Genomic DNA, 54,518 nt, shown 5'->3' on the forward strand with positions numbered 1-54,518 from the left:
GCGTCGAGCACGTCTTCGCCCGCATGAAGACCTGGAAGATCCTTCGCGACTGCCGCCTTAAGGGCGACGGGGTCCACCACGCCATGCTCGGAATCGCCCGCCTACACAACCTCAACCTCGCCGGATGGACGGGCAGTCGGGTTGGTCACCGGCCACGTCCACACGCCTCAGAGATCATTTACGGGACAGGACTTAGGAACCTGGGTGGTCCGGCCGCCGTTCCGGTTGCGGGCGAGGGCGTCGACCAGCGGGGTGTCGCCCTGCTCGGCAAGGGCCGTAGCAGCGGTCCGGGCCGCGGTGTCGAACACGCCAGGAACGCCCACGGTGTGTTCGGCCATCAGTTCCCGCACCAGGCTGTACGGATCGTCCCTGCCCGGTGTGGGCGGGGCGGCGTATTCGTGTGCGTACTCGGGCCACAACGTGCCCAGGATCGGTCCGAGTTCTCGTCGAGCAGCAGCGAACGACCCACGACAACGACCTGGTGGCTGTCTGCATCGGTGACGACCTGGTGGTTCGTGGAGTATCGATAGTTCTTCGACTGCTCCGCAATCGTGTGGTCGCGGGTGGACGCGACAGTGCCGTCCACGATGAGCACGGTGCCCTTGCGGAATCGCTGCCGTTGCTTGGGCGCGAGCAACGGCGCCGTGCTGGTGACTATCCGGTCGGCCGCGGACTTCGAGATGCCGAACAGCGGCGCGATCTGTCGCAGCGTCAGGTGGTTCGCCAGTAGACGGCCACAAGCAGGACCCGATCCTCAAGCGGCAGTGACCACGGGCGCCCCAGACGAAGCTCGTCGGCGCACTCACAGCGAGGGACGGCGATCAGCTGGAGGAAGAGCTGCGGGCTCAGCCTGGTGAACGGGACTATTCACGAAGGTTCGGAAGCCATGATCACGCCAGCCATACCAAGATCATGGCAGGCGAAGATCACGCCTTTCCTCCAGCTCAGGCAGTCTCCAGTGCTGGGGGAAGGTTCGCGCTCGTGTAGGCATCCGCGACGCTGAACGCACTGGCGCAAGTTGGGCACTCAGCACGGCCGAAGAGGTGCCTGATGCCCTCCGCGATGCGCTGTTGCCCGTCGCGGACCGCAGTGGCGTGCATCCAGCGGCCGGGGTCGGGAAGCTCCTCGACTTGGGCCGGCAGCAGCTCTCGCCGCTCGATGTCACCGCGATCCCAGTCGCGGATGGCCGAGTAGAAGCCGTAGTCCCCGATCGCGATGGTCACCTCCGCCACGCAGTCCGGACAGGACACCGCGTAGAAGTCGTCGGCGAAGCTCTCCAGGGCGGCACTCCAGTGGTACTGCCCCGCGAGCGCGAGCAGATCACCGAAGACCCGGTCGTACTCGGCAGGGCGGCTCCGCAGTCGCTGGTCCGCCAGGTCGCGCAGTCGGCTGAGCGCCCCCGGACGGCCCGCGAGCAGGGCTTCCCCGTCAGGATGCTGCAAAGTACCGCGCGCGATGGCGGCCGCCAGTTCAAGAGCCAGCGCAGTTGCGGAAGCCAGGTCCGCCAACCGGGGCAGAGCGGTAAAGCTCGCCGGCGAGACAGTCCCACCGTGCAGGCACAGACGATCCCAAAGCTCCTCCCATGCCTCGGGAGCTTCCTCGCGCTCGACCAAATCGAGAAGCACCGGCACTCGCTCAGTCTCCCCGCGGGTGTCCACCGCCTGCGTCCAGTCCGTCACCACGGTATTCAATCGCTCCCAGAGCCCCAGGTGTCAACCAGCCAGAGGCCGGAGCCGCACTCTTCCTTGATCGTTACGGGACAGCCCCTTAGCCTCGATCTCTCGTGACGGGCCATCGGATTCTCCGGCGGTCCGTTTCGGTTTGTCGGGTCGGTGACGGGTAGAACGATGACCCGACTGTCGCGTCGGATGTGCGCCGGGTTCCACGGCTCCGGTGAGCAATTCAGATTCGTCGGAACGGGCCGTTGCTGCTGGTCATCCAGGATGTGGGAGTGCTTCGAGTCGCTGGACCGCGCCTGTGACCACGTCGGTCCAGGTCCAGTGACAGGTGAATCTCAGGTGCCGGCGGCGGGCGGTGGTGACGAGCTGGGCGGCGGCGGAGAACAGTCGCAACCGCAGACGGCGGGGTTCCTAGAGCCTCGGCCTACCGGTCAGAGCAACCGCCAGCTCAGACGCGCCATGTTCCTCTCCGCCTTCGCCTGGATGGGCGCCGACCCCGCCTCCCGCACCTACTACGACAAGCAACGCGCCCGCGGCAAAACCCACGCCCAGGCCCTCCTCCGCCTCGCCCGCCAACGCATCAGCGTTCTGTTCGCCATGCTCCGCGACGGCACCTTCTACGAGTCATGAGTCCCCGAAACAGCTACCGCATGACCGGCCTCGGACTTGCGTAGCTGAACCAAACGGTTTCACAGGCAGTCGCATCCTGTGGAGTAGAACAGCAGGAAGAGGGCCGTCATGGCGGTCACGGTGAACCCGACAGCGGTCAGGGCGGCGAGGCCCCGACGGCGCCCCTTCGCGGGGGTGCGGAAGGTCTGCCAGGCGCCGTGGGCGAGGAGGAGACTGAGCAGCCCAGCCCCCGCGATGGTGAAGCGCGGGCTGAGGGACCAGCTCAGGTAGGCGATCAGAGCCAGGCAGCCGAGCAGGGCGCAGGTGAGCAGGCTGAGGATCACCTCGGCGACGGCTTCTCCCACCGTCTCGACCAGGAACTCGCCGACGCCTTTCGCTGCCCTGCGGACCCCCATGACGTCCTCCCCCTTGCGCCGATGGCCCCGAGCGGGGCCTGGTATGGAGGACCCCCCGCCGAGCCGGAATGGTTGCCGGGGTACTCAAGAGTCGCCGACTGCGGCACACGGTCACACCTTGACGAAGGACATAGAGGCACCCCCAACCACCGGGAACATCGCGCCCCCTTCGCCGTATATCCGCCCCGGCCAGCGACGCCACCGGCTGCGCCCGCCACGGTATCTCTGCGGCTGACGACTCAATCGACGGGGGTTCTGCATACTCCGGTGCCTCGCGGTTGTCTTCCGGCGCCTCAAACGATCAAGATCCTTAACCCTGGATCCTGCCTGTCCGGGCGTGATCCAAACGAATGGCCCTGGGCTTGATCCGCCTTGACGGACATTCGAGATCTGGGGTTCAGCCCCGGGAGGATGCCCATCATCGAGAGTACGGGGGAAGACGAAACCTCACCGCCCTCGTCGTTCGTTCACGCCTGAGTTCAAGGCCAAGAACGTCGGGTTGTCAGGCGAGGCAGCCGCCCGGCGGGGGCGATCACAGAAGACTTCGAACTTACGGTACGGGGGTGGGCATTGCAGGCCAAAATCGATGCGGGCGAGCGCAACGGGCTGACCGGCAGTGAGCTCGCAGGCCTGGCCACGTCGCGGCGGGAGCATCGCAGGCTGCGTGACGCAGTTGCTGCTGGACAGCCACTGCGCCCTCACCCAACAGATGCCCGGCTCCTCCCACGTGATGTACGGGGCCATCCTGCGGGGCGCGCGCGCCCGTTGAAGGCGAAGAGATCCTCCACCAGATCCTCATCGGCTGTTGCCAGGGTGGGCGAAGACAAGGGCATAGGCGCGCTGGGGCTGGCTGGTTGCACGGTCGCTCGCGATGGAGACAGTACGGAGAACAGCGGCGGCCACGGTGAAGTCGAAGACGTCGGTTCATACGGCGCGACACACGGGCACGAGTCGATCGGACTTGGGGCGACGATCGGCGCGCTGGGTACCGAGCGGGCCTGAGAGTCGAGCCGCCGGGGCGACGCTGGATCCTCGGTGCCTGGCGATCTTTCCGAGCTGGACCCGACACGTCTGTAGAAGAGCGTCGCTCATTCTGGCGTCAGACTCATCTCGAACCACACGAGCTTGCTGACTGAGAGCCTGGTCGCACCCCACCGTCTGGCCAGCCGGTTGACCAGGAAGAGCCCGCGTCCGCCTTCGTCGGTGTCCCGGGCGCGCCGCTGCTGGGGCAGCTGCGGTGAGTCGTCGCCGACCTCGCGTCGCAGGATGTCGGTCCGCGGCAGCCGCAGGGTCACCGGCCGCTCCGCATATCGCACGGCGTTGGTCACGACCTCGCTGACCAGGAGCTCCACCACGTCCGCGATGTTGTCTAGCCCCCACCTGCTGAGTGGGCGGTTCGTAAGTTGATGTCCGTTTCGGTCTCGGTTACTGCTTCTTGCTGAACGTGCCGGGCTCGGCCGCGCTGAGGATTGCTAGTGTGGCCAGGGCGTGGATTTCGGCCTGGGGCCCCTCCAGCGTCAGACAGCCCTCGCGGGGGCGGGCACAGAAACCGGTCGAATACATTGCAAGTCCCTCTCGTAGATGTCTCCTAGGGCGTCTATGACCTGGATTCTGATGTCCAGTACGGAGATTCTCTCAAGAGCCTTGGAGCCGAGAGCCAGCAATTCCATACCTTCTCTGCTGACGTTGGTCATCGGCACGGCCGCACCCGAACCGAGGTGAAGCAGGAAGTAGTCGTCATCCCAGTTGAGCCCCAGCGACGCCAGCGATTCGATGGCCGTGGCCCAGGAAACCCAGGCGGAAGGGATGACGGCGATGCCCGAGCCTGTCGGGGAGGTCTGGATCCGGTAAGCGACGAAGTGGATCACGGCTCTACCCCCGCCCGCGTTGACCAGGGAGACCGTCCTCAGCGAATCGTTGAGTTCGCCGTCCCGGTCGCCGGGCGCCAACACGGCCAGCATGTCGTCGCAGATAGCCTCCAGCGGCGATGGCTGGTCCGGACCGGCCAGCTGCGTTGCGGCGGCGGCGAGCCGCTCTTGAAGCATCTCGATGCCCGTCCAGACGTCCCGTGCCCGGGACTCCACCAAGCCGTCCGTGTACAGCAGGAGTGTGGCTCCTGCCGGTGCGTCCAGCTCGACTGCCTCGAAGCCGACTCGCCGACGCCGATGGGGCGCACCGGGCAGCACCTAACCGACCTGACGTCCAGTCAGAAAAGTCAGCATCCGTCCTGGCACACAAGGTCAGACGCGGACACAGATGGGAACGCCGGTCCGTCGAAAGGCCTTCCCCCGATGCACCCTCAGCCGCTTCCAGACCTCTCCCGCCCACAGCGACGACGCAGGCATGATCAAGCTCACCTCGAAAGCCAGCGATCCGTAAGGACCCGCAGCTCAGCGCACCCGTCCACGCGGCTTCAAGGGCACAGCGGGCAGCGCGGGAGCCGGGAGTGGCGCACCGTCATAGCCGCGTACGGTGCCGAACCGGTCACCGTTCGTCCAGTCCGCGCGCGCCTGCTCGATCTCCTCCTGCGAACGCCCCACGAAGTTCCACCACATGACGATCTCCTCCTCGAAGGGCTCACCGCCCACCAGCATCAGACCGGCGTCGGACTCCGCGCGCAGCGGGAGTTCGGAGCGGCCGCAGCCGAGGTAGAGCATCGAGCCCGGCAGGACGGGTACGCCGTCGACCTCGGCCTCGCCGGACATCGACAGCACCGCGTACTCGAAGTCGGGGTCGAGCGGGAGACGCGCCTCGGCGCCCCGGTCCAGGGCCAGGTCCGCGCCGACGATCGGGGTGTACGCGGTGCCGGGCGAGGTCGCGCCGTCGAGGTCCCCGAGGATCACCGTGGCCGTGAGGCCGGGGGCGGTGACCGTCGGCAGGTCCGTGTGGTGCTGGAAGTGCGGCTCGGCATCGCGGTGCGCGTTCGGGAGCGCGACCCAGAGCTGCGCGCCGTGCAGCAGCGCGGCGTGCGACCTGGGGCTCTCCTCGGAGTGGCTGATCGCCCGGCCGGAGGTCATCAGGCCGAGTTCGCGCGGGCGGATCGTCGCGAGGCTGCCGACGCTGTCGCGGTGCAGGACCTCGCCCTCGTGCAGCCAGCTGACCGTCTGGAGGCCCATGTGGGGGTGGGGCGGTACCTGCATCCCGGGCTCGTCGGTGATGTCGTCGGGGCCGTAGTGGTCCACGAAGGCCCAGGCCCCGACCATGCGGCGGCCGAGATTGGGCAGCAGTCTGCGGACCTCGGTGGACTCCCCGAGCTTCACGTGACGCGGGGTGAGGAGCTCACGTACCGGTTCGGCCACGACGAAACCGCGTCCCCCGCAGACGGAGGGGACGGCCTGGCGATCGAGATTGCTCATGGCGCTCAACCTATTCCCGTTACGGGCCCGGTCCGACGGCGCCCACGCCGAATATTTAGTGGAATGTTAAACCATCCCGGAGTGTTGTGGCGGTTGACGCGCACGGGACCGGCCCGGCGGCGAGCCTCGACCGAGGAGGACGAATGAGCGACACCTACTACGAGTTCGGAACCGCCGCCGAGCGGTGGGACCGCGCACAGTTCTTCTTCGAGTCGAAGGAGTACCTGGTCGCGGCCCGGATTCTGGGCGGGCTGGTCGAGGAGGTGCCGGAGCAGGTCGCGCCGCGTCTGCTGCTGGCCAGGGCCTACTACCACTCGGCGCGGCTCGGCCGGGCCGAGACGGAGCTGCGGGCGGTGCTGGAACTCGATCCGGTCGAGCACTACGCCCGGCTGATGCTCGGGCGCACGCTGGAGCGCCAGGGGCGCCCGGCGGAGGCGGCGACGCACCTTCGGGTGGCGGCCGCGCTGTCCGGGGACTTCACACCGACCGGGGGCGAGTAGCCACCGGCCGGTCGCCGCCACCTCCGGAGCCGGCCGGCCGGCTCCGGAGAATATCCGGGTGTGGGCCGTGCGGACCGCGTGATAGCCACTGGGTCATGACTGTGCTCAGTACTCCACGCCTCCTGCTCCGCGCCATGAGCGCATCCGACGCCGAACACGTGGTGGCGGGCCGACCGCCGGACGGCGTGCGGTGGGCCGACGGGTATCCCTCCCCCGGCGAGCAGGCGGCGGCCACCCGGCTGCTCGACACCATCGCCGGCGCCGGCGATCCGAGCCCGTTCGGCTCGTACGAGATACGGCTCGGGGAGGACGGGCCGGTGATCGGCGGGTTGGGGTTCCACGGAGCGCCCGACGAGGCCGGGCACGTCACGATCGGTTACGGACTCGTGCCCTCGGTCCGGGGCATGGGGTACGCCGCCGAGGCGCTCCGCGCGCTGCTGCGGTTCGCCCGGGACCGGGGTGCCAGCTGCGTGCACGGGGACACCGACCTCGACAACATCGCGTCCCAGCACGTCATGACGGCCGCGGGCATGCGTTTCGTGCGTCAGGACTCCGCGCTGAAGCACTACCGGGTGGACTGGGACGGGCCCGGTCAGGAGTGATCCGGACCGGAACCGGAGTGGGGCGGGACCCGCGAGGTGAGTCCTCGCGGGTCCCGCCCCGCTCCGGTTCCGGCAGCGCCTTGTGCGGGTCAGCCCGCGGCGGTGGCGGTCCGTTCCGGCGTCCCGCTTCCGGCCGTGGCGGCCTGCGCCCTCGGCACCAGCAACCGCTCCGTGAGGTAGCCGAAGACCAGCCCGAAGGTGGTCCAGAGCGTGAACTGAACCGCGAGCGTGGCCAGCCTGAACTGCCACAGCAGGGTGGCCGGGAAGTCCCGTCCCACCTCGTTGAACGAGGGCAGGAAGGCGTACGCGAGGCCGATCAGCAGCACGTAGCCGGCCGCCGCGGCGATCGTCGCGTTCCAGGCGCCCAGGCGGGGAGCCAGTCGCCTCCCGAGGATGACGGCGGCGACGGCCAGCAGCACGCTGAGCGCGACCATCAGGAAGAACAGCGTGGTGCGTTTGCCGATGGTGTCGGGGTTGCCGACAGCCGGCGGATTGGCCGGGTACTTCAGGAACGGCACGACGTACACGGTCAGCAGAGCGGCGCCCGCGATCAGCGCCGCCGTGGCCCGCGGGCCGAACCGGCCCATCCGGCCGAGCGCGTAGCAGAAGACCAGTGCGGCGATGCCGCCGATTGCCACGCCGAAGACGAGCACGCCGGTGGCGAGGCCCGCGGTGGACTGCATGGTGCGGCTGACGAGTTCCTCGCCGCCGCCGTGGTCGTGGCTGTGCGCCTCTTCGAGGGCGATGGCCGCGTCCACCCGGGACTCACCGAGGCAGTAGGCGACGATCAGCGCGAGCGCGCCCGCGATCAGACCGGCCAGCATGCCGCGGACCAGCAGAGCTCTGACAGATATGGAGTTCATGAGGGATTCCCCTGGATCAGCCCGGTAGGTCAGTGGCAGGGGAAACCGAGCAGGTGACGGCCGTCGTGGACCCACTCGTGCACGCCCGCGCCCGAGATGACGGAGGTGGCGCCCTGCTCGGCGCCGACGAAGTACAGCAGGATCAGCATGACGATGCCGAAGAAGACCGCCCAAGGGGCAATGGCCTTCAGCGAGATGGGGGTGATGGCGGGTGCGCCGGTGGTGGGGGCAGCAGTCTGTGCCATGGCAGAACCTCCTGTGGGAACACGCGTCCCGATCGTGGTGCCTGAGACGAAGGTGCTGGGTCTGACTTCCCGCACAGGTACGGGTTCACAGTGGCGCGACCGTGCCGGATTCTCACCGGGCTTCCATCACACCGTCGTCATGTCGTCGCGACCATACCGCCTGGAAGCGGGGCCCGCCATGGTGCGTCGAAGGCGCCGAGGAGTCCGGATGCCATGGTGTGCTTGGCCGGCTGGTCACTGTTCAGGGAGTTGAGGGCGGTCATGACGGTACGGGTGATGTTGATCTCACCGGCGATGAACGCCGCGCTGCGCGAGGCCCGGTTCGCCGGCGACGCACCGCTTGACGCATCCGGTCTGCGGCAGGCCCGGTCCGCCGCCGGTGCCGCACCGGCGGCGGACCGGTGCCTGCGGGGTCCGTCCCTGCGCTGTGCCGCCACCGCGGACGCCCTCGGGCTCCGGTCCGTTCCCGAACCCGCCCTGCGCGACTGGGAGATGGGCCGCTGGTCCGGCGCACGGCTCACCGAGGTGAGCGAGGAGGAGCCGGACGGGGTGGCCGCCTGGCTGACCGATCCGTCCGCCGCTCCGCACGGGGGCGAGTCCCTGCTGGAGCTGTGCACCCGGGTGGGCGCGTGGCTCGACTCCCCGCACGGGAGTCACCGGGCAGACGGGAGCGACAGTAGTCACGAGGGCGACGGCGGACGGGTGTTGGCGGTGGCCGAGCCCGCCGTGATCCGGGCCGCCGCCGTCCACGCGCTGGACCTCCCGCCGCAGGCCTTCTGGCGGCTGGACGTGGCGCCGCTGACCGTCACGGAGCTCAGCGGCAGGTCGGGGCGGTGGAACCTGCGCTGCGGCCGGCCGCTCCTGCCGGAACCCGTGGACTGACGGACGTACCGCAGGGACGGCGGGTTCGATGCGTGCAAGAACTGTGGTCTGTGAGGAGCCTTGACACGCTCTTGGTTCACTTCTTAAATCACGTAGTGAACTAAGGCCTCGACTCCCCCACGTGGCCGCCGTGCCCCCACTTGTCATATGCATGGCGAGTCACATTTCCTCCGTCCAGTACGGGAAGGAAATCCCTATGAGCTCCCCCCACCTGACCAGGCGCCTCCTGGTCTCCGCACTCTCGGTACTCGCCCTCGTCTCCGCCACCTCAAGCCTCGCTTCCGCCGCTCCCGCGCCCCTTCCGGCGGCACAGGAATCCGTCACGAACCAGGCGTCCGCCGCCGCGACGTTCACCGACGACTTCGACGGAGCCGCCGGTTCCGCCGTTGACGGCGGCAAGTGGCAGATCGAGACCGGCGACAACGTCGACAACCACGAGCGGCAGTACTACACCGCCGGGAACAGCAACGCGGCACTGGACGGCCAGGGCCATCTGGTCATCACCGCGCGCAAGGAGAACCCGAGCAACTACCAGTGCTGGTACGGGACGTGTCAGTACACCTCGGCACGGCTGAACACCTCGGGCAGGTTCACCCAGGCCTACGGCCATGTCGAGGCCCGGATGAAGATCCCGCGCGGCCAGGGCATGTGGCCCGCCTTCTGGATGCTCGGCGACGACATCGGACAGGTCGGCTGGCCCAACTCCGGCGAGATCGACATCATGGAGAACGTCGGCTTCGAACCCGGCACCGTCCACGGCACCCTGCACGGACCCGGCTACTCCGGCTCCGCCGGCATCGGCGCCGGATACACCCTCCCCGACGGCCGGGCCTTCGCCGACGACTTCCACACCTTCGCCATCGACTGGGCCCCGGACTCCATCACCTGGTCCGTCGACGGCAACGCCTACCAGCACCGCACCCCCGCCGACACCAACGGCAACACCTGGGCCTTCAACAAGCCCTTCTTCCTCATCCTCAACCTCGCCGTCGGCGGCTACTGGCCCGGCGACCCCGACAACAACACCGCCTTCCCCCAGCAACTCGTCGTCGACCACGTCCGCGTCACCACCAACGACACCCAGCCCCCGGCCTGACGCGGAGCGGTCCCGCCGGCTGCCCGGCGGGACCGCTCGGGCGCTACGCCCCCCGGTACGTCTCCAGGAGCCGCAGCCAGATCTCGCTGATCGTCGGGTAGGCGGGGACCGCGTGCCAGAGCCGCTCGACGGGGACCTCCGCCACGACGGCGACGGTCGCCGAATGCAGCAGTTCGCCGGTGCCCGGACCCACGAAGGTGACGCCGAGCAGGATCTCCCGGTCGAGATCCACGATCATCCGGGCGCGGCCCCGGTAGCCGTCCGCGTACAGCCCGGCGCCCGCCACCGCGCCGAGGTCGTGATCGACGGCCCTGACCCGGTAGCCCGCCTGCTCCGCCTCGGCCAGGGTGAGGCCGACCGAGGCGGCCTCCGGGTCGGTGAAGACGACCTGGGGAACGGCGGCGTGATCGGCGGTCGCCGCGTGGGCGCCCCAGCGGTCGGTCTCCAGCAGCGGGACACCCTGGGCGCGGGCGGCGATCGCCGCTCCGGCGATCCGGGCCTGGTACTTGCCCTGGTGGGTCAGGAGCGCGCGGTGGTTGACGTCCCCGACGGCGTAGAGCCAGCCGGTGCCCTCGACCCGGCAGCTGTCGTCCACGCCCAGCCAGGAACCCGGCTTCAGATGCACGGTCTCCAGTCCCAGGTCGTCGGTGCGCGGGGCGCGGCCGGTGGCGAAGAGGATCTCGTCGGCCTCGACGCTCTCGCCGTTGTCGAGCTCGACGGTGACCGGTCCGTCCGGGGCCGGGCGCCGTACGGCGGTGGCCGAGACGCCGAACCGGAGATCGGCCCCGGCCTCGGTCAGTGCCTCCGCGACCAGCTCACCGGCGAACGGCTCCATCCGGGGCAGCAGCCCCGCACCGCGGACGAGCATGGTGACCTCCGCGCCCAGGGCGCCCCACACCGTGGCCATCTCCACCCCGACCACGCCCCCGCCGACGACCACGAGCCGTCCGGGCACCTCCTTGGCGCTCGTCGCCTCCCGGCTCGTCCAGGGGCGGGCCTCCGCGATTCCGGGCAGATCGGGGACCACGGCCCGGCTGCCGGTGCACACGGCGACGGCGTGCCGGGCGGTGAGCCGCTGTTCCGTGCCGTCGGGTGCCGTGACGGAGACGGCCTTCGTGCCGGCCAGCCGGCCGGTGCCCCGGTAGATGTCCGCGCCGATGCCCTCCAGCCAGGCCACCTGGCCGTCGTCCTTCCAGTGGGAGGCGTAGTCGTCCCGGTGGGCGAGGACGGCGGCGGTGTCGAGCGGGCCCTGTACTGATCCGCTGAGCCCGGGGACGCGCCGGGCCTCCGCGCGGGCGACGACCGGGCGCAGCAGGGCCTTGCTCGGCATACAGGCCCAGTACGAACACTCTCCGCCGATGAGCTCGGACTCCACGATCGCGGCGCTCAGACCGGCGGCCCTGGCCCGGTCCGCCACGTTCTCACCCACCGGACCGGCCCCGATGACCACGACGTCGTACTCGACAGGCTCCACAGCATGTGTCATGAGGACCATTTTGGTCGTGGGTGTGCGCGGCGGCCACATGGGCAGGCGGAATAGTTCAAGCACAGGCACCGTTGTCCGGGGACACGTCCGCACGGGCACAGGAAGAGGTAGCAGAGCATGAGCACCGTAGAGCTCACCAAGGAAAACTTCGATCAGGTCGTCAGCGAGAACGAGTTCGTCCTGATCGACTTCTGGGCTTCCTGGTGCGGCCCGTGTCGGCAGTTCGCCCCGGTCTACGACTCGGCGTCCGAACGCCACGCCGATCTGGTCTTCGCCAAGGTCGACACGGAGGCGCAGCAGGAGCTGGCCGCGGCCTTCGAGATCCGGTCGATCCCGACGCTCATGATCGTCCGTGACAACGTGGCGGTCTTCTCGCAGCCGGGCGCACTGCCGGAGGCCGCGCTGGAGGACGTCATCGGTCAGGCCCGGAAGCTGGACATGGACGAGGTCCGCAAGTCCATCGAGGACGAGCAGAAGGAGCAGAAGTAGGCGTCTCGCGAGAGCGCGCGAAGCCCGTCGGGGCCCGGCCGTCGAGGCCGGGCCCCGATGCGTTGCGGGGCGGCGGACTCAGCCGTCCGTGTGGTTTTCGGGGACGTGGTTCCCGGAAGCGTGGTTCTCGGGGACGTGGTTCTCCGTAGCGGACTTCTCGCGGACGGGCTGCTCCGAGATCCGGACCGTGAGTCCGTAGTCGAGTTCCGAGCCGTCGACGAGGATGGCCTCGACGGTGTGGGTCGCCGGGTCGATGTCCGCCACCATGCCCTCCCCGGCGTATCGCGGGTAACCGGACTCGCCCGACGCTCCGGTCGCCTCCACGACCGCGGAGCGGATGGTCCGCCCGGTGCCGGAGGCGTCCGCCCCGTTGGCGTCGGTGAACTGGGGGATCAGCAGGATCTCGTAACTCCGCGGATGGCTCATGGTCATGACGCTAGGCATGAGAGCTCCGCCGCGCACGTTGCCGCGCTGGCGGGCCCGTTCAGCTCGAATCGCGGTGGACGGCCCGCGCCCGCAGCAGGTCGTGGCGTTCGGGGTCCTTCCCGGGGCTGCGTACCAGCCGGTCGACCAGATCGGCGAGCGGCTGCTCCGTGTCCAGTTCCATCCGTACGCTGCTGAGCCTGGGCCTCAGCAGCCTCGCCAGCATCAGGTCGTCCGCGCCGACCACCGCGGTCTCGCCGGGAACCTCGATGCCCGCGTCCTGCAGCGCCCGCATCAGGAGCATCGCGTGGATGTCGTCGTGGGCGAAGACGGCGTCCAGGCCGAGCGTGCGCCAGCGGGCGGCGAGCACGGCGGCCGATTCCTCGTCGTTGCGCAGCGGCAGCGGCTCGATGCGGGCCGTGCCGGCGGCGGCCTGCCTGGCACCGGCGAGTCTGGGTCCGGCGAACGGCGCGAGGCCCGGTTCCTCGGGCATCACCACGCCGATCCGGCGCCTGCCGCGGTCCAGCAGATGCCGGACGGCGCAGCTGCCGACCCTGCGCTGGTCCATGATCAGCGCGTGGGCGCCCGCCACGGGCTGCGGTCCGAGCGTGATCACCGCCTTGGCGCCGGAGCGCCGGAGCACGGCTGCGCCCTGCGGGGTGAGGGGGACGGAGCCGGGGACGATGACGGCGACGGGCCGGAGCTCCGCCCACGCGCGGGCCGCGTCGTCGGCGTCCAGTCCGAGGGAGCCGTACTGGACCACGGTGTAGTCGAGGCGGCGCAGTCCTGATTCCAGCTCGCGCAGGAAGCGGTGGTGCAGGGGGCCGGAGGGAAAGCTCCCGGTGGGCAGCAGCACCATGCGGGAGTGTCCGGCGCGCAGGCTCCGGGCGGCCGCGTGCGGTACGTAGCCGAGCTCGGCGGCCGCGTCGCGCACCCGGCGGCGGGTCGGATCGCTGATCCGTACGGCCGCGTTGTTGTTCAGTACGTAGGACACGGTGGCCCGGGAGACGCCGGCGAGCCGCGCCACGTCGGCGCTGGTCGGGACGGGGCCTTCGGCGGGCTGCTCGGGTAACTGAATCATGGCGTCGGGCAGTCTTACAGACCCGTTCGGTACGGGAACGCTCCGGCCCCCGTACCCGTTTCGCGGACCCGCTCCACGCGAGGGGCCGTGCGGGTTCTACGGTGTTGCGATGACCATCCAGCACCGCAGCGAAATGAATGACGGCTCGGCCGCCTCTCCCGGCCGCACCGGCCCCGGCGCCACCGCGGAGGCCGACCCGCACGGGGTGGGCCCGGTCCGCGCCACGTACGCCCCCGACCGGGACGGCGATCCCGACCCCGGCGAAATCGTCTGGACCTGGGTGCCGTTCGAGGAGAACGACGGGCGCGGCAAGGACCGTCCGGTTCTCGTCGTGGCACGTGAGGAGGCGGGCACCCTGCTCGCCGTACAGCTCTCCAGCAAGCAGCACGACCAGGACCGCGAGTGGGTGGCGCTGGGCGCCGGCCCCTGGGACAGCTCGGGGCGGCCGTCCTGGGTCGACCTGGACCGGGTGCTGCGGGTGCACGAGGTCGGGATGCGGCGCGAGGCGTGTGCCCTGGACCGGGACAGGTTCGACCTGGTCGCCGAGCGGCTCCGGGTGCTCTACGGCTGGGGGTGAGGGTGCGGCGGCCCGCCACCTCCACGGTGTCCCCGTGCGAGCGTGCCGGGCCGCGGACCCGAACGGCCCAGGCGGGCCGTGCCGGATGACGTCGAAGCCTATGGCTCAACGTCAGGGTGAGGGTTGACCCGTAGTTCCGAACACCTGATCGAACGCAGCCCTGGTGGGCGATTCGCCGTCGCGGTCGAGGATGCCGAAGACGAGCTGCTCGAAGTGGCCCGCGAACCGGCCCTCATCGGCGAGCAGAGCGCGGAACACGCCCGCCACCTCCAACGGATCGCATCGGAACACACCACAGCCCCAGGCCCCCAGCACCAGCCTGCGGTATCCGCGCACCGCCGCGACCTCCAGCACCCGCTCGGCCCGTGCGGCGAGCGCGGCCCCGACGAGGTGGGCCGAGCCGGGGTCCGTACGGCGGATCACCCCGGCGTTCGGCGCGGGCGAGGTGAGGAATCCAGCCAGATACGGGGTGTCGAGGAGCCGGCCCCGGTCGTCGCGGAAGACCGGCACGCCCGGTGAGTGGATCACCCGGTCGGTGTAGAAGGGGCTGCGCTCGGCGCGGTGGTGGGCGTAGAACTCCGGGGCCCTGCGCAGCGTGGCGTAGAGCGCGGAGCCGCGGCACAGGGCCTCCTCCTGCGCCTGGGCCCCGTTGAGGTAGCCGCCACCGGGGTTACGGGCGGAGGCGTAGTTCAGGACGGCGACCTTGCCCGGCCGTTCGCCGGTCATCCGGGCGGCCGCCTGGAGACTGCTCTCGCCGGTGACCTCGACGACCGGTGTGCGGTCGTGGTCCAGCGACGCCACCGGCACCGGCTCCGGGCCGTACAGCCGTGTACCCGAGAGGGCGGCCGTCAGCGCCCGTTCGATGCTCACTTCGCGCCCTTGCGGCGTGCGGTAGGACCCCGCCTCGACGATGGCCTCGGTCTCTCGCGCGATGGCGCGCAGCCGGGCGCTCACCGGCCCTCCCCCTTATGGTGCATACGGAGCATGGTCGACGCTCCCGCGGTTTGGACGCAACCGAGTTCCTGACGTGCCGGGGCACTCTTGTGCGAACTCCCGGCAGGGGTTTGGGTAGGACGGACGCACCGGCAAAGGAGGCCCGGCATGTCACCCGAAACGTCCGGCGGCCACGGTCCGACCGGCCACGCCCCGCCCCTCGGCGAGGGCGAGGCCGAGGATCTGCTGCGCGGCATCTGCTTCAAGACGGGACCGCCGCGCATCGTGGGAGTCGAGCTGGAATGGCTCCTGCACGATCGCGACCGCCCGCACAGTCCCGTCCCCCACCACCGTCTCGAAGCGGCCGCAACGGCCGTCCGGGCGCTGTCCCTGAACGCCGCGGTGACCTTCGAACCCGGCGGACAGCTGGAGCTCAGCTCGCGCCCCGCCAATTCCCTCATGGCGTGTGTCAACGACACCGCCGACGATCTCGTAGCCGTACGTGCCGCGCTCGACCGGCTGGACCTCACCGCCGCCGGGCTCGGTGTCGACCCCTGGCAGTCGCCGCGCAGGCTGCTGCGCGAACCCCGTTACGACGCCATGGAGAAGGCGTTGGACCGGTGGGGGCCTGCGGGCCGCGCCATGATGTGCACGACCGCGTCCGTCCAGGTCTGTCTGGACGCCGGAGAGGAGGAACCCGGTCCGCTCGGTTACGGGCGGCGCTGGCAGATGGCCCATCTGCTGGGCGCGGTACTGGTGGCGGTGTTCGCCAACTCCCCGTTCCGGCAGGGCAGCCCCACGCCGTGGCGCTCCGCGCGCCAGTCCCTGTGGGCCGATCTCGACCCGCAGCGCACGCTCGCCCCGGCCGGCTCGCTGCCGGCCCGGGACGCCTGGGCCTCGTACGTCCTGGACACGCCGGTCCTGTGTGTCCGCGGTGAGACGGGGCCGTGGCACGTGCCCGAGGGGCTCAGCCTCCGGGAGTGGATCCGGTCCGGGGCGCCTCGGCGCCCGGTCCGTTCCGACCTCGACTACCACATCACCACGCTGTTCCCGCCGGTCCGTCCGCGCGGGCACCTTGAGCTGCGCATGATCGACGCGCAGTCCGGTACCGACGGATGGCTCGTGCCGCTCGCGGTCACCACTGCCCTGTTCGACGACCCGGAGACCGCCGAGACCGTGTACCGCACCGTCAAGCCGCTGGCCGAGACCGCTGGGCCGCTGGCCCCTCCGCGCAATCCGCTCTGGCTCGCCGCCGCCCGCGACGGACTGGCCGATCCCGAACTGCGGGCGGCGGCCACCGCCTGCTTCGAACTGGCCCTGGCGGCGCTGCCCAGGATGGGCGCCACGCGGGCGGTGCAGGACACCGTGGCGGACTTCCACGACCGGTACGTCGCCCGGGGCCGATGTCCCGCCGACGACCTCCGGGCCACGCTCTCGGCCGACCTGGCGGACGGCCGGTACGACCCGAAGGGGACCCCCTCATGACCGACTCCCCCGCACCTGACACGCAGGACGGGACCGGCACGCAGTACGGACCCGAGGCGCTGGACGCCGAGGTGCTCCGCGAGCGTGCCGTAGCCGCGCTCCTCACCGCACGGGAGCGCACCACACTGCTCACCGACAGCGTGGACGATCACGAACTGACCGCTCAGCACTCCCCGTTGATGTCTCCGCTGGTCTGGGACCTCGCGCACATCGGCAACCAGGAAGAACTGTGGCTGCTGCGCGGCGTGGGCGGGCGGGAGGCGATGCGCCCGGAGATCGACGGCCTGTACGACGCCTTCGAGCACCCCCGGGCCGCCCGCCCCTCGCTGCCGCTGCTGGCCCCCGCAGAGGCCAGGTCGTACGCCGCGGAGGTGCGCGGCCGGGCGCTGGACGTGCTCGGCTCGGCGCCGCTCGGCGGGCGCCCCCTGCTGCGGTCCGCGTTCGCCTTCGGGATGATCGCGCAGCACGAACAGCAGCACGACGAAACCATGCTGATTACCCATCAGCTACGCTCCGGCCCTGCCGCGCTCACCGCCCCTGAGCCGCCCCGGGCCGCCGACGCCGCCACTCTTCCGGCCGAAGTACTCGTCCCGGGCGGACCGTTCACCATGGGCACCTCGACCGAACCATGGGCGCTGGACAACGAACGCCCCGCGCACCGTCGCGAGGTGCCCGCCTTCTTCCTGGACACCGCCCCGGTGACCTGCGGCGCGTACCGGGCGTTCATCGAGGACGGCGGCTACACCGAGCGGCGCTGGTGGGCGCCGGAGGGGTGGGCGATGGTCCGTGAACACGAGCTGACGGCACCTCTGTTCTGGCACCGGGACGCCGGCCAGTGGCTGCGCCGGCGCTTCGGCATGACCGAACCGGTATCGGCGGACGAACCGGTGCTGCACGTCAGCTGGTACGAGGCGGACGCGTACGCCCGCTGGGCCGGGCGCAGGCTGCCCACCGAGGCCGAATGGGAGAAGGCGGCCCGCCACGACCCGGCCGCCGGCCGGTCCCGGCGCTACCCGTGGGGCGACGAGGACCCCGCATCGGACCACGCCAACCTCGGCCAGCGCCATCTGCGGCCCGCCCCCGCCGGGGCGTATCCGGCCGGGCGGTCGCCGTCCGGCGCGGGGCAGCTGATCGGGGACGTGTGGGAGTGGACGTCGAGCGACTTCCTGCCCTACCCGGGCTTCGCGGCGTTCCCGTACCGCGAGTACTCGGAGGTGTTCTTCGGCCCCGGGCACAAGGTGCTGCGCGGCGGGTCGTTCGCGGTGGACGCGGTGGCCTGCCGGGGCACGTTCCGCAACTGGGACCTGCCGGTCCGGCGGCAGATCTTCTCGGGGTTCCGCACCGCGAGGGATGCCTGATGTGCCGTCATATCGCCTATGTGGGGCCGCCGATCAGCCTGGGCGAGATTCTGACCCGGCCCTCGCATTCACTGGTGCGCCAGTCCTGGGAGCCGCGCCGGCAGCGGCACGGGACGGTCAACGCGGACGGCTTCGGCGTCGGCTGGTACGCGGACGGGGACCCGGTCCCCGGACGCTACCGCCGCCCCGGACCCGTCTGGGGCGACCGGACCTTCGCCGATCTGGCCAGGGTGGTGCGCAGCCGTGCCGTGCTGGCCGCGGTCCGCGATGCCACCGAATTCGATCCGGACGGCGAGGCCGCGGCCGCGCCGTTCGCCGCGGGCGAGGTGCTGTTCAGCCACAACGGCGCGGTGAAGGGCTGGCCCGGCTCGATGGCGCCCCTCGCAGCGACGCTGCCCCCGGCCGAACTGCTGAGACTGGCCGCCCGCTGCGATTCGGCGCTGGTCTGGGCCCTGGTGCGGCACCGGCTCGCGGCGGGCGACGCGCTCCCGCAGGCCGTCGCGGACACCGTGCTGGAGGTCGCGGAGGCTGCTCCGGGCTCCCGGCTCAACCTGCTGCTCACCGATGGTTCCACCATCGTGGCGACCGCCTGGGGCGACACCCTGTGGCACTGGTCCGAGCCCGGCCGGCACGCGGTCGTGGCCTCGGAGCCCTACGACGACGATCCGCGCTGGCGCGAGGTCCCGGACCGCACCCTGCTCACCGCGACCCGCACCGACGTATCGCTGACCCCGCTCAAGGAGCCCGCCGAGTGAGTCCCTTTCTGCTGACCCGCACCCTGCCGGTGGACGCGACGGCCGCGGCGCTGCGCGCCGACGTCCTGGACGGTCTGACCCGGCAGCCGAAGACGCTGCCGCCCAAGTGGTTCTACGACGCCCGCGGCAGCGAGCTGTTCGAGGAGATCACCCGGCTCCCCGAGTACTACCCCACCCGTGCCGAGCGGGAGATCCTGATCGGCCGGGCCGGCGCGATCGCCGCCGCGTCCGGCGCCCGGACCCTGGTGGAACTGGGCTCGGGGTCCTCGGAGAAGACCCGGCACCTGCTCGACGCGCTGCCGGAGCTGCACACCTATGTGCCGGTCGACGTGAGCGAGAGCGCGCTGCGCGGGGCGGCCGAGGCGCTGCTGGAGGAGCGGCCCGGCCTGTCCGTGCACGCGCTCATCGCCGACTTCACCGGCGCGCTGACACTGCCGCGGACCCCGGGACCGCGGCTGGTCGCGTTCCTGGGCGGCACCATCGGCAACCTGCTGCCGCAGGAGCGGGCCGCGTTCCTCTCGTCCGTACGCTCGCTGCTCTCCCCCGGCGACAGCCTGCTGCTCGGCACGGATCTGGTGAAGGACGAGGAGGTGCTCGTCGCGGCGTACGACGACGCCGCGGGAGTCACGGCGGCGTTCAACCGGAACGTCCTCTCGGTCGTCGACCGGGAGCTGGGGGCCGACTTCGAGCCCGCCGACTTCGAGCACGTGGCCCGGTGGGATCCGGAGCGGGAGTGGATCGAGATGCGGCTGCGGGCCCGCCGGGAGCTCACCGTGAAGATCCCGGAACTGAATCTGGTGGTGCCGTTCGAGGCCGGTGAGGAGCTGCGGACGGAGATCTCGGCGAAATTCCGCGAGGAGGGGGTACGGGACGAACTGGACGGGGCCGGGCTGCGGCTGACTCAGTGGTGGACGGACAGCGCGGGCAGGTACGCGCTGTCGCTGGCCACGGCGGACTGAGCCAGCCCGGCCAGTTCACGGCGGCCGGGCACCGCGCCCGCCGGGATCGGCGCCAGTACCCGGATCTCGGCGGTCAGCCCGGCCGCCCGCACCACCCGCCACAGCGAGACGGTCAGCGGATCGTCACCGACGAAGGCCGCGGCGCCCGCCGGAGCGCGGTGGTCCGGCGGGCCGCCCAGGTAGCGGATGCGCAGCGGCTGGACGGCGGCCCCGGCGTCGATCGCGGCCTGGAACGCGGCGGGCCGGAACCGGCCGCCCGACCCCCGGCCGCACCAGGTACTGCCCTCGGGGAAGACCACGACTCGGGCGCCGCCGCGCAGCGCCGCAGCGAGGCCGCGCACGGTGGCGGGCAGGGTGCGCAGCCGCTCGCGCTCGACGAACAGGGTGCCCCCGAGCGCCGCCAGCGGGCCCAGCACCGGCCAGTGCCGGATGTCGCTCTTGGCCAGCATCCGGCCGGGGCAGACGGCCGCGACCAGCGGGATGTCCAGCCAGGAGACGTGGTTGGCGACCACCAGCACCCCCGGGGCGCAGGCGCGGATGCCCGCCGCTCCGGCCGGCCCGCCCGGGAGCCCACCGCCGATGCCCGCCGCGCCGCCCCGTACAGCAGGGGTGCCGGACCGCACGGCGGGCGGCCCGGTGATCCGTACCCGCACCCCGAACGCCCGCAGCACCGTGTGCGCCCACCACCGGATCAGCAACTCCCGCCGTGCCCCACCGGTCAGCGACAGCGCGAGCGGGGCGCACAGCACCCCGGCGAGGGTCAGCGCGCATCCGGCCAGCAGCAGAGCCGCCGCCGGGACCGGGTGCCGGGCCGGTCCCGCGTGGACCGCGCAGCCGGGCGGGGTGCACGGGGAGTCGGGCAGCCAGTGGCTCACTGCTGCGGGGCGAGCGAGAGGAAGTGGCGGAGGTAGCGCGGGTCGGTGCCGCGCAGCGACAGCAGTACGTACAGATCGGCGACGTTGAACTCGGGGTCGTGGGCGGGCGCCCCGCAGATCCGGGCGCCGAGGCGCAGATAGCCGCGCAGCAGCGGCGGGAGCGCGGCGAGCCCGCCGGGGCCGCCGGGAAGGGCCGCTGGGGCCTGCCAGAGGCGGTGCGGGGAGACCCAGTAGTCCTCGGGCGCGAGGTGCTTGTTCCGTACGGTCTCCCAGGCGCGGGCCGCTGCTCCGCCGCCGTCGGAGAGGGAGATCGAACAGCAGCCGGCCAGCCAGTTGTGGCCGGTGCGCTCCATGTAACGGGCCAGGCCGGCCCAGATCAGTGCGATGACGGCACCGTCGCGGTGGGCCGGGTGGACGCAGGAGCGGCCGACCTCGACCAGGTCGTCGCGGATCGGGGCGAGCCTGGCGAGGTCGAACTCGCCCTCCGCGTAGAGGCGTCCGGCGATCCGGGCCCGCTCGGGCGGCAGCAGGCGGTAGGTGGCGACGACGTCGCCGGTTGCCGTCTCCCGGACCAGCAGATGGTCGCAGTACGCGTCGAACGCGTCGCTGTCCAGGCCCGGTTCCGGGCCCTCCAGCCGGGCGCCGAACTCTGCGGCGAAGACCTGGTGGCGCAGGCGCTGGGCGGCGCGCACCTCCTCCTGGTCCACGGCGAGGGAGACCCGGTAGCGCGGTGGGACGGCGGGCCGCGCCGGCTGCCGCGCGGCGACGGGCGGGGCGGCGGCGAGGGCGGAGACGGCAGAAGTGGCGGAGGCGGTGGAGGCGGTGGAGGCGGTGGAGGCGGTGGAGGCGGTGGGCAGCGCGTGCATGACGGTCTCCGGGGACGGTTCGGCAAGGGCGGCTGCCGGGCCGCCGCGGCAGGCGCGGCAAGCCCGGCTCCTTACTTCTTCCGTGACCGGCTGGATTCGACGTGACCGCCATGGAGAGCCGGGATGTGCGACGGCTGAATCCCGTGGTGCGCACCGGCCCCGTGCACCGGCCGGCCGCGCGGTCAGCTGCCCGCGAGTACTCCCGTGATCTTCTCCGAGGCGGTCTTCGCCTCCGCCGCCGGGTCACCGCCCTGCAGCACGGCCGTCATGTACGGCTTGATCGGGTTGTCGGCCTCCACCGCCGCCCACTGCGGCGAGTTGGGGGTGGCATGGCCCTCCGCCGCGCCCTCGGCCATCGCGGCGGTGCTCTCCTCGCCCTCGATGACATGGGCCAGGGTGGTCTTGTTGGGCACGTAGCTCATGGCCTTGGCCAGTTCCTCCTGCCACTTGGCGCCGGCCAGTTCCTTGATCACGTCGATGCCCGCGCTCCGCCGGTGCGCCTTCTCCGGAACGATCAGATCGGATCCGCCGGTGAATACCGAACCGGGGGACTTCTCGGTCTTGCCCGGGATCGGGAAGTATCCCAGTTTTCCCCTGAGTTCGGGATTCGCCTTCTCGATCAGCGTCGCGGTACTGGGGGTGGAAATGATCTGTGCGACATCTCCCTTGGCGAACACATTGCCCTGCGGGGGCTTTTCCTCGTCCGCGTCCTTGGGGCCTGCACCGAGCGCCTGGAGCTGCTGGTAGAACTCCATGCCCCGCAGGGCCGCGGCGGAGTTGAGGGTGCCCTTCCAGTCGCCGCTCTTCTCGCTCGCGAGTTCACCGCCCTCGTCCCAGATGAATCCGGCGAGCACGTACCAGTTCTGGCCCGGCAGGTACATGCCCTGATTGCCGTCCCGGTTCAGCTTCTCGCTGTCAGCGATCCACTGCGCGCGCGTCTTCGGCAGGGACTTGATGCCGGCCTCTTTGAAGAGGTCCTTGTTGTAGATCACCACCCGGTTGGCCGCGTACCAGGGGATTCCGTACTGGACGCCGCCGATGCTGCCCGGTTCGGCGAGGCCGGGCAGCCAGTCCTCGCTGCCGAGGTCCCGCATCGACTCCAGGGTCAGGTCGCGCAGCCCGCCGCTCTCCGCGTACTGGGCCACCTGGGTGTTGCCGACCTCGATGACGTCCGGGGTGTCCTTGCCGCCCAGGGCGTCGATGACCTTCGGCCCGATACCGCTCCAGCTCTGGATTTTGAAGTCCAGTTCGACCGACGGGTGCGCCGCTTCGTACGACTTCTTGAATTTGGCCAGGAAGTCGGGGCTCACGCTGTCCTTCATCAGCCAGATGGTGACTTTCTTGCTGTCGGAGCCACCCGAACCGGGGATCACACCGCAGCCGCCCAGTGCGGCTACGGATATCAGGGCAACAGCTCCTACGAGCATGCGGTTCTTCACGGGGTCACCTTCTGCGAAACGGCACGACAAGACCAGGACCCGGTGTGGGGGACTGCGGGCTGCGCTCGCACGGGCGTGGCTGGATTTTGGTATGGACCAATACATTGGTCAAGGCCGGTTCCGGACGCGCGACCGCCCCGCCAACTCTCGCGAACCCCGTCAAGGTGGGGCACCTTGGTAGAGGCGAGAGGAGACATAAGATGTCAAACCATACGTATCGCGTCACAGAGATCGTAGGAACCTCCCATGAGGGCGTCGACGCGGCAGTCCGCAACGCCGTCGCGAGGGCTTCGGAAACGTTGCACAATCTCGATTGGTTCGAGATCACAGAGGTGCGCGGCCAGATCAAGGACGGCCGGATCGAGCACTACCAGGTCGGCCTGAAAGTCGGCTTCCGGCTCGACGAAAAGGACTGATCCGGAACGCGCACGGCGAGCCCGCGCGTCCGTCAGCGCGGGCGGCGCCCGCACCCAGTGGCCCCGCGGCCCAGCGGCACAGTGGCCCGCCGAGGCCTAGAATCGGGCTGTTTGTCCTGACCGCCCCGCCCCGAACCGTACGGAGTCCCCCGCCCCCATGCCCACCCCCCACGACCCGTACGTCAGGGTCCGCGGCGCCCGCGAGCACAACCTCCAGGACGTTCGGGTCGACATCCCGCGCGACACGCTCACCGTCTTCACCGGTGTCTCCGGATCCGGAAAGTCCTCGCTGGCCTTCGGGACCATCTACGCCGAGGCCCAGCGCCGCTATTTCGAGTCCGTCGCCCCGTACGCCCGCCGGCTGATCCACCAGGTCGGGGCGCCGGCGGTGGGCGAGATCACCGGGCTGCCGCCGGCCGTGTCGCTGGAGCAGCGCCGCTCCGCGCCGGGCGCCAGGTCCTCGGTGGGGACGGTGACCACACTGTCGAACTCGCTGCGGATGCTGTTCTCCCGGGCCGGGAGGTATCCGGAGGGTGCCGAGCGGCTGGACTCCGACGCGTTCTCACCGAACACCGCCGCGGGGGCCTGTCCGCGCTGCCACGGCCTCGGCCGGGTGCACCGCACCACGGAGGAGCTGCTGGTTCCCGACCCCTCGCTGTCGATCAGGGACGGCGCGATCGCCGCCTGGCCGGGGGCCTGGCAGGGCAAGAACCTGCGCGATGTGCTGGACGCCCTGGGGTACGACGTCGCACGGCCGTGGCGCGAGCTCGACCCGGCGGACCGGGAGTGGATCCTGTTCACCGACGAGCAGCCGGTGGTGACGGTCCATCCGGTGCGTGACGCGGGCCGGATCCAACGCCCCTACCAGGGCACGTACATGAGCGCGCGCCGCTATGTGATGCACACCTTCGCGGACACCAGGAGCCGGTCCCTGCGGACGAAGGCGGAGCGCTTCCTGACCAGTGAGCCGTGTCCGGTCTGCGAGGGCAGCCGGCTGCGGCCGGAGGCCATGGCGGTCACCTTCGCCGGCCGGACGATCGCGGAGCTGGCGGGACTCCCGCTCACCGGGCTCGCCGAGGCGCTGACGACGGCCGGCGGGGGCGACACCGCCCGGGTGCTGACGACCGATCTGCTGGCCCGGATCGAGACGGTCACCGAGCTGGGGCTCGGCTATCTCAGCCTGGACCGCACGGCCCCGACGCTCTCCTCCGGCGAGCTTCAACGACTGCGGCTGGCCACGCAGTTGCGGTCCGGACTGTTCGGCGTCGTCTACGTACTGGACGAGCCGTCAGCCGGCCTGCACCCGGCGGACACCGAGTCGCTGCTCGGGGTGCTCGGCCGGCTGAAGGAGGCCGGGAACACGGTCTTCGTCGTGGAGCATCAGATGGATGTGGTGCGGCGGGCCGACTGGCTGGTCGACGTGGGGCCGCTGGCCGGTGAGCACGGCGGCCGGGTGCTGCACAGCGGCCCGCCGGCCGGTCTCGCCGAGGTCGAGGAGTCGGCGACGCGCCGCTTCCTCTTCGACGAGGCGCCGGCCCCGGTGCGCGAGGTGCGGGAGCCCACCGGGTGGCTTCGGCTGCACGGCGTGGAGCGGCACAATGTGCGCGGCGTGGACGCGGCCTTCCCGCTCGGGGTGTTCACCGCCGTCACGGGGGTCTCGGGGTCGGGCAAGTCGACGCTGGTGGGGCAGGTCCTGGCGGACGTGCTGGCCGACCGGCGGGCCCCGGCACAGGCAGAGGCCGATCAGCCTCGCGAGCGGCCCGTACCCGGGTGCGCGTCGGCCGAGGGGCTGGCGGCGGTGGACCGTCTCGTCCAGGTCGACCAGAAGCCCATCGGCCGTACGCCGCGTTCCAACCTGGCCACGTACACCGGGCTGTTCGACGTCGTGCGCAAGCTGTTCGCCGCGACGGACACGGCGGTCGAGCGCGGCTACCGGGCCGGGCGGTTCTCCTTCAACGTGGCGGGCGGACGGTGCGAGACCTGCCAGGGTGAGGGGTTCGTCTCCGTGGAGCTGCTCTTCCTGCCCAGTACGTACGCGCCCTGCCCGGACTGCCACGGCGCGCGGTACAACCCGCAGACCCTCGAAGTCACCCTGCGCGGGCGGGACATCGCCCAGGTGCTGGACCTCACGGTCGAGTCGGCGGCCGGTTTCTTCGCCGGTACGCCCGGCGCCGAACGCAGTCTGCGCACCCTGCTCGACGTGGGGCTCGGCTATCTGCGGCTGGGGCAGCCGGCGACCGAGCTCTCCGGCGGCGAGGCGCAGCGCATCAAGCTGGCCGCCGAGCTCCAGCGCGCCCGCCGGGGCCACACCCTGTACCTGCTGGACGAGCCGACGACGGGGCTGCATCCGGCCGATGTCGAGGTCCTGATGCGGCAGTTGCACGGGCTGGTCGACGCGGGCAGCACCGTGGTGGTCGTCGAGCACGACATGGCCGTGGTCGCGGGCGCCGACTGGGTGATCGACCTCGGGCCGGGCGGCGGCGACCGGGGCGGCCGGATCGTGGCGACGGGGCCGCCCTCGGCCGTGGCGCGGGCGGAGGGCAGCCGGACGGCGGCGTACCTCCGGGCCTCGCTCCACCTCGACTGACCGTTCTTTTCTCCCCAACTCCCCCATTTGCCCTGCCGGTTGCCGGTTCGGGCAGCCCAAGGGAAATAAAACAGTAAAGAACGTTGACAGTTAGCTGGTCCAGACCAATTATGGGCATGCCTCACGGCCGCTCCACGCCGTGCGGTACGTGACCCCCGGCCGGGATTCACAGGAACGGACCACGCCCTCGACGGGCGTGGCAGAGCCGTGCGATCCGCCCGTTGTCTCACTCCGCTGGGAGCTACCCCATGAGACGTCCAAGAACAGTCGCCGCCGTCCTGAGCGCCCTGGCCACGGCCGTCGCGTCCGCCGGCCTGGTCCTCGGATCAGGCGCCGGCGCGCAGGCCACCGCCACCGCCGCCACTCCCCTGCCCGCGCATGTCTTCGCCCCGTACTTCGAGGCGTACAACGGAGACAGTCCGGCCGCCCTCTCACAGGCGTCCGGTGCCAAGTACCTGACCATGGCCTTCGTCCAGACCGAGGCCCGGGGTTCCTGCACCCCGTACTGGAACGGCGATTCGAGTACGCCGATCGCCCAGTCCGAGTACGGCGCCGACTTCACGACCATCCGGTCGCGCGGCGGCGACGTGATCCCGTCGTTCGGCGGGTACGCGGCCGACAACGGCGGCACCGAGATCGCCGACAGCTGCACGAGCGTCGACTCCATCGCCGCGGCGTACGAGAAGGTCATCACGACCTACGACGTGTCCCGGCTCGACATGGACATCGAGGACAACTCGCTGGAGAACAGCGCCGGGATCGACCGCCGCAACAAGGCGATCAAGAAGGTGCAGGACTGGGCCGCCGCCAACGGCCGCTCGGTGCAGATCTCGTACACCCTGCCCACCACAACCAGCGGGCTCGCCCCCAGCGGGCTCGCGGTGCTCAAGAACGCGGTGACCAACGGCGCCCAGGTGGACGTCGTGAACCTCATGACGTTCGACTACTACGACGGCGCCTCGCACAACATGGCGCAGGACACCCAGACGGCGATCACCGGCCTGAAGGGCCAGCTGGCCAAGCTCTACCCGTCGAAGACCGAGGCCCAGCTGTGGGGCATGACCGGCATCATCGAGATGCCGGGCATCGACGACTACGGCCCCGCCGAGACGTTCACCACCGCGGACGCCACCTCGGTGTACAACTGGGCCGTCTCCAAGGGCGTCAGCACCCTGTCGTTCTGGGCGCTGCAGCGTGACAACGGCGGCTGCCCCGGCACCGGCGGCAGCGACACCTGCTCCGGGATCGCGCAGGACACCTGGTACTTCAGCCACACGTTCGCGCCCTTCACCACGGGCGGCGGCACCGGCCCGGTGACGGACGACTACTCGGTGGCCGTCGCCCCCGGTTCCGCGACGGTCGCGCCCGGCGGTTCGGCCACGGCGACCGTGAGCACCGCGGTCACCTCCGGCAACGCCAAGACCGTCGCGCTGACGACGAGCGGGGCGCCGGCCGGTGTGACGGCCACGCTCAGCCCGACGTCGGTCACCGCGGGCGGGACGTCGAAGCTGACCGTCACCGCCTCGGCCTCGGCGGCGCCCGGCACGTACAAGGTCAATGTGACCGGTGCGGCGGGCACGCTCAGCCACTCGGCGGCCTTCACGCTGACCGTCTCCGGACCGGGAGGCGGCACCGGATCGCTGGTGAACGGCGACTTCGAGACGGGTTCGCTCGGCCCCTGGACCTGTGAGTCCGGCGGCTCCGTCGTCTCCACCCCGGTGCACGGCGGTACGCACGCGCTCGCCGCTGCGGCCACCGCCTCGCAGACAGGCGAGTGCACGCAGACGCTGACGCTGTCCCCCAACACCAAGTACACGCTGAGCGGCTGGGTGCAGGGCAGCTACGGCTACCTCGGCGTCAAGGGCGGGGCCACGGCCAGCACCTGGGGCTCGTCCAGCGGTTACGCCAAGCAGTCGGTGGCCTTCACCACCGGGGCCAGCGGCGCGGTGACGGTGTACCTGCACGGCTGGTACGGACAGGGCACGGTCTACGGTGACGACCTCTCCGTGACGTCCTGACCGACGAGGCGACCAGAGGGCGGAGCCCCGGCTCCGGAGGCGGGCGGCCTCCGGAGCCGGGGCTCCGCGCGTCAGCGGTGGACCTTGCGGGTCGCCCGCAGCCATTCCTTGTTCATCGCTGAGATCGACGGCAGCGGGATGCCCTTCGGGCAGGCGGTCGCGCACTCCCCCGTGAGGGTGCAGCCGCCGAAGCCCTCGCTGTCCATCTGCCCCACCATGTCGAGGACCCGGGTCTCGCGCTCCGGGGCGCCCTGCGGCAGCACGTTCAGGTGGTTGACCTTCGCCGAGGTGAAGAGCATCGCGGAGCCGTTGGGGCAGGCCGCCACGCAGGCACCGCAGCCGATGCACTCCGCGTGCTCGAAGGCGGAGTCGGCGTCCGGCTTGGGCACGGGCGTGGCGTGCGCGTCCGGTGCCGTACCGGTCGGGGCGGAGATGTAGCCGCCGGCCTGGATGATCCGGTCGAAGGCGGAGCGGTCCACGACCAGGTCCTTGACGACCGGGAAGGCCGAGGCGCGCCAGGGCTCGATGTCGATGGTGTCGCCGTCCTCGAAGGACCGCATGTGGAGCTGGCAGGTGGTGGTGCGCTCCGGGCCGTGGGCGTCCCCGTTGATGACCAGGCTGCACGCGCCGCAGATCCCTTCGCGGCAGTCGTGGTCGAACGCGACGGGGTCGTCCCCTTCGAGGATGAGTTCCTCGTTGAGGGTGTCGAGCATCTCCAGGAACGACATGTCCTGGGAGATGCCCTCCACCCGGTAGGTGGACATGGCGCCGGGGGCGTCGGCGTTCTTCTGGCGCCAGACGCGCAGGGTGAGCTTCATGCGTAGCTCCGCTGAGTGGGGTGGACGTACTCGAAGACCAGGTCTTCCTTGTGCAGGACGGGAGCGTCGCCGGTGCCGGTGAACTCCCAGGCCGCGGCGTAGGAGAACTCCTCGTCGCGCCGGGCGGCCTCGCCGTCCGGGGTCTGCGACTCCTCGCGGAAGTGCCCTCCGCAGGACTCGGCGCGGTGCAGTGCGTCGAGGCACATCAGCTCCGCGAGCTCCAGGTAGTCGACGATGCGGTTGGCCTTCTCCAGCGACTGGTTGAACTCGTCGCCGGTGCCGGGGACCTTGATTTGCCGCCAGAACTCCTCGCGGATCAGCGGCAGCTTGCCGAGCGCCTTGCGCAGCCCCTCCTCCGTGCGGGCCATACCGCAGTACTCCCACATGAGTTCACCGATCTCCCGGTGGAAGGAGTCGGGGGTGCGGTCGCCGTCGACGGCCAGCAGCAGGTTGATCCGGTCCTCCGTCTCGGCCACCGCCTCCTCCACCTCTGGATGCGAGGCGTCGACCTTCTCGTGGTGCGGGTTGCGGGCCAGGTAGTCGTTGATCGTCGACGGGAGGACGAAGTAGCCGTCCGCGAGGCCCTGCATCAGCGCGGAGGCTCCGAGGCGGTTGGCCCCGTGGTCGGAGAAGTTCGCCTCCCCGATCGCGAACAGCCCGGGGATCGTGGTCTGGAGGTCGTAGTCGACCCAGAGCCCGCCCATCGTGTAGTGCACGGCCGGGTAGATGCGCATCGGTGTCTCGTACGGGTTCTCCGCGGTGATCTGCGCGTACATGTCGAAGAGGTTGCCGTACTTCTCCTCGACCTTCGCCCGGCCCATCCGCTGGACGGCCTCCGCGAAGTCCAGGTAGACGCCCTGCCCGCCGGGGCCGACCCCGCGGCCCTCGTCGCAGACGTTCTTGGCCGCGCGGGAGGCGATGTCGCGGGGCACCAGGTTCCCGAAGGCGGGGTAGACGCGCTCCAGGTAGTAGTCGCGCTCGTCCTCGGGGATCTCGCCCGCGGGGCGGGTGTCGCCCTTGGCCTTCGGGACCCAGATGCGGCCGTCGTTGCGCAGCGACTCACTCATCAGCGTCAGCTTGGACTGGTGCTCACCGGTGCGCGGGATGCAGGTGGGGTGGATCTGGGTGAAGCAGGGGTTGGCGAAGTACGCGCCGCGCCGGTGGGCGCGCCAGATGGCGGTGGCGTTGGAGTTCATGGCGTTGGTCGACAGGTAGAAGACGTTGCCGTATCCGCCGCTGGCCAGCACGACCGCGTCGGCGAAGTACGTGTCGATCTTCCCGGTGACCAGGTCACGGGCGACGATGCCGCGGGCCTTGCCGTCGACGACGATCAGGTCGAGCATCTCGGTGCGGGGGTGCAGTTCGACGTTGCCCGCGGCGATCTGCCGGGACAGGGCCTGGTAGGCGCCCAGCAGCAGCTGCTGCCCCGTCTGGCCGCGGGCGTAGAAGGTGCGGGAGACCTGGACGCCGCCGAAGGAGCGGTTGTCGAGGAGTCCGCCGTACTCGCGGGCGAAGGGGACGCCCTGGGCCACGCACTGGTCGATGATCTCGACGGAGATCTGGGCGAGCCGGTGCACGTTGGACTCACGGGCGCGGAAGTCGCCGCCCTTGACGGTGTCGTAGAAGAGCCGGTGGACGGAGTCGCCGTCGTTGCGGTAGTTCTTCGCGGCGTTGATGCCGCCCTGGGCGGCCACCGAGTGGGCCCGGCGGGGCGAGTCCTGGAAGCAGAACTGGACGACGTGGTAGCCCTGTTCGGCCAGGGTGGCGCCGGCGGAGCCGCCGGCCAGACCGGTGCCGATGACGATGACGGTGTGCTTGCGGCGGTTGGCCGGGTTGACCAGCTTCGCCTCGAAGCGGCGGGTGTCCCAGCGTTCCGCGACGGGCCCGCCGGGAGCGCGGGTGTCGGCGAGAGGCTCGCCGGTCGCGTAGTCGGTGTAGTCGTTCATGTCAGCTCACCACTCCGGTCATGACGGCGACGGGTACGGAGACGAAGCCCGCCGTCAGCACCAGCGCGAGCGCGTTGGCGAGGGTCTTCAGGACGCGGTCGCGGGTCGCGCGGCCCGCTCCCAGGGTCTGCGCCGCGCTCCAGAACCCGTGCTGGACGTGCAGTCCCATGGCGATCATGGCGACGATGTAGATGACGTTGCCGTACCAGGTGGAGAAGGTGTCGATGACGTTCTGGTACGGGTGTCCGGACTGGAATCCGCCCGAGTGCACGGTGCCGGTCGTCAGGTCCAGGATGTGCCAGACGATGAACAGCGCGAGGATGACGCCGCCGTAGCGCATGGTGTTGGTGGCATAGCTGGCACGCGGCTTGCGGTGTACGTACTTGCTGGGCCGCGCCCTGAGGTCGCGGCGGCTGAGCTGGTACGCGGAGACGGCGTGCAGCACCACGGCGGCGACGAGCACCAGCCGGACGATCCACAGCGCCCACTCGTGGTGCAGGAACGGCTCGCCCATCACGCGCAGCCAGTGCGCGTAGCCGTTGAACTCGCCCGGTCCGAAGAAGATCTTCAGGTTGCCGACCATGTGGACGACCAAGTAGAGGAGCATGATCAGGCCGCTCACGGCCATGATCGTCTTCTTGCCGACGGACGAGTCCCAGAGCGAACGCGTCATGGACGGCCGTCGGTCCGTCCGTGTTGCCAATGCCATGGACACGACGCTAGGGCCGAAGGGCCCGATCAGTCCAAGACATGGAGCAGCTGATCTCCATAGCCACTGACTATCGAGCGAGATACGTTGAGCGCATGCAGCTTCAGCAGCTCGTGTACTTCGTGGCCGTGGCCGAAGCCCGGCACTTCACCCGCGCCGCCGAGGACGTCCACGTGTCACAGCCCTCGCTCTCGCAACAGATCAGGGCGCTGGAGAGCGAGCTGGGGGCCGAGCTGTTCAGCCGCGCCCGGGGGAACATCGCGCTGACCGACGCGGGCGAGGCGCTGCTGCCGCTGGCCCGGCGCATCCTGGCCGACGCGGACACCGCCAGGCAGGAGGTACAGGAGCTGGTCCAGCTGCGCCGGGGCCGGGTCCGGCTCGGTGCGACCCCCAGCGTCTGCACGGGGCTGCTGCCCGACGTGCTGCGCGCCTTCCACGATCTGCACCCGGGCGTCCGGCTGCTGCTGGAGGAGGGCGGTTCGCACGACCTGGTACGGGAGCTGGCGCGCGGCGCCCTCGACCTCGCTCTCGTGGTGCTTCCGCTCCCCGCGGCCTCACCGGCCCTGACCACGGTCGAGCTGCTCCAGGAGGATCTGGTGGTGGTCTCGTCGGCGGCGGGGCCGCGGCCCGGCCGGGGCGGGCGGGTGCGGATCGCGGATCTGCAGAGCGAGCCGCTGGTGATGTTCCGGCACGGCTACGACCTGCGGGAGCTGACCGTGGCCGCCTGCCGGGCCGAGGGCTTCGAGCCGTCGTTCACCGTGGAGGGCGGCGAGATGGACGCGGTCCTCGGGATCGTCCGGGCCGGTCTCGGGATCGCGGTGGTCCCGAGCATGGTGGCCGCCCGGACGGGCCACGGCCTGCGGACGACGCCACTGGCGAAGCCGGGGCTCCGCCGCACGATCGCGCTCGCGCACCGCAGTGACGTCGATCCGCCGCGGGCGGCGCGCGAGTTCCAGCGGGTGCTGCTGGCGAGCCGGGCGGACGCCTCGCCCCCGGGTGGCTGACGCGCCCGGGGCCAGTGCGTCCGCCGGCCTCACACCGCGTCGGCCAGCAGCAGCGAGTGGATCCGGTCCGGGGCGCCGGGCCGCGCGTAGTACCAGCCCTGGGCCGTGTCGCAGCCCAGCTCCCGCAGCTGCTCCGCCTGGGCCCCGGTCTCCACGCCCTCCACCGTCACCGCCAGGTCGAGACTGTGCGCGAGCGACACGATGCCCTCGACGATCTTCAGGTCCACCGGATCGGCCGGGTGGTGCTGCATCCCCTGGGTGAAGGAACGGTCCAGCTTCAGCACGCTCACCGGCAGCCGCCGCAGGTTCGCCAGGTTCGAGTAACCCGTGCCGAAGTCGTCGAGCGCTATGCCGACGCCCATGTCGGCCAGCTGGCGCAGCGGCTTCAGCAGATCGTCGTCGGCGCCGATGAGCGCCGACTCGGTGACCTCCAGGCACAGCGCCGCGGGCTCCAGCCCGGACCGCTCCAGGACGTCGACGGTCTCCGCGACCAGGTGCGGATGGTGCAGCTGGGCGGGCGAGAGGTTGACGTTGATCCGCAGCGGGCCCCCGTCGGTGTGCCGCTCCTGCCAGAAGTTGGCCTGGCGTACCGACTCCTCCAGCACCCAGCGGCCGAGCGGCACGATCAGCCCGGTGTGCTCGGCGAGCGCGATGAACCGGTCGGGCCCCAGCACCCCGTGCTGCGGGTGGCACCAGCGCACCAGTGCCTCCGCCCCGTGCACCGAACCGTCCCCGAGGTGCACCAGCGGCTGGTACTCGATGAAGAACTCGCCGCGCTCCAGCGCGGCCGGCAGCGCCGTGGTCAGCCCGTGCCGGGTGATGGCACGGGCGTCCGCCTCCGCGTCGGCCAGCTCGAAGCGGTTGCCGCCCGCGGACTTGGCCCGGTACATCGTGATGTCGGCGCTGCGCAGCACCTCGGCGGCGCTGCGCTCGCCGGCCGGGCCCTCGACGACCCCGATGGACCCCCGGACGGTGAGCTCACGGCCGTCCAGCCGGATCGGCGTGCCGAGCACCCCGAGGATGCGGCAGGCCAGTTCGTCGACCTCGGATGCCGTGTCGGGACCGGTCGTCAGCGCCACGAACTCGTCGCCGCCGAGCCGCGCCACCATCTCGCCCGGCGCGGTCGCGCAGCTCTGCAGCCGGTCCGCGACCTCGACGAGCAGCCGGTCGCCCGAGGCGTGGCCCAGGCTGTCGTTGATCGCCTTGAAGCCGTCCAGGTCCAGGTAGCAGAGCCCGAAACGGCTGCCGTCACCGGCCGAGAGCGCTTTCTCCAGGCGCTCGAAAAAAAGGGTGCGGTTCGGCAGGCCGGTGAGCGCGTCGTGCGTGGCCTCGTACCGGAGACGCAGATTCAGCAGCCTGCGCTCCGTGGTGTCCTCCATCAACGCCAGCTGATACTCAGGACGGCCCTCCGCGTCGCGCAGCAGGGACACCGTCAGATTGGTCCACAGGACCGTTCCGTCGTTGCGGTAGAACGCCTTCTCGACCCGGTAGTGGTCGCGCTCGCCGCTCACCAGCTCGTTGTAGTACGCCCAGACCTTCGGGGAGTCCTCGGGGTGGACCCACTCGTTGACGCGGTGGCTGCGCACATGGTGGTCGAGCCCGCCGAACATCCGGGTGAGGGTGTCGTTGACCTCCAGCACGTTGCCGTCGAGGTCGGCGATCCCGATGCCGATGGCGGCGTCCTTGAATACGGCACGGAACCGCGCCTCGGTCGCGTGCAGCGCCTGTTCGGCCTGGGAGCGCGCGGCGAGCGCCGAGCGGGCGATGGCCTCCTGCTCGGCGAGGGTCCGCTCGCGCAGCGCCTGGCTGAAGCCGCCCGCGACGGCGTGCTGGATCCTGGCGCAGCGGGACCGGCTGTCCTCGGTCGCCAGTGCCACGGGGCCGTTGTTCCCGCAGTACAGGACGAGGTAGGAGTCGACGACACCGAGCGTGGAGCTGAGCGCGTCCGGGTCCGTGCAGTGCGCGGCGACGAGTGCGCCGCCCACCCCGGCGGCCGATACGGCGTCGAAGGGGCGGGCGTGCAGGGTGTCGCTGAGTATGCGGGCCAGCGGGAGCAGATGGTGTTCGAACTCCGGGCGGGTCAGGGAGGTGGCCGTCGACGGGAATATGGCCCGGCTCCAGATCGTGGCGAATCGCCGGAGCCGGTCCTCGGGGCCGTCGGGCTCCGCGTCCGGTGCGCCGGACGACTGGGCGGGAATACTCACGCCTTGCGTCCCACTCCCGCGAAGCCCGAGAAGGCGTACGGGTCTTCACCGCCCTGCGCCACCGGGGTGTCGGGGCGCCAGCTCGGCATCGGCACCAGACCGGGGTCGACCATCTCGTACCCGTCGAAGAACCGGCCGATCTCCTCGGACGAGCGCATGACCAGCGGGTTGCGGATGTCCTTGTACACGCCGACCGCGCCGCCGGCCTCCTCCCGCGTCAGCGGGATGCCCTCGTACGAGGCGTGGGTGACGACGAGGAGGCTTCCGGGGGCCAGGAGGTCACGCAGTTCCGCGACCGCCTTGTGCGGTTCGTCGGAGTCCTCGATGAAGTGGAGTACGGCGACGAGCAGCAGCGCCACCGGCCGGTCGAAGTCGAGGAGTCCGGCGATCTCCGGGTTGTCCCGGATCTCGCGCGGTCGGCGCAGATCGGCGGTGGCGATCACCGCCGCGGAATTGCCCTCAAGCACGGCCTGGCTGTGTGCGACCGCGACCGGATCGTGGTCGACGTACGCCACCCGGGCCTCGGGGGAGATGCCCTGGGCGACCTCATGGACATTACCGAAGGTCGGTATCCCGGAACCGATGTCCAGGAACTGGGAGATCCCCTCATCGAGGGCGTAGCGCACTGCCCGGCGCATAAAGGCACGGTTCGCCTGCATGATCTTGGGAAGTCCCGGCATGAACTCCATGGCCTTGCGGGCCGCTTCCCGGTCCACCTCGAAATTGTGCGAGCCGCCCAGATAGAAGTCATACATTCGGGACACGCTCGGCACCGAAATGTCAATGCCTCGCGGTGCCCAGGCGGGACGCTCCATCGATCTCTCCAACAAGTCGCCACGGCGATCCGGCCATGTTCATGGTCAGTGTTGACCAGAGGCTACTGATCGCCCGCCAGGAGAGCGAGCGGAAACGGAAATTAGCGGTCCGTTATTGGTCACACCCGTGGCAACTGCAACCGTCCCGTCGCTGCGTGTGACATTCGGCCGACTGAACCCCTGAAAAAGGTTCGCAATAGAACTACTTTGACGTATCGGCCGACTCGGCAATGCGGGACCCCGGACACCATCTTCCCCCGGCTGCGGGGCTGTTGGCACCGGCCGGCCCGCCGTGGCCGGAGCGGGCGCGCGGCCGCCACACACGAGGCGCCCCACCGGATGCGCCTGCCAACTCTCCTGCCGACGCTGGCAGTTGCGATGCGGAATCGCGTGATGCATGACCATGGGGGCGGCCGCATGGGCCCACTTTGTTGAATGCGTCCGCAGATTTTTCCCCGGCCGCAAACACCCAGTGCTTCAGGTCCCCACCATCAGGGGAATCCGGCGGCCACGCGGCGTGCCGTCGTGCGGCCCGGAACATGCTCCCGGTCGTGTACGGATCACTCATCGGCCGGCTCTCGGCGGCCGTCGCACTCATCTGGCTGCTGACCGCCCCGGTGCCCGCGGTCGCGAGCAACTGCGGGTACGCCTCGATCGGAGACGACGGGGGCAGTTCGGCGACCGCCAGCAGTGGTGACGGCAGTTGTCACGCGGGGCCGAAGCCCGAGCCCACTCCACCGCCCGCACCCCGGCCCCCTCCGCCTCCCCCACCCCCCGCACCACCACCGCCCCCTCCGTCCCCTCCGCCGCCCTCTCCTCCACCGCCCCCACCCCCACCACCAGCACCGGCACCGCCCCAGCCGGAGCCGGCACCCCCGCCTCCTCCGCCACCGCCTCCCCCTCCGTCGCCGCCCCCCTCGCCCTCGCCCTCACCGTCCGTGCGCCCCACACCCAGGCCGGTGGCCCTGCCCGCCTACCGCAGACCGGTCCGTAAGGCCCCGGAGCGCCATACCTCCCTGGTCACGCTCACCTTGATGATCACAGCCCCCGCGGTGTTCGCCGTCGCCGTGCTGCGGCCCCGTTCCCGATGACCTCCGGAGACCCACATGTCGGAATGGCTTGTTCTCACCTTCGCCATGGTCGCGGCCACCGCCGTGGTACTGACCATCGCCGTACTCAACAACCGCCGGCTGCCCGAGGACGACGACCCGTCCGAAACCCCTGACGTCATCGAGTACATGACGATGATGATCGGCGTGGTCTACGCGATCGTCCTGGGCCTCGCCATCGCGGGCGTCTGGGAGGGCCGCGGAGCGGCCCAGGAATACGTCCGCCAGGAGGCGCAGGCGCTCCACGAGGTCGACGCGCGCTCGTCCGTCTACCCGGTCGAGGTACGCACCCGGATCCGCACCGACGTCGATGCCTACGTCAGCTTCGTCGTGCACGACGAGTGGCAGACCATGATCGACCACGGCAGGCTCGACGACCGCGGCTCGCAGCTCCTGGACCGGGTGCGCGCCGACGTCACCGACTACAAGCCGAAGACCGACCACGAGGGACAGGCGTACCAGCCGCTCGTCGACCAGATCGCCGCGGCCGACGACGCCCGCAGCGCACGCGGGCAGAGCGCCGGGGCCACCATGCCCGGGGTCGTCTGGTTCGGGCTGATCATCGGGGCACTGGTGACCGTGGGACTGATCTTCACCCTGCAGATCCGGCGCACTTTCCGGGAGCTCCTGCTGGCCGGCCTGTTCAGTGTCCTGATCGCCTTTCTGCTCTTCCTGATCTGGGACTTCGACTCGCCTTTCGGCCGGGGCCTCTCGGCGACCGCCGCGCCGTTCCTCGATCTGTTCCCCCGGGCTTCAGGAGGTTAGGAGCGGACCCTGCGCCGCTCGGGGGACAGCGGCGCCCCATTGGACGACTCCGATCGCGGGCGAAATGCGCCACTTCTAGCGTTGGCGGCATCGAGGCGCATTTCTGATGCTTTGCGGGAATCCGTTCCGCAACTGCTCCTCGGGGACCCGGAGGAATCACCATGCGCGCAATACGTGTCGCTCCCGTCGCCCTGCTCGGCGCGGCGGCCTTCGCCCTCACCGGCCCGGCCGCGACCGCGTATGCCGCGACTGCGGGCGGACCGTCCAACAGCGGGAGCGGATACAGCGTCACGCCTTCGGCGGTCGCGCCGGGCGGTCAGGTGACGCTGGCCGCCAAGGGGTGCTCGACGGCGGCCACGGCGTCCTCCGGGGTGTTCGACACCGTCACCATCCCCAGGGGCGGCACCGCCAGGGCAACGGTCGACTGGGATGCCAAACCGGCCGCCGCGTACGAGGTGACGTTCACCTGCAACACATCGCCGAGCTCCACGGCGAAGGTGAACCTCACGATCAGCGCGGCCACGAACAAGCCCACCACCAGCTCCACGAGCACCACGGTTTCGACGGCCTCGCCCGCCGGCGTTCAGGGTGGACTCGGCGGCAGCATCGACAGCCCGGACACCGCGATGATCGTGGGCGGCACCGCACTGGCCGTGGCGGCCGCGACCAGCACCGTCTTCGTGGCGCGGCGGCGCAGGGAGAACCGCTCGCACTGACCGGCACCGCCGGCGGGAACGGAAGTCGCCCCGGGTCCTCTCACAGGACCCGGGGCGACGTGGTTATCGGTCCGGCAGGTATGTCCGCGAGGTCAGACCGCCCCATGGCCGTTCCTCCGGCGGCGCATGATGTACATGCCTCCACCGAGGGCCGCGGAGGCGACCAGGCCCGCGCCCACACCCATGTCCGCCGGGCTCGCGGCCATCGAGCCGCCGAGCCCGCCCTGTGCGCCCCGGCTGTTGAGCACGGTGAACCGGTGCCCGGCCGTCCGGTCGGTGCCGTCGCAGCGCACCGTCAGGTTGTAGGAGCCGGGTGTGGCGTCGTTGAAGATCCGGACCCTGGCGTGACCGACCCGGCCCGCGGAGAGCCGCGTGGTCCGGAAGGCGTGGGACGAGACGCTGCCTCCCCGGCCGCAGCCCTCCGCGCTGACCTGCATGGCCGCACCCTGGTGCACGCGCTCGGGATCGACGGTCACGTTGTTCGGGCCGTTGTTGCGGCCGTTCCCGTTCCCGTTGTTGTTCCCGTTGCCGTTGCCGTTGTTGTTCCCGTTTCCGTTGCCGTTGCCGTTGTTGTTGCCGTTGTTGTTGCCGTTGTTGTTGCCATTGCCGTTGTCCCAGTTGCCCGGGTCGTTCCAGTCGTTCTGGCTGTTCCCGTTGTTCTGGCCGTTCCCGACGTCTCCACCGGCTGCTGCCATCGGGGCGCCGAGCCCGAGGGCGGCGACGGCGGTCGCGGCGACAACGAGAGCGCGTGTAGCACGCATCGTTCGAACCTCCAGCGGGAAGCGCCCCCGGAGCTCGGTGCGCCGGGATGGATCGACGAGAACGCCTCCCATGACGAACCCTCACCAGATCCTTGATCCAGCGCATTTCGGCGCTGCTCCACCCCGGTGATCCGACACACCGTGCGCACACCGGCCGGACTGACGGATTCGCAGGTCACAGGGCGTCAGAACTTTTATCCGCGCACTACTCCGATGCGCAACCGCCCGCCCGGCCGCCACCCGTTCGCCCCTCCCTGATCGCCGCCCGGCCGCCCCGCGCCTAGCGTTCCCCTCGTCGCGACGAAGGGAGAACCATGGGCCGGGACAACTGGCACCCCGAACGGATCAGACACTCGCCCTGGGGCGCGCTCGCCCTGGTGATGCTCACCGGTCTCGCGCTGATGCGGAACGGCGCGGACCTCTCGCCAGGACCGCCCCAGCCGGTCGCCGCCACGTCGGTCGGCCACCAGAAGCACGTGCCCGCGGCACCCGTGTCGGGCCCGGCGGTCAAGCCGCTGGCGTACGCCCCCGTGGACCGCGTTTCCATCCCCTCGATCCAGGTCGACGCGCCGGTCATCGATGTGAACCTGGACCCGGACGGCTGGATCGAGACGCCTCCCCCGCAGGACCCCAACCTCGCGGGCTGGTACCAGAACGGCATCGCGCCGGGGCAGCTGGGCACCTCGGTCGTCGTCGGCCACGTGGACAACGAGGCGGGCCCGGCGGTCTTCTACAGCCTGGGTTCGCTGGAGAAGGGCAGCCGCGTCGAGGTCACCCGCAGCGATGACCGGGTCGCCGTCTTCGAGGTCTACGGGGTCGAGGTGTTCGCGAAGAACGACTTCCCCGGCGCCCGGGTGTACGGCGACACCGGCAAGGCGGAACTGCGGGTCATCACCTGCGGCGGCGGATTCACCAAGGCCAACGGCTACGACGGCAACGTCGTGGTCTTCGCCCGGCTGGTCGCGACGCGCTGACGGCCGCTGCCCGGGGCGGTCCCGTCCCCGGGCCCCGGCCGGCGCACGGCTCAGCGGCGCCGCGGCACGGTGAGCCGGTAGCCCTCGTCCAGCAGCTCGGGCAGATACCGCCCCAGCGCGGCCACGCTCTGCGCACGGTTGCCGCCCGCGTCGTGCGACAGCACCACGACGCCGGGTCCGGCCCCCTCCCTGACCCGCTGGACGATGCTGTCGGTACCGGGAACGGTCCAGTCCAGCGTGTCCACCGTCCAGGCCATCGGTTCCATGCCCATCGCCGCGCCGATCTCGAAGGAATTGCGGTTCCAGGCCCCGTAGGGCGCCCGGTACCAGAGCGGCGGCGCTCCGGTGATCTTCTCGATCACCTCGCTGGTACGCCCCAGTTCGTCGGTGATGCCCGCCCGGGAGAGCTTGGTGACCAGCGGATGCGTCCACGAGTGGTTGCCCACCGTGTGTCCGTCGCCGGAGATCCTGCGCACCAGGTCCTGGTTGTCGTTGGCCATCTCCCCGCAGAGGAAGAACATGGCCCGTACGTCGTGCTTGCGCAGCGTGTCCAGGATGTGCGGGGTGTAGAGCGGGTCCGGCCCGTCGTCGAAGGTCAGCACCATGGCGTGCCCGATGTCGGGCAGCCTCTCGAAAGGCCGGGTGCGGACGGGCGGCGCCGCGGGCCGGTAGTGGGCCGGTGTGTTCGCTGTCATGGGGCTCAGACGATAGGACAGCGGCCTGGTCCGGAGAGCCGCGGGCGGCCCCGCCGCGGCGTCGGACGGTGTCGCGGGGCGCCGGAAGGGGGTGCCCGCGGTGTCCGCGGCGACCAGGCGCACGAGAGAGGCCGCGCCCAGTCCGGCGGCCAGCCTCAGCAGCGTCCTGCGCATCGGCATCCTCTGATCATTTTTCATGACCAACTGCTCGCACGTCCGGGATCCCACCCACCTCAACGACACCGGTCGCGCGGGGTTTTGCACCCAATGGGGGGAGCCCGTCCGTGGCAACCGGCGTCCGCGCACCCCCGTCGCCGGGAGCCCGGACGGGTCGCTGTCACGGCAGCGGATAGCCTCACTGCCGTGACAGACCAGCAGCCTCACCAGTTCGAACGTGGCACAGACGGCCCAAAAGTGATCGTCGCGGGCCTCGACGGTTCGGAGTCGTCCATGCGTGCCGCGGCCTATGCCGCCGGGCTCGCCCGCCGGCAGCGGGCCATGCTCGCCCTCGTCTACGTACAGCCCGTGCTGCCCGCGGGTGCCGCGCTCGGTGTGCCGGTCGGTGATACGACCGGCGAGGTCGCGGAGGGTCTGGTGAACGAAATCCGGGAGTCAACCGAGCGGATGAAGGACATATGGGATGTGCGCTGGGAGTTCCACACCTTCCGCGGTGATCCGTACAACGGCCTGGTGACGGCAGCGGACGAACTCAAGGCGGATGCCGTGGTGGTGGGCGCGTCGGAGTCGGCGGGCCACCGTTTCATCGGCTCGGTGGCCGTCCGCCTGGTGAAGGCGGGACGCTGGCCCGTCACCGTCGTCCCGTAAGTCCCCGCCCGCCCCGCACCGACGCCGCCCGACCGCTCACCGCACCATTCGCCGCCCCGTGCGACCGCTCGTCGCACGGGGCGGCGTTTGTCCTGTTGCCAGGCGCGCGGATGCGTTCGTATACGCGAATCAGCGGCGAGGCGGCAGGGACCTCCGCGGGGAAGGACGTTCACCATGACCACGACGACGACCGACGAGCGGGCCCTCGCGGATCTGCAGCGTGACCACGGCCCGGCCCTGTTCCACTTCCTGCTCGGGCTCACCTTCGGCGACCGGCAGCGGGCCGAGGATCTGCTCCAGGAGACCCTGGTGCGGGCCTGGCAGCACCCGGAGGCCTTCGACGGCCCGTACGAGTCGATGCGGCCCTGGCTGTTCACCGTGGGCCGCCGGCTGGCGATCGACGCCCGCAGGTCGCGGCTGGCCCGGCCCGCGGAGGTGGGCGACGCGGTGCTGGAGAGCGCCCCGTGCGGCCGGGACACCGCCGAGTCCGCGGTCGCCGCGCTCGATGTGCGCGAGGCGGTGCGCGGCCTGAGCCCCGAGCACCGGGCGGTGCTGGTCCAGATCTACTTCCGGGGGCTGAGCGTGGGCGAGACGGCCGAGGTGCTCGGGATTCCGGCCGGGACCGTGAAGTCCCGTTCGTACTACGCGCTGCGGCTGCTCTCCCGCAATCTGCCGGGCTACTCAAGGAGGTCCTCCTCGCTGAGCAGCGGGAGCAGCGCCGCGGCCTCCGCCACCGCCACGTAGTCGGCGGCGCAGCGGTCGCAGCTCCGCAGGTGGCGGGAGACCTCCAGCGCCTCCGGGGCCGGGAGCGCGTCCAGTACATAGGCTCCGAGCAGTTGCCTCATGTGCGGTCCCTTCCCGGGCTCTGCGGTCATCGCACCCTCTTGTGTGTGACGTATACGGTCCGACGGATCCTGTCCTTCTGGCCACGCGGGGCGCGCTCCCCCGGTTCAATGCTGCGTGTGGGGGCGTGCCGAGAACGGAATGGGGCGAGACGCGATGCGTCCGGAACGTCAGGACGGATCCAGTGGCGGCGGACTGCTGATCCCGATGGCCTGGATGTACGCGGAGTACATCGCCGACGAGCTGCTGCGCACCGGGGAGCTGATGGAACCGGCCACGCTGGAGTACCGGGCGGGGCGTGACGCGCTCGCCCTCACGGTCTTCCTCTCCGACGGCGCGGTGGCCGAGGCGCTGCCCGCCGCCCGGGTGGACGAGCTGCGGCTGCTGACGGCGTACGGGGCCCCGTGGCGCGGCTGGGTCTGTGAGCGGCTCGACGCGCTGGAGGCGGCGCGGGGCGGCCCCGACCCGGATCTCGCGCTGGCACGGGCGGCGTGGCGGTGGCTGGAGGACACCGAACTGCTGGCGGCCGACCTCGACGCGATCGGCCCGCCGCCCGGGGCGCCGGCCGACGGCCCGGAGGACCCGGAGGCGGAGGGGGCGGCGGCGGAGGGGGCGGCGGCGCAGGTGTGGACGCCGGCCTGGCAGCTGGGGCTCCCGCTGGGGCACCTCTCGATCCATCTGTACTGAGGGCCTACCGTCCGTGGGGAGAGCCTGCCGGGCGCCTCTCAGGAACCGTGCACCCCGGCGCGGTACTTCGGCAGCCGTACCGTGATCCGCATTCCGGCGCCGATGCCCGTCTCGATGACGAGCCCGTAGTCGTCGCCGTACACCTGGCGCAGCCGTTCGTCCACGTTGAGCAGGCCGACCCCGGTGGACTTGCCGCCCTCGCCGCGCAGGATGTGGCGCAGCCGTTCGGGGTCCATGCCGATGCCGTCGTCCTCGATGACCACCTCGGCCTCCGAACCGGCGTCCAGCGCGCTGATGGTGATGCGGCTGGAGGTGACGGCTCCTTCGAGTCCGTGTTTGACGGCGTTCTCGACGAGGGGCTGGAGGCAGAGGAACGGCAGGGCGACGGGGAGCACCTCCGGCGCGACCTGGAGGGTGACCGCGAGCCGTTCCCCGAAGCGGGCCCGGACCAGGGCCAGGTACTGGTCGATGGAGTGCAGCTCGTCCGCGAGGGTGGTGAAGTCGCCGTGGCTGCGGAACGAGTAGCGGGTGAAGTCGGCGAACTCCAGCAGGAGTTCACGGGCCTGCTCGGGGTCGGTGCGGACGAAGGAGGCGATGGCGGCGAGCGAGTTGAAGATGAAGTGCGGGGAGATCTGCGCGCGCAGGGCCCTGATCTCGGCCTCGATGAGCTGGGTGCGTGAGCGGTCGAGCTCGGCGAGTTCCAGCTGTACGCAGACCCAGCGGGCGACCTCCCCCGCCGCCCGTGCCAGGACCGCCGACTCCCTCGGCGCGTAGGCGATCAGGGCGCCCAGGACCCGGTGGTCGACGGTGAGCGGCACGGCGACGGCCCACCGCAGCGGGCAGTCCAGATCGTCGCAGTCGCTGCGGAAGGCGGTGTCGCGGCCGCTGGCGAGCAGCTCCGCCACCTGTTCCATGACGTGTTCGCCGTGGTGGCCGCCCTCGCCGTCCCAGACCAGGGTCCGCTCGCGGTCGGTGAGGCACAGGGCGTCGGTGCCGAGCAGGGAGCGCAGCCTGCGGGCGGACTTGCGGGCGCTGTCCTCGGTGAGTCCGGCGCGCAGCGGCGGCGCGGCCAGCGAGGCGGTGTGCAGGGTCTCGAAGGTGGCGTGTTCGACGGGGGTGCCGACGTCGCTGGTGCGGACGGGACGGGCGGTCCGGCGTCCGGCCAGCAGGCCGGCCCCGAACAGCAGTGCGCCCAGGAGCACGATGACGGCGTATCCGGCCCCGGTCACCGGTGCCTCCCTGAGGTGAGCGCTTCCGGCAGGTGGAAGCGGGTCATGGCGGCGTTGGTGCCGGCCGGTATCCGGCCGGACGTGGCCAGCGACACGAGGATCATGGCGAGGAAGCCGACGGGCACGGACCAGACGGCGGGCCAGGCGAGCAGGGCGTGCGGCCAGCCGGGCGGGCGCACCGCGCCGCTGACGGTGATCGCGACGGCAAGCAGTGCGGAGCCGCCGCCGAGCAGGAGTCCGGCGACGGCGCCGGGCGGGGTGAGGCGGCGCCACCAGATCCCGAGGACCAGCAGCGGGCAGAAGGAGGACGCGGACACCGCGAACGCCATCCCCACGGAGTCCGCGACCGGCACCCGGCTGACCAGCAGGGAGCCGGCCAGCGGGACGGAGATGGCGAGGACGGTGGCCAGCCGGAAGTGCCGTACGCCGCGCGAGGGCAGGACGTCCTGGGTGATGACTCCGGCGACGGCCATGGTCAGTCCGGAGGCGGTGGACAGGAACGCGGCGAAGGCGCCGCCCGCGATGAGCGCGCCGAGCAGGTCGCCGCCGAGGCCGCCGATGACCCGGCCGGGCAGCAGGAGCACGGCGGCGTCCGCGTCGCCGCCGTGGATCAGCTCGGGGGCGTACAGCCGGCCGAGGGCTCCGTAGACGGGCGGCAGCAGGTAGAAGACGCCGATCAAGGCGAGGACGGCGACGGTGGTGCGGCGGGCGTCGCGGCCGTTGGGGCTGGTGTAGAAGCGGACGACGACGTGCGGCAGGCCCATGGTGCCGAGGAAGGTGGCGACGATGAGCCCGTAGGTGGCGTACAGCGGGTGGTCGGCGCGGAAGACGGACAGCTGTTCGTCGAAGGTGACGCGGGGCCGTCCGTCGCCCTGCCAGGCCAGGACCAGGAAGAGGGCGGGGACCAGGAGCGCGGTCAGTTTCAGCCAGTACTGGAAGACCTGGACGAAGGTGATGGAGCGCATGCCGCCCGCGGCGACGGCCAGCACGACCACGGAGGCGACCAGGACGTCCCCGAGCCAGCCGGGCGCCCCGGTGAGGATCTTCAGGGTCAGCCCGGCGCCCTGGAGCTGCGGCACCAGGTAGAGCCAGCCGGCTCCGACGACGAGCACGCTGACGAGCCGGCGCACCTGCCGGGATTCGAGCCGCCCCTCGGCGAAGTCGGGCAGGGTGTACGCCCCCGAGCGGCGCAGCGGCGCGGCGACGAAGACCAGCAGGACGAGGTACCCGGCCGTGTAGCCGACGGGGTACCAGAGCATGTCGGGGCCGTGCACGAGCACCAGTCCGGCGATGCCGAGGAAGGAGGCGGCGGAGAGGTACTCGCCGCTGATCGCGGCCGCGTTGAGTCGGGGCCGTACGGTGCGGGAGGCGACGTAGAAGTCGGACGTGGTGCGGGAGATGCGCAGTCCGAATCCGCCGACGAGGACGGTGGCGGAGACGACGGCGGCGACCGCCGTCACCGCGTAGGCGCGGCTCACTGTGCGGGGCGGCCTTCCACGAGCCGGGCGAAGTCGTGTTCGTTGCGCTCGGCACGGCGCACGTACCACCAGGCGATCAGGGTGAGCGGCGGGTAGGCGGCGAAGCCGAGCACGGCCCACACGACGGCGTCGCTGCGCAGCGCCGCGAAGACCAGCGGCAGGGTGCCCGCGACGACGGCGAGCGCGGCGAAGGCGGTGAGCCCGGCGCGCAGTTGGCTGCGCATCAGCGAGCGTACGTAGGCACCGCCGAGCGCGGTCTGTTCGTCGATCTCCGACTGGGTGCGGTAGCGCGGCAGCGGCCGGACCCGCCGGGGCTCCCCCGTCACCACTTCACGCCGGGGCGTTGACTCTGCGGACATGGGGCCGGAGTGTACGCAGCACCCGGCCTCGCTGGGAAGGGCTTCGAAACGCGGGTAGCCGCTGGTCAGCGGCCGCCCTGCCGCATCAGCAGATCGCGCAGGGCACGGGTGTGGCGGCGGCTGACGGCGAGTTCGGCGGTGCCGATGCGCACGCTCATGCTGCCCGCGTCGAGGCGCAGTTCGTCGATCCGGCCGAGGGCCACGAGGTGGCGGCGGTGGATGCGTACGAAGCCGCGGGCCCGCCAGCGTTCCTCCAGGGTGGTCAGAGGCACCCGGACCAGGTGGCTTCCGGTGGCGGTGTGCAGCCGCGCGTAGTCGCCCTGCGCCTCGGCGTACGCGATGTCGTCGATCGGGACGAAGCGGATGACGCCGCCCAGTTCGACCGGGATCTGGTCCTGCGCGGTGTCGTGGACGGGCGCGGAGCGCTCCCCGACCTGTTCGGCGACGCGGCGCACCGCTTCGGCCAGGCGCTCGCGGCGTACCGGTTTCAGGACGTAGTCGACGGCCTTGAGGTCGAAGGCCTGTACGGCGAAGTCCTCATGGGCGGTGACGAAGACGATGAGCGGGGGCGCGGCGAATCCGGCCAGCAGCTGGGCGACGTCGAGACCGGTCAGCCCGGCCATGTGGATGTCGAGGAAGACCACGTCGATGGCGGCGGGGTCATCGGGTCCCGCGTCGACGGCGCCGCCGATGCGGCGCAGCGCCTCGGTGGCTCCGGTGGCTCCTTCGGCGCTGCGGATGCGGGGGTCGGCGCGCAGGAGGTACAGGAGCTCCTCCAGGGCGGGTTCTTCGTCGTCGACGGCGAGTACGCGCAGCATGAGGCCGGAGTGTAGACCGGCCGGGTGGCCTGGGAGGCACCGGAGCCCGTCGGCCGGGCGCTACTTGAGCAGTCTGGAGAGTCTGCGGTCGGCGAGCGGTTTCCCGCCGGTCTGGCAGGTCGGGCAGTACTGGAGCGAGGAGTCGCTGAAGGAGACCTCCCGGATGGTGTCGCCGCAGACCGGGCAGGCCTCTCCGGTACGTCCGTGGACCCGCATCCCGCTGCGCTTCTCGGCCTTGAGCTTCTTCGCCGCGAGGCCGCTGGAGCGGGCGACCGCGTCGTCGAGGGTGGTGCGCAGGGCCGTGTGCAGCCGGGTGATCTCGTCGTCGGTGAGGTGCGCGGTGAGTTTGAAGGGTGACATCTTCGCGACGTGCAGGATCTCGTCGCTGTAGGCGTTGCCGATGCCGGCGATGAGTGACTGGTCGCGCAGCGCGCCCTTGATCTGCCGGCGTTCCCCTTCGAGCAGCGCGGCGAACGTGTCCCGGTCGAAGGACGGGTCGAGCGGGTCGGGTCCGAGGCGGGCCACGCCGGGCACTTCGGCCGGGTCGTGGACGAGGTGGACGGCGAGGCGCTTGGTGGTGCCAGCCTCGGTGAGGTCGAAGCCGTCGCCGCCGGTGAGGACGGTGCGCAGCGCCAGTGGCCCCTTGCCGGGGCGCGGCGGGGTAGCGGGGAAGCCGTCCTTCCACTGGAGCCAGCCGGCCCGTGCGAGGTGGGTGAGCAGGTGCAGGGGGCCCACCGCGATGTCCAGGAATTTGCCGTGCCGCCGGACGCCGGTGACCGTGCCGCCGTGCAGGGCGGTGAGCGGCGGGTCGTACGTCTTCAGGACGCTGATGGCGAGCGGGAGTACGCGGTCGATCTCCTTGCCGACGAGGTGCTCGTCGAGGAAGGCCCGCAGGGCTTCGACTTCCGGCAGTTCTGGCATGGTCCCAGCCTGCCGCAGGCGGCGCCGGGGTGCCTACCGGAGGCCGTAGACCCGCTCGGCGGTGGTGGCGAGGACGGCGGCCCGCTCGCCGGGGCCGAGGCCGCTGACCAGGGTGTGGGCGGCCTCGACGACCTCGGTGTACGTGGCCGCGAGCCGGCACACCGGCCAGTCCGAGCCGAACATCAGCCGGGTCGGCCCGAAGGCGTCGACGACGGTGTCCGCGTAGGGGCGCAGGTCCTCGACGGTCCAGTTGTGCGGGTCGGCCTCTGTGACCAGGCCGGAGAGTTTGCACACGGTGTTGGGGAGGGCGGCGAGGGCCCTCAGGTCGTCCGCCCAGGGGCGCAGGCCGCCGGTGGCGATGGGCGGTTTGCCCGCGTGGTCGAGGACGAAGGTGAGGCCGGGCAGCAGTCCGGCGGCCCGGACTGCGGCGGGCAGTTGGTGCGGCTGGACCACCAGGTCGTAGACGAGTCCGGCGCCGGCCACCGCCGTCAGGCCGCGCAGGACGTCGGGGCGCAGCAGCCATTCGGGGTCGGGTTCGCTCTGGACCTGGTGGCGCAGCGAGACGAGCCGGTCGCCGCCGGGCAGCTCGCGCAGGGCGGCGAGGGTGTCGGTGATGTCCGGCGCGGTGAGGTCGCTCCAGCCCACCACCCCGGCGACCAGATCGCTGCCGTCCGCGAGTGCGAGGAACTCGGGGGTCTCCTCCGGGACGGTGACGGTCTGCACGAGCACGGTCGCGGTCACGCCGTTGGCGCGGGCCTCCGGTTCCAGGTCGGTGAGGGAGAAGTCGCGGCGCAGGGGCGCGAGTTCCTCGCCGGTGATCCACTCCTGGTCGCGTACCGAGAGGTCCCAGATGTGGTGGTGGGCGTCGACGATCCGTGGGGTGGGGGTCATCTCACAGCTCCCAGGCGACGGGGAGTCCGGCTTCGGCGCCGTCCGAGGAGTAGTCGTGCGTGACGTCGAGGAGCTCGTCCATCCTGGCCTGCCAGGCGACGTTGACGGGGAGCTCTTCCAGTTCGGCGAGGAGTCGGGCGTAGTCCTCGCACTCGATGACGTGGAACAGGTCGGTGCCGCTGCGCCAGATCGTCCAGGAGGTGGCGCCCGCCGCGCGGATCGCCCGGGTCAGTTCGGCCGGGACCTCGCGGTGCGCGGCCTCGTACTGGGCTATGCGGTCCGCGCGGACCTTGGTGTGCAGGGCGATGCGCATGTCAGATTCCGTTCTCGGGCAGCAGTCCCTCTTCGCGCAGCTCGTCCCAGAGCCCGCCGGGGACCGGCTCGCGCAGCAGGGCGGCCGCGTCGCGCACCTCGTCCGGGGAGCGGGTGCCGACGAGGACACCGGCGACGGCGGGGTGGGTGAGCGGGTAGTGCAGGGCGGCGGCGCGCAGCGGTACGCCGTGGCCCTCGGTGACGGCCTTCAGGCGCAGGGCCCGGTCCAGGAGGTCCAGGGGCGCGGCGGCGTAGTCGTACGTCGCGCCGGGTCGCGGGTCGGCGAGGAGGCCGGAGTTGAAGACCCCGCCGACGACGACGCTGCGGCCGCGGGCGGCGGCCTCCGGCAGCAGCGTGCTCAGGGCGGACTGGTCGAGGAGGGTGAAGCGGCCGGCGCAGAGGACCACGTCGGCGTCGGTGTCGCGGACGAAGCGGGTGAGCATCGCGGTCTGGTTCATGCCGGCCCCGATGGCGCCGATCACGCCCTCTGCGCGCAGCTTCTCCAGCTCCGGATAGGCCTCCTGGAAGGCGGCTTCCGCGTGGTCGTCCGGGTCGTGCAGGTAGGCGATGTCGACGCGGTCGAGGCCGAGCCGTTCCAGGCTGTCCTCGATGCTGCGGCGGACACCGGCGGCGCTGAAGTCCCAGCGGCGGCGGTGGGTGGCCGGCACGGCGAAGCCCTCGGAGAGCTCTTCCGACGGGGAGGGCCCGCCGCCGGGCACCGGGTCGAGCACCCGGCCGACCTTCGTGGACAGCACGTACGAGTCGCGGGGGCGGTCGCGGAGCGCCTCACCGAGCCGGCGTTCCGAGAGGCCCAGTCCGTAGTGCGGGGCGGTGTCGAAGTAGCGGACGCCCTCGTCCCAGGCGGTCTCGACGGCGGCCGCGGCCAGCGCCGGTTCGACGGCGGTGAAGAGATTACCGATGGCGGCCGCCCCGAAGGACAGCTCGGTGACCTCGACCGCGCTGTTTCCCAGCCTGTTGCGCCGCATTGCTGTGCCGCCCTCCCCGATGATCGCTCTGCCCACTCAGCACATATTCATCGGATCACTCGACCCCGTCAACACCTCGGAGGCGATCAAGTACGGCGATTTCCCGGGAATCTGTCCGATCTATGGTGTCGCCCCGAGTCAGGCATTCGAGCCCCCTTCTCCACACCGCCCCGGCAGGTCAGCGGACGGGCAGCGCCGCGAGCAGCTCTGCCACCTCTTCCTCCGCGCAGCGCCCCAGCCGCTCCAGATCGGGCAGCGCCCTGCCGTCGGCCACCAGTCCGACCTGCACCCGGCCGCCGTACGTCGTGAGCGCCACGGCCAGCGACTGCCCCCGGGCCAGCGGCGCCATCGGGTACAGCGCGCGCAACGGGCAGCCGGCGAGGGAGAGCGCGGAGCGCGGCAGCGGCACGCTGGTGACCAGGACGTCGAAGAGCATCCTGGCCGCGCCGCCGGCGAGCGGGGCGCCGAAGCGGTGGGCCAGCGAAGGAAGCTGATCGGCGAGCACGGCGACCGCGCCGGCCCCGCGCAGCGGCCCCGCGGTCTTGTTGCGGTCCATGGCGCCGCGTACCGCCCGCAGCCGTTCCCAGGGGTCGGGTTCCGAGACGGGGAGGCCGAGCAGGTACGCGGACAGCCGGTTCCCGGTGGCGGCGGCTCCCGGGCGGCGCCGGGAGACGGGGACCAGGGCGCGTGGATCGGCGCCGGGCAGCGGCTCGCCGCGCTCCAGCATCCAGCGGCGCAGCGCTCCGGCGACGACCGCGAGCAGCACGTCGTTGGCCGTGCCGCCCGCGGCCCGGCGGATGCGCTGCACGGCGTCGAGGCCGAGATCGGCGGTGGCCAGCCGCCGGGTGCCGCTGGAGCTGGCACTGAGCGCCGTCGCACCGCGCAGGTCGAGGCGGCTGGCCCGCACCAGCGAGGCGCCGACGCCGAACGCGCGGCCGAGGTCCTCGATCCGGCCGAGCGCGAGACCGGCGACCTGGCGCGGACCGGGCATCCAGGAACGCGGGGGTACCGGCCTGGTCCGGCCGGCCGACGCCCCGGTCCGCCCGCGGCCCGGAGCGGAGGCGATCTCGTCGAAGATCCCGGCCCCGATCGCGACCGCCCGCATCCCGTCGGCGAGCGCGTGATGGAGCTTGACCAGGACGGCGAACGGGCCGTCAGCGGCGCCGCCGATCACGTACATCTGCCACGGCGGCAGCCCTCTGCGCAGCGGCTGTTCCATCAGTTCGCCGGCGAGCCGGGTGGCCGCCGCCATGAAGGCGCCCTCGCCGCCGGCCTCCGTCCCGGGCAGCTCCACCCGCCTGACGTGCCGGTGGACGTCGAAGTCCTTGTCCACCGACCAGGCCGCGCCGCCGACCGGCAGCAGTACGTCGCGCACCCGCATCCGCAGCCGGGGGATCGCGGCGGCGCGGGCACCGAGCAGCTCCAGCAGGGCGTCCGGGCCGGGCGAGGGGCCCGAGTCCGGGGAGAAGACGGCGAGCGCGCCGAGGTGCATGGGGTGGGCATCGGACTCAAGGTGCCAGAAGGCCAGATCGAGAGGTGCCAGTAGCTCAGTGCCCAACGGGTCCTCATGTCATCGAAGACAAAGACTGACGGAAATCAAGAAATCAAGAAATCAAGGAATCAAGAAATTACAGTCAATCTCTCTCGGTCAGTTACGGTCAAGTACAAACATGTTACGTTCTGTTACTTTGCAGTAGCGTTCACGGCCGCCGACCGGCTGCGTCGGTCCGGCACCTCAGTCACGAGGCGGAATGCTGAATTCGCACCAGACGCACTTGCCGGTCCCCCGGGACTCGACGCCCCAGGCGTCCGCGAGCTGGTCCACCAGCATCAGCCCCCGGCCCGACACCCCCGATTCACCCGCGTCCCGGCGGCGCGGCAGCGCACTCGACCGGTCCTCGACGTCGACCCGGAGCCGTCGTCCGGCCCCGGTGAGCACCCGGATGGTGACGATCGCGCCGCCGTCGGTGTGCATCAGCGCGTTGGTGGTCAGCTCGTCGGCGGCCAGCTCCACCTCGTCGGCGCGGTCCTTCGCGCCCCAGGCCCGCACCGCCGCACGGATCATGTGGCGCGCCGAGCTCAGCGCCTCGGGGTCGTTCTGCGCCACGTGCTGCTGGAGCCGGCCACCGGGCTGCGGCGCGTGGGCGGCCCGGCGCCGCAGCAGCAGCACGGCGACATCGTCCTCTCCGCCGCGCTCGTCCACCCATTCGCAGAGCCGGTCGGCCAGTTCCTGGAGGTCCTGCGGACCGTTCCTGACCATGTCGGCCAGCAGCCGCATGCCCTCGTCGAGATCCGCTCCGGGCAGCTCCACCAGTCCGTCGGTGAACAGCACCATGGTCTGGCCGGGATCCAGCTCGACCGTGCTGACCGGGTACTCCAGCCGCCCGAACATCGCGGAGAGCCCCAGTGGCAGCCCCCCGTCCACGGACACCTTGCGGCAGGTCCCGTCGGCCTCCCGGACCAGCGGGTCCACATGTCCGGCCCGGACCAGCTGGACGACGCCCGTGGTCAGGTCGGCCTCGGCGTAGGTACAGGTCGCGAAACGGTCGGTGTCCAGCTCGTGCAGGAAGACGGAGGCCCGCGCCATCACCGTCGCCGGGCTGTGGCCCTCGGCCGCGTAGGCGCGCAGCACGATGCGCAGCTGGCCCATGACGGCGGCGGCGTGGGTGTCGTGCCCCTGTACGTCACCGATGACGGCGCCCACCCTGCCGCCGGGCAGCGGGATGACGTCGTACCAGTCGCCGCCGATGTCCCGGCCCAGGCGGGCCGAGCGGTAGCGGACGGCGGTCTGCGCGCCGGGCACCTCGGGAATCCGGCGCGGCAGCATGGCCTGCTGGAGCCCCTCGGCGAGGTCGTGCTCCTGCTCGTAGAGCATGGCGCGCTGCAGGCTCTGGGCGATGGAGCTGCCGAGGGCGACGAGCAGATTGCGTTCGTCGCCGGTGAAGCCGTCCTTGTCGCTGTAGAGCAGCCCGAGCGCGCCGATCGGGCGGGCCTGGGCGATCAGTGGCAGATAGGCCGCGGAGGTGATGCCGAGATGACTGATGTGGGGCCACAGGATCGGGTACGAGGCCGCGAAGTCCGCCGCGGACTCGATGAAGCGCGGGGTGAGCGTGCGCACGGCCTCGCTCATCGGGTACGGCTCGTCCGTCCGGGTGTAGCGGGTGCCGGGCACGAAGGAGCCCTCCGGCCCGTCCGCCACCAGGTGGATGCGCCCAGCCTCTATCAACCCGATGACCAGGCTCGTCGCGCCCAGGTGCGCGAGCCCCTGGGAGTTCTTGAGCACGTCGGTGACGTCCCGGACGGTACGGGCGTGCGCCAGCGCGGCCGCGGTGGCCTCCACCAGGCTGGTCCGGCGCCTGCGCTCCCGGTCCAGGTCACGGCGGGCGGTGGAGTCGGCCAGCTCCTGGGTGGCGTCCCGGACGATGCCGATGATCCGGCGGGGCCGCCCGGTCGCGTCGCGCTGGACGAAGCCCTGGGTGTGGGTCCAGCGCAGGCTCCCGTCGCGGCGCAGACTGCGGAAGTACGCCCCGTAGTTGCTCCGGCCGCTCTTGAGCGCCTGCGAGACCAGCGCGTCCAGCCGTACGCCCTCGTCCGGGGGCACCCGCACGGCGAGCGACTCCGGCCGGCCGTCGTACTCCTCGGCCCGCAGGTCGAACACGTCCAGGGCGGGCTCGTCCATGTGCATGAGGCCGCTGTCGAGGTCCCAGTCGAAGCTGCCCATACGGTTCAGGGCGAGACTGAGGTCCGGGTGGGCGGGCCAGTCGTCCGGGAGTGACAGGGCACCCGCTACCCGATCATCCATGTGGGTCACTCTGCCATCATTTGTCCGATTCTTCGAGTGAGCTGTCCACCAGTTGAACGTGCGATGGGACACATTCCCCGGGCCTGCCCGCAGGCCCGTATTCCAGGGAATCGGCGCGCGGAGGCCCGTTCCGGAGTACCGGATACCCCCGCAGAACGCCGACCCGCCCCGAAACCGGACGCGGGCAGCGGCTAACGTGTGCAGGGGCGAACTAAGCCAAGCCTTACCAAGGCGCGCCCCGGCCGTGTTCGCCCGCAGTCCGCCCGCTCTTCGCCCGTTCTAAGGAACAGCCCTCCATGACACGCCCCGTCCGCGTAGCCATCGTCGGAGCCGGTCCCGCCGGAATCTACGCAGCGGACGCGCTGCTCAAATCCGAGGCCGCCGCAGAGCCGGGCGTGTCCATCGACCTGTTCGAGCGGATGCCCGCCCCCTTCGGCCTGATCCGCTACGGCGTGGCGCCGGACCACCCCCGGATCAAGGGCATCGTGCAGGCGCTCCACCAGGTCCTGGACAAGCCGCAGCTGCGGCTCTTCGGCAATGTCGACTACCCGAACGACATCGGCCTCGACGAGCTGCGGTCCTTCTACGACGCCGTGATCTTCTCCACCGGCGCCGACGCGGACCGGGCCCTGGACATACCGGGCAGCGAGCTGGAGGGCTCGCACGGAGCCGCCGACTTCGTCTCCTGGTACGACGGCCACCCGGACGTGGCGCGCACCTGGCCGCTGGAGGCCGAGAAGGTCGCCGTGCTGGGCGTCGGCAACGTGGCCCTGGACGTGGCGCGGATGCTCGCCAAGACCGGCGACGAACTCCTGCCGACCGAGATCCCCGCCAACGTGTACGAGGGCCTCAAGGC

Annotated in this window: 54 protein-coding genes and 5 pseudogenes (1 of these 59 running past the window's edge); 24 read left to right on the top strand and 35 right to left on the bottom strand. The window is 71.2% G+C overall.

The features are described from left to right. A pseudogene (locus ACIP89_RS30380) lies at window positions 1-125 on the top strand (IS5/IS1182 family transposase); the annotation flags it as partial. 42 nt (window positions 126-167) lie between these two features. On the opposite strand, the gene ACIP89_RS30385 reads toward ACIP89_RS30380, so the two are convergent. The 4 genes and pseudogenes from ACIP89_RS30385 to ACIP89_RS30400 form a co-directional block, all read right to left on the bottom strand. Then, the gene (locus ACIP89_RS30385; protein WP_402117826.1) at window positions 168-419 is read right to left on the bottom strand and encodes a hypothetical protein; all 252 of its coding nucleotides are present in this window, start codon (window positions 417-419) and stop codon (window positions 168-170) included. Further along, window positions 413-867 (bottom strand): annotated as a pseudogene (locus ACIP89_RS30390) (transposase family protein); the annotation flags it as partial. The gene ACIP89_RS30385 and the pseudogene ACIP89_RS30390, both read right to left, overlap by 7 nt. A gap of 77 nt (window positions 868-944) precedes the next feature. Next, window positions 945-1,691: a hypothetical protein gene (locus ACIP89_RS30395; RefSeq protein WP_402117697.1), complete on the bottom strand. Its 747-nt coding sequence runs from the start codon at window positions 1,689-1,691 to the stop codon at window positions 945-947. Window positions 1,692-1,934: 243 nt separating this feature from the next. Further along, a pseudogene (locus ACIP89_RS30400) lies at window positions 1,935-2,120 on the bottom strand (IS1380 family transposase); the annotation flags it as partial. Between ACIP89_RS30400 and ACIP89_RS30405 the strand changes: the two are divergent. Next, window positions 2,115-2,309 (top strand): annotated as a pseudogene (locus tag ACIP89_RS30405) (IS110 family transposase); the annotation flags it as partial. The pseudogenes ACIP89_RS30400 and ACIP89_RS30405 overlap by 6 nt on opposite strands. A 59-nt stretch (window positions 2,310-2,368) precedes the next feature. Here ACIP89_RS30405 and ACIP89_RS30410 read toward each other — a convergent pair. From ACIP89_RS30410 to ACIP89_RS30425, 4 genes and pseudogenes are all read right to left on the bottom strand, one after another. Next, window positions 2,369-2,704: a lysine transporter LysE gene (locus ACIP89_RS30410; RefSeq protein ID WP_402117699.1), complete on the bottom strand. Its 336-nt coding sequence runs from the start codon at window positions 2,702-2,704 to the stop codon at window positions 2,369-2,371. 1,088 nt (window positions 2,705-3,792) lie between these two features. Beyond that, window positions 3,793-4,110 (bottom strand): annotated as a pseudogene (locus ACIP89_RS30415) (ATP-binding protein); the annotation flags it as partial. Window positions 4,111-4,221: 111 nt separating this feature from the next. Then, on the bottom strand, window positions 4,222-4,890 hold the full coding sequence (locus tag ACIP89_RS30420) for a SpoIIE family protein phosphatase (RefSeq protein WP_402117701.1): 669 nt from the start codon (window positions 4,888-4,890) through the stop codon (window positions 4,222-4,224). 204 nt (window positions 4,891-5,094) lie between these two features. Next, the gene (locus ACIP89_RS30425; RefSeq protein ID WP_402117703.1) at window positions 5,095-6,060 is read right to left on the bottom strand and encodes a pirin family protein; all 966 of its coding nucleotides are present in this window, start codon (window positions 6,058-6,060) and stop codon (window positions 5,095-5,097) included. A 143-nt stretch (window positions 6,061-6,203) separates the two neighbouring features. On the opposite strand from ACIP89_RS30425, the gene ACIP89_RS30430 reads away from it, so the two are divergent. Both ACIP89_RS30430 and ACIP89_RS30435 read left to right on the top strand, forming a co-directional pair. Continuing rightward, complete coding sequence (locus ACIP89_RS30430; protein ID WP_401932782.1) at window positions 6,204-6,560, top strand: tetratricopeptide repeat protein; 357 nt, start codon at window positions 6,204-6,206, stop codon at window positions 6,558-6,560. 95 nt (window positions 6,561-6,655) lie between these two features. Further along, complete coding sequence (locus ACIP89_RS30435; protein WP_402117704.1) at window positions 6,656-7,162, top strand: GNAT family N-acetyltransferase; 507 nt, start codon at window positions 6,656-6,658, stop codon at window positions 7,160-7,162. A gap of 89 nt (window positions 7,163-7,251) precedes the next feature. Here ACIP89_RS30435 and ACIP89_RS30440 read toward each other — a convergent pair whose 3' ends face one another. Both ACIP89_RS30440 and ACIP89_RS30445 read right to left on the bottom strand, forming a co-directional pair. Beyond that, window positions 7,252-8,025, bottom strand: a complete 774-nt coding sequence (locus ACIP89_RS30440) for a CbtA family protein (protein WP_401924759.1) — start codon at window positions 8,023-8,025, stop codon at window positions 7,252-7,254. 29 nt (window positions 8,026-8,054) lie between these two features. Beyond that, window positions 8,055-8,270: a CbtB-domain containing protein gene (locus ACIP89_RS30445; RefSeq protein ID WP_024492504.1), complete on the bottom strand. Its 216-nt coding sequence runs from the start codon at window positions 8,268-8,270 to the stop codon at window positions 8,055-8,057. Window positions 8,271-8,531: 261 nt separating this feature from the next. On the opposite strand from ACIP89_RS30445, the gene ACIP89_RS30450 reads away from it, so the two are divergent. Both ACIP89_RS30450 and ACIP89_RS30455 read left to right on the top strand, forming a co-directional pair. After that, a complete protein-coding gene (locus ACIP89_RS30450) occupies window positions 8,532-9,152 on the top strand; it encodes a histidine phosphatase family protein (protein ID WP_402117819.1) in 621 nt (206 codons plus the stop codon). 196 nt (window positions 9,153-9,348) lie between these two features. After that, window positions 9,349-10,248: a family 16 glycosylhydrolase gene (locus ACIP89_RS30455; RefSeq protein WP_401931041.1), complete on the top strand. Its 900-nt coding sequence runs from the start codon at window positions 9,349-9,351 to the stop codon at window positions 10,246-10,248. Between the two features lie 43 nt (window positions 10,249-10,291). Here ACIP89_RS30455 and ACIP89_RS30460 read toward each other — a convergent pair whose 3' ends face one another. After that, window positions 10,292-11,734, bottom strand: coding sequence for a dihydrolipoyl dehydrogenase family protein (locus ACIP89_RS30460; protein ID WP_402117705.1), 1,443 nt, complete (start codon window positions 11,732-11,734; stop codon window positions 10,292-10,294). A 117-nt stretch (window positions 11,735-11,851) separates the two neighbouring features. Here ACIP89_RS30460 and trxA point away from each other — a divergent pair, with 117 nt between their 5' ends. Next, entirely contained in the window at window positions 11,852-12,223 is a 372-nt protein-coding gene (gene trxA, locus ACIP89_RS30465) for a thioredoxin (protein ID WP_393608592.1), read from the top strand. A 78-nt stretch (window positions 12,224-12,301) separates the two neighbouring features. On the opposite strand, the gene ACIP89_RS30470 is transcribed toward trxA, so the two are convergent. After that, the gene (locus ACIP89_RS30470; RefSeq protein ID WP_401924766.1) at window positions 12,302-12,649 is read right to left on the bottom strand and encodes a hypothetical protein; all 348 of its coding nucleotides are present in this window, start codon (window positions 12,647-12,649) and stop codon (window positions 12,302-12,304) included. A gap of 58 nt (window positions 12,650-12,707) precedes the next feature. After that, the gene (locus ACIP89_RS30475; protein ID WP_402117707.1) at window positions 12,708-13,727 is read right to left on the bottom strand and encodes a LacI family DNA-binding transcriptional regulator; all 1,020 of its coding nucleotides are present in this window, start codon (window positions 13,725-13,727) and stop codon (window positions 12,708-12,710) included. Window positions 13,728-13,836: 109 nt separating this feature from the next. Here ACIP89_RS30475 and ACIP89_RS30480 point away from each other — a divergent pair, with 109 nt between their 5' ends. Continuing rightward, on the top strand, window positions 13,837-14,304 hold the full coding sequence (locus ACIP89_RS30480; RefSeq protein ID WP_401924771.1) for a type II toxin-antitoxin system PemK/MazF family toxin: 468 nt from the start codon (window positions 13,837-13,839) through the stop codon (window positions 14,302-14,304). Window positions 14,305-14,415: 111 nt separating this feature from the next. Here ACIP89_RS30480 and ACIP89_RS30485 read toward each other — a convergent pair whose 3' ends face one another. After that, window positions 14,416-15,258: a TIGR02452 family protein gene (locus tag ACIP89_RS30485; protein ID WP_402117708.1), complete on the bottom strand. Its 843-nt coding sequence runs from the start codon at window positions 15,256-15,258 to the stop codon at window positions 14,416-14,418. Between the two features lie 147 nt (window positions 15,259-15,405). On the opposite strand from ACIP89_RS30485, the gene egtA reads away from it, so the two are divergent. The 4 genes from egtA to egtD are packed head-to-tail and all read left to right on the top strand — an operon-like array spanning window position 15,406 to window position 19,794. Next, on the top strand, window positions 15,406-16,722 hold the full coding sequence (gene egtA, locus ACIP89_RS30490; protein ID WP_402117710.1) for an ergothioneine biosynthesis glutamate--cysteine ligase EgtA: 1,317 nt from the start codon (window positions 15,406-15,408) through the stop codon (window positions 16,720-16,722). Continuing rightward, window positions 16,719-18,080 carry an ergothioneine biosynthesis protein EgtB gene (gene egtB / locus ACIP89_RS30495; protein ID WP_402117711.1) on the top strand — a complete coding sequence of 454 codons (1,362 nt, stop codon included), beginning with the start codon at window positions 16,719-16,721 and terminating at the stop codon, window positions 18,078-18,080. The genes egtA and egtB overlap by 4 nt, the downstream gene beginning before the upstream one ends. Further along, a complete protein-coding gene (gene egtC, locus ACIP89_RS30500) occupies window positions 18,080-18,835 on the top strand; it encodes an ergothioneine biosynthesis protein EgtC (RefSeq protein WP_401924780.1) in 756 nt (251 codons plus the stop codon). Before egtB ends, egtC begins: the two co-directional genes overlap by 1 nt. Beyond that, complete coding sequence (gene egtD / locus ACIP89_RS30505) at window positions 18,832-19,794, top strand: L-histidine N(alpha)-methyltransferase (RefSeq protein WP_402117712.1); 963 nt, start codon at window positions 18,832-18,834, stop codon at window positions 19,792-19,794. Before egtC ends, egtD begins: the two co-directional genes overlap by 4 nt. On the opposite strand, the gene ACIP89_RS30510 is transcribed toward egtD, so the two are convergent. The 3 genes from ACIP89_RS30510 to ACIP89_RS30520 form a co-directional block, all read right to left on the bottom strand. Then, the gene (locus ACIP89_RS30510) at window positions 19,737-20,669 is read right to left on the bottom strand and encodes a lysophospholipid acyltransferase family protein (RefSeq protein ID WP_401924784.1); all 933 of its coding nucleotides are present in this window, start codon (window positions 20,667-20,669) and stop codon (window positions 19,737-19,739) included. The two genes, egtD and ACIP89_RS30510, sit on opposite strands and share 58 nt — an antisense overlap. Then, complete coding sequence (locus tag ACIP89_RS30515) at window positions 20,666-21,535, bottom strand: GNAT family N-acetyltransferase (RefSeq protein ID WP_402117714.1); 870 nt, start codon at window positions 21,533-21,535, stop codon at window positions 20,666-20,668. Before ACIP89_RS30515 ends, ACIP89_RS30510 begins: the two co-directional genes overlap by 4 nt. 182 nt (window positions 21,536-21,717) lie before the next feature. After that, the gene (locus ACIP89_RS30520) at window positions 21,718-22,974 is read right to left on the bottom strand and encodes an extracellular solute-binding protein (RefSeq protein WP_401924789.1); all 1,257 of its coding nucleotides are present in this window, start codon (window positions 22,972-22,974) and stop codon (window positions 21,718-21,720) included. A 200-nt stretch (window positions 22,975-23,174) separates the two neighbouring features. Between ACIP89_RS30520 and ACIP89_RS30525 the strand changes: the two genes are divergently transcribed. From ACIP89_RS30525 to ACIP89_RS30535, 3 genes are all read left to right on the top strand, one after another. Further along, window positions 23,175-23,390: a dodecin gene (locus tag ACIP89_RS30525; protein WP_402117716.1), complete on the top strand. Its 216-nt coding sequence runs from the start codon at window positions 23,175-23,177 to the stop codon at window positions 23,388-23,390. Window positions 23,391-23,547: 157 nt separating this feature from the next. Further along, window positions 23,548-25,977 carry an ABC transporter gene (locus ACIP89_RS30530; RefSeq protein ID WP_402117717.1) on the top strand — a complete coding sequence of 810 codons (2,430 nt, stop codon included), beginning with the start codon at window positions 23,548-23,550 and terminating at the stop codon, window positions 25,975-25,977. A 248-nt stretch (window positions 25,978-26,225) separates the two neighbouring features. Continuing rightward, window positions 26,226-27,995: a glycosyl hydrolase family 18 protein gene (locus ACIP89_RS30535; RefSeq protein WP_402117718.1), complete on the top strand. Its 1,770-nt coding sequence runs from the start codon at window positions 26,226-26,228 to the stop codon at window positions 27,993-27,995. 71 nt (window positions 27,996-28,066) lie between these two features. Here ACIP89_RS30535 and ACIP89_RS30540 read toward each other — a convergent pair whose 3' ends face one another. From ACIP89_RS30540 to ACIP89_RS30550, 3 genes are read right to left on the bottom strand one after another with little or no spacing between them, the layout of a single operon-like run. Beyond that, window positions 28,067-28,813, bottom strand: coding sequence for a succinate dehydrogenase/fumarate reductase iron-sulfur subunit (locus tag ACIP89_RS30540; RefSeq protein ID WP_401931009.1), 747 nt, complete (start codon window positions 28,811-28,813; stop codon window positions 28,067-28,069). Beyond that, window positions 28,810-30,759 (bottom strand): fumarate reductase/succinate dehydrogenase flavoprotein subunit, encoded by a 1,950-nt coding sequence (locus ACIP89_RS30545; RefSeq protein ID WP_402117720.1) that lies wholly within the window; start codon window positions 30,757-30,759, stop codon window positions 28,810-28,812. The genes ACIP89_RS30540 and ACIP89_RS30545 overlap by 4 nt, the downstream gene beginning before the upstream one ends. Window position 30,760: 1 nt before the next feature. Then, complete coding sequence (locus ACIP89_RS30550; RefSeq protein ID WP_401931004.1) at window positions 30,761-31,468, bottom strand: succinate dehydrogenase; 708 nt, start codon at window positions 31,466-31,468, stop codon at window positions 30,761-30,763. A 95-nt stretch (window positions 31,469-31,563) separates the two neighbouring features. Between ACIP89_RS30550 and ACIP89_RS30555 the strand changes: the two genes are divergently transcribed. Beyond that, on the top strand, window positions 31,564-32,472 hold the full coding sequence (locus ACIP89_RS30555; protein WP_401924805.1) for a LysR family transcriptional regulator: 909 nt from the start codon (window positions 31,564-31,566) through the stop codon (window positions 32,470-32,472). 29 nt (window positions 32,473-32,501) lie between these two features. On the opposite strand, the gene ACIP89_RS30560 is transcribed toward ACIP89_RS30555, so the two are convergent. Both ACIP89_RS30560 and ACIP89_RS30565 read right to left on the bottom strand, forming a co-directional pair. Further along, on the bottom strand, window positions 32,502-34,676 hold the full coding sequence (locus tag ACIP89_RS30560; protein WP_401924808.1) for a putative bifunctional diguanylate cyclase/phosphodiesterase: 2,175 nt from the start codon (window positions 34,674-34,676) through the stop codon (window positions 32,502-32,504). Next, window positions 34,673-35,491, bottom strand: coding sequence for an SAM-dependent methyltransferase (locus tag ACIP89_RS30565; protein WP_402117722.1), 819 nt, complete (start codon window positions 35,489-35,491; stop codon window positions 34,673-34,675). Before ACIP89_RS30565 ends, ACIP89_RS30560 begins: the two co-directional genes overlap by 4 nt. A gap of 703 nt (window positions 35,492-36,194) precedes the next feature. Between ACIP89_RS30565 and ACIP89_RS30570 the strand changes: the two genes are divergently transcribed. The 3 genes from ACIP89_RS30570 to ACIP89_RS30580 all read left to right on the top strand — a co-directional run bounded on the left by ACIP89_RS30570 (window position 36,195) and on the right by ACIP89_RS30580 (window position 38,081). Beyond that, window positions 36,195-36,485: a hypothetical protein gene (locus ACIP89_RS30570; protein WP_402117828.1), complete on the top strand. Its 291-nt coding sequence runs from the start codon at window positions 36,195-36,197 to the stop codon at window positions 36,483-36,485. A gap of 112 nt (window positions 36,486-36,597) precedes the next feature. After that, the gene (locus ACIP89_RS30575) at window positions 36,598-37,365 is read left to right on the top strand and encodes a hypothetical protein (RefSeq protein ID WP_389210235.1); all 768 of its coding nucleotides are present in this window, start codon (window positions 36,598-36,600) and stop codon (window positions 37,363-37,365) included. 161 nt (window positions 37,366-37,526) lie between these two features. Further along, entirely contained in the window at window positions 37,527-38,081 is a 555-nt protein-coding gene (locus ACIP89_RS30580; RefSeq protein ID WP_401924815.1) for a hypothetical protein, read from the top strand. 92 nt (window positions 38,082-38,173) lie between these two features. Here ACIP89_RS30580 and ACIP89_RS30585 read toward each other — a convergent pair whose 3' ends face one another. Beyond that, window positions 38,174-38,842: a hypothetical protein gene (locus tag ACIP89_RS30585; RefSeq protein WP_401924818.1), complete on the bottom strand. Its 669-nt coding sequence runs from the start codon at window positions 38,840-38,842 to the stop codon at window positions 38,174-38,176. Between the two features lie 314 nt (window positions 38,843-39,156). On the opposite strand from ACIP89_RS30585, the gene ACIP89_RS30590 reads away from it, so the two are divergent. Further along, on the top strand, window positions 39,157-39,816 hold the full coding sequence (locus ACIP89_RS30590; RefSeq protein WP_401924820.1) for a class F sortase: 660 nt from the start codon (window positions 39,157-39,159) through the stop codon (window positions 39,814-39,816). 50 nt (window positions 39,817-39,866) lie between these two features. Here ACIP89_RS30590 and ACIP89_RS30595 read toward each other — a convergent pair whose 3' ends face one another. After that, window positions 39,867-40,709: a polysaccharide deacetylase family protein gene (locus ACIP89_RS30595; protein ID WP_401930992.1), complete on the bottom strand. Its 843-nt coding sequence runs from the start codon at window positions 40,707-40,709 to the stop codon at window positions 39,867-39,869. A gap of 165 nt (window positions 40,710-40,874) precedes the next feature. Between ACIP89_RS30595 and ACIP89_RS30600 the strand changes: the two genes are divergently transcribed. Continuing rightward, window positions 40,875-41,336, top strand: a complete 462-nt coding sequence (locus ACIP89_RS30600; RefSeq protein WP_401924825.1) for a universal stress protein — start codon at window positions 40,875-40,877, stop codon at window positions 41,334-41,336. Window positions 41,337-41,510: 174 nt separating this feature from the next. Then, a complete protein-coding gene (locus ACIP89_RS30605; protein ID WP_401924827.1) occupies window positions 41,511-42,080 on the top strand; it encodes a sigma-70 family RNA polymerase sigma factor in 570 nt (189 codons plus the stop codon). Here the strand turns inward: ACIP89_RS30605 and ACIP89_RS30610 are convergent. Beyond that, on the bottom strand, window positions 42,014-42,211 hold the full coding sequence (locus ACIP89_RS30610; RefSeq protein ID WP_401924830.1) for a zf-HC2 domain-containing protein: 198 nt from the start codon (window positions 42,209-42,211) through the stop codon (window positions 42,014-42,016). The two genes, ACIP89_RS30605 and ACIP89_RS30610, sit on opposite strands and share 67 nt — an antisense overlap. A 124-nt stretch (window positions 42,212-42,335) precedes the next feature. On the opposite strand from ACIP89_RS30610, the gene ACIP89_RS30615 reads away from it, so the two are divergent. Further along, a complete protein-coding gene (locus ACIP89_RS30615; RefSeq protein WP_402117723.1) occupies window positions 42,336-42,866 on the top strand; it encodes a hypothetical protein in 531 nt (176 codons plus the stop codon). A 38-nt stretch (window positions 42,867-42,904) separates the two neighbouring features. On the opposite strand, the gene ACIP89_RS30620 is transcribed toward ACIP89_RS30615, so the two are convergent. The 10 genes from ACIP89_RS30620 to ACIP89_RS30665 form a co-directional block, all read right to left on the bottom strand. Further along, window positions 42,905-44,095 (bottom strand): sensor histidine kinase, encoded by a 1,191-nt coding sequence (locus ACIP89_RS30620; protein ID WP_401924834.1) that lies wholly within the window; start codon window positions 44,093-44,095, stop codon window positions 42,905-42,907. Then, window positions 44,092-45,573 (bottom strand): cation acetate symporter, encoded by a 1,482-nt coding sequence (locus tag ACIP89_RS30625; protein ID WP_402117725.1) that lies wholly within the window; start codon window positions 45,571-45,573, stop codon window positions 44,092-44,094. The genes ACIP89_RS30620 and ACIP89_RS30625 overlap by 4 nt, the downstream gene beginning before the upstream one ends. After that, complete coding sequence (locus ACIP89_RS30630; RefSeq protein WP_024491788.1) at window positions 45,570-45,932, bottom strand: hypothetical protein; 363 nt, start codon at window positions 45,930-45,932, stop codon at window positions 45,570-45,572. The genes ACIP89_RS30625 and ACIP89_RS30630 overlap by 4 nt, the downstream gene beginning before the upstream one ends. A gap of 65 nt (window positions 45,933-45,997) precedes the next feature. Beyond that, window positions 45,998-46,750: a LytR/AlgR family response regulator transcription factor gene (locus ACIP89_RS30635; RefSeq protein WP_401924839.1), complete on the bottom strand. Its 753-nt coding sequence runs from the start codon at window positions 46,748-46,750 to the stop codon at window positions 45,998-46,000. A gap of 60 nt (window positions 46,751-46,810) precedes the next feature. Next, window positions 46,811-47,671, bottom strand: a complete 861-nt coding sequence (locus tag ACIP89_RS30640; protein ID WP_401924842.1) for an Fpg/Nei family DNA glycosylase — start codon at window positions 47,669-47,671, stop codon at window positions 46,811-46,813. Window positions 47,672-47,704: 33 nt separating this feature from the next. Continuing rightward, complete coding sequence (locus tag ACIP89_RS30645) at window positions 47,705-48,562, bottom strand: amidohydrolase family protein (protein ID WP_401930981.1); 858 nt, start codon at window positions 48,560-48,562, stop codon at window positions 47,705-47,707. A 1-nt stretch (window position 48,563) separates the two neighbouring features. After that, complete coding sequence (locus tag ACIP89_RS30650; RefSeq protein ID WP_402117727.1) at window positions 48,564-48,875, bottom strand: L-rhamnose mutarotase; 312 nt, start codon at window positions 48,873-48,875, stop codon at window positions 48,564-48,566. A 1-nt stretch (window position 48,876) separates the two neighbouring features. Then, window positions 48,877-49,860 carry an aldo/keto reductase gene (locus tag ACIP89_RS30655; protein WP_402117728.1) on the bottom strand — a complete coding sequence of 328 codons (984 nt, stop codon included), beginning with the start codon at window positions 49,858-49,860 and terminating at the stop codon, window positions 48,877-48,879. Between the two features lie 178 nt (window positions 49,861-50,038). Continuing rightward, window positions 50,039-51,418, bottom strand: coding sequence for a wax ester/triacylglycerol synthase family O-acyltransferase (locus ACIP89_RS30660; RefSeq protein WP_402117730.1), 1,380 nt, complete (start codon window positions 51,416-51,418; stop codon window positions 50,039-50,041). A gap of 177 nt (window positions 51,419-51,595) precedes the next feature. Further along, window positions 51,596-53,662, bottom strand: a complete 2,067-nt coding sequence (locus ACIP89_RS30665) for a SpoIIE family protein phosphatase (protein WP_402117732.1) — start codon at window positions 53,660-53,662, stop codon at window positions 51,596-51,598. Between the two features lie 296 nt (window positions 53,663-53,958). On the opposite strand from ACIP89_RS30665, the gene ACIP89_RS30670 reads away from it, so the two are divergent. Further along, window positions 53,959-54,518, top strand: partial view of an FAD-dependent oxidoreductase gene (locus ACIP89_RS30670; protein ID WP_402117733.1) — the 5' end (the start) only. Its footprint extends 808 nt past the window's final position; the window shows 560 of its 1,368 coding nt (coding positions 1-560); its start codon is at window positions 53,959-53,961; the stop codon falls past the right edge of the window.

Source organism: Streptomyces sp. NPDC088730, assembly GCF_044751215.1.
Classification (GTDB): Bacteria; Actinomycetota; Actinomycetes; order Streptomycetales; family Streptomycetaceae; genus Streptomyces.

What these genes read in the sequence shown, in the direction of transcription:
- ACIP89_RS30530 (WP_402117717.1), top strand. Translation starts at nt 23,548, where the DNA reads ATGCCCACCCCCCACGACCCGTACGTCAGGGTCCGCGGCGCCCGCGAG.
- egtC (WP_401924780.1), top strand. Translation starts at nt 18,080, where the DNA reads ATGTGCCGTCATATCGCCTATGTGGGGCCGCCGATCAGCCTGGGCGAG.
- ACIP89_RS30525 (WP_402117716.1), top strand. Translation starts at nt 23,175, where the DNA reads ATGTCAAACCATACGTATCGCGTCACAGAGATCGTAGGAACCTCCCAT.
- ACIP89_RS30470 (WP_401924766.1), bottom strand. Translation starts at nt 12,649, where the DNA reads ATGAGCCATCCGCGGAGTTACGAGATCCTGCTGATCCCCCAGTTCACC.
- ACIP89_RS30590 (WP_401924820.1), top strand. Translation starts at nt 39,157, where the DNA reads ATGGGCCGGGACAACTGGCACCCCGAACGGATCAGACACTCGCCCTGG.
- ACIP89_RS30450 (WP_402117819.1), top strand. Translation starts at nt 8,532, where the DNA reads ATGACGGTACGGGTGATGTTGATCTCACCGGCGATGAACGCCGCGCTG.
- ACIP89_RS30435 (WP_402117704.1), top strand. Translation starts at nt 6,656, where the DNA reads ATGACTGTGCTCAGTACTCCACGCCTCCTGCTCCGCGCCATGAGCGCA.
- ACIP89_RS30535 (WP_402117718.1), top strand. Translation starts at nt 26,226, where the DNA reads ATGAGACGTCCAAGAACAGTCGCCGCCGTCCTGAGCGCCCTGGCCACG.
- ACIP89_RS30540 (WP_401931009.1), bottom strand. Translation starts at nt 28,813, where the DNA reads ATGAAGCTCACCCTGCGCGTCTGGCGCCAGAAGAACGCCGACGCCCCC.
- ACIP89_RS30640 (WP_401924842.1), bottom strand. Translation starts at nt 47,671, where the DNA reads ATGCCAGAACTGCCGGAAGTCGAAGCCCTGCGGGCCTTCCTCGACGAG.
- ACIP89_RS30555 (WP_401924805.1), top strand. Translation starts at nt 31,564, where the DNA reads ATGCAGCTTCAGCAGCTCGTGTACTTCGTGGCCGTGGCCGAAGCCCGG.
- ACIP89_RS30440 (WP_401924759.1), bottom strand. Translation starts at nt 8,025, where the DNA reads ATGAACTCCATATCTGTCAGAGCTCTGCTGGTCCGCGGCATGCTGGCC.
- egtB (WP_402117711.1), top strand. Translation starts at nt 16,719, where the DNA reads ATGACCGACTCCCCCGCACCTGACACGCAGGACGGGACCGGCACGCAG.
- egtA (WP_402117710.1), top strand. Translation starts at nt 15,406, where the DNA reads ATGTCACCCGAAACGTCCGGCGGCCACGGTCCGACCGGCCACGCCCCG.
- ACIP89_RS30410 (WP_402117699.1), bottom strand. Translation starts at nt 2,704, where the DNA reads ATGGGGGTCCGCAGGGCAGCGAAAGGCGTCGGCGAGTTCCTGGTCGAG.
- ACIP89_RS30480 (WP_401924771.1), top strand. Translation starts at nt 13,837, where the DNA reads ATGACCATCCAGCACCGCAGCGAAATGAATGACGGCTCGGCCGCCTCT.
- ACIP89_RS30550 (WP_401931004.1), bottom strand. Translation starts at nt 31,468, where the DNA reads ATGGCATTGGCAACACGGACGGACCGACGGCCGTCCATGACGCGTTCG.
- ACIP89_RS30515 (WP_402117714.1), bottom strand. Translation starts at nt 21,535, where the DNA reads ATGCACGCGCTGCCCACCGCCTCCACCGCCTCCACCGCCTCCACCGCC.
- ACIP89_RS30595 (WP_401930992.1), bottom strand. Translation starts at nt 40,709, where the DNA reads ATGAAAAATGATCAGAGGATGCCGATGCGCAGGACGCTGCTGAGGCTG.
- ACIP89_RS30650 (WP_402117727.1), bottom strand. Translation starts at nt 48,875, where the DNA reads ATGCGCATCGCCCTGCACACCAAGGTCCGCGCGGACCGCATAGCCCAG.
- trxA (WP_393608592.1), top strand. Translation starts at nt 11,852, where the DNA reads ATGAGCACCGTAGAGCTCACCAAGGAAAACTTCGATCAGGTCGTCAGC.
- ACIP89_RS30460 (WP_402117705.1), bottom strand. Translation starts at nt 11,734, where the DNA reads ATGACACATGCTGTGGAGCCTGTCGAGTACGACGTCGTGGTCATCGGG.
- ACIP89_RS30580 (WP_401924815.1), top strand. Translation starts at nt 37,527, where the DNA reads ATGCGCGCAATACGTGTCGCTCCCGTCGCCCTGCTCGGCGCGGCGGCC.
- ACIP89_RS30635 (WP_401924839.1), bottom strand. Translation starts at nt 46,750, where the DNA reads ATGCTGCGCGTACTCGCCGTCGACGACGAAGAACCCGCCCTGGAGGAG.
- ACIP89_RS30445 (WP_024492504.1), bottom strand. Translation starts at nt 8,270, where the DNA reads ATGGCACAGACTGCTGCCCCCACCACCGGCGCACCCGCCATCACCCCC.
- ACIP89_RS30655 (WP_402117728.1), bottom strand. Translation starts at nt 49,860, where the DNA reads ATGCGGCGCAACAGGCTGGGAAACAGCGCGGTCGAGGTCACCGAGCTG.
- ACIP89_RS30545 (WP_402117720.1), bottom strand. Translation starts at nt 30,759, where the DNA reads ATGAACGACTACACCGACTACGCGACCGGCGAGCCTCTCGCCGACACC.
- ACIP89_RS30455 (WP_401931041.1), top strand. Translation starts at nt 9,349, where the DNA reads ATGAGCTCCCCCCACCTGACCAGGCGCCTCCTGGTCTCCGCACTCTCG.
- ACIP89_RS30585 (WP_401924818.1), bottom strand. Translation starts at nt 38,842, where the DNA reads ATGCGTGCTACACGCGCTCTCGTTGTCGCCGCGACCGCCGTCGCCGCC.
- ACIP89_RS30665 (WP_402117732.1), bottom strand. Translation starts at nt 53,662, where the DNA reads ATGGATGATCGGGTAGCGGGTGCCCTGTCACTCCCGGACGACTGGCCC.
- ACIP89_RS30610 (WP_401924830.1), bottom strand. Translation starts at nt 42,211, where the DNA reads ATGACCGCAGAGCCCGGGAAGGGACCGCACATGAGGCAACTGCTCGGA.
- ACIP89_RS30645 (WP_401930981.1), bottom strand. Translation starts at nt 48,562, where the DNA reads ATGACCCCCACCCCACGGATCGTCGACGCCCACCACCACATCTGGGAC.
- ACIP89_RS30565 (WP_402117722.1), bottom strand. Translation starts at nt 35,491, where the DNA reads ATGGAGCGTCCCGCCTGGGCACCGCGAGGCATTGACATTTCGGTGCCG.
- ACIP89_RS30475 (WP_402117707.1), bottom strand. Translation starts at nt 13,727, where the DNA reads ATGATTCAGTTACCCGAGCAGCCCGCCGAAGGCCCCGTCCCGACCAGC.
- ACIP89_RS30615 (WP_402117723.1), top strand. Translation starts at nt 42,336, where the DNA reads ATGCGTCCGGAACGTCAGGACGGATCCAGTGGCGGCGGACTGCTGATC.
- ACIP89_RS30430 (WP_401932782.1), top strand. Translation starts at nt 6,204, where the DNA reads ATGAGCGACACCTACTACGAGTTCGGAACCGCCGCCGAGCGGTGGGAC.
- ACIP89_RS30425 (WP_402117703.1), bottom strand. Translation starts at nt 6,060, where the DNA reads ATGAGCAATCTCGATCGCCAGGCCGTCCCCTCCGTCTGCGGGGGACGC.
- ACIP89_RS30605 (WP_401924827.1), top strand. Translation starts at nt 41,511, where the DNA reads ATGACCACGACGACGACCGACGAGCGGGCCCTCGCGGATCTGCAGCGT.
- ACIP89_RS30575 (WP_389210235.1), top strand. Translation starts at nt 36,598, where the DNA reads ATGTCGGAATGGCTTGTTCTCACCTTCGCCATGGTCGCGGCCACCGCC.
- ACIP89_RS30630 (WP_024491788.1), bottom strand. Translation starts at nt 45,932, where the DNA reads ATGTCCGCAGAGTCAACGCCCCGGCGTGAAGTGGTGACGGGGGAGCCC.